Source organism: Bacillus sp. AFS023182, from assembly GCF_002560575.1.
Classification (GTDB): domain Bacteria; phylum Bacillota; class Bacilli; order Bacillales; family Bacillaceae_G; genus Bacillus_A; species Bacillus_A arachidis.
Genome location: NZ_NTRO01000003.1, coordinates 1 through 57671 on the forward strand (window position 1 = coordinate 1; position 57671 = coordinate 57671).

Sequence of the window (57671 nt, forward strand, 5' to 3'; positions counted from 1 at the left end):
TTAAGCTCATGCAACATCGATTATAGGAAAGGGTATTTCTTTTTTATAACGCCCCCTAACAAAAAAAATTATACAGTTCACCTCGGGAGGTCAATTCTCTCGTTTTGGGGTATTTGCTTTTCTTAGCTTGATGGTGATGGGGTACCGCCAGCATTTTGGAAAAAAACCACGCTAAGCGAAAAATTAAATAAGGCCATCCATTTGGACAGCCCGTTTACATAATTATCGTTATTGGAAGGAAATATCAATTACTAGGCATTAATATTCTTTAACTGAGTAACAGTTCCAAAACTGATTTTTATATAGAAAAAAGGGGTACAAATTCAATTGTAACCCTTTTTCCAAGTGTTTTTTGTTTTATATGATTCCTATAATGATTACAGGGCTGAAGTATGGTTCGAAATAGCGTTAATTATATCATTCCAATCGTCAAAGTGAATCTCGTGACCCGATCCTTCTAGGGTTAGTAAGAAAGCGTTTGGAATTTCATTAACAAGGGCAAGGCCATGCTCGTATGGAAGCACTGTATCTTCTGTACCATGGATAACCAAAGCAGGTATATTGATTCCTTTTAACTTTCCCTCATAAGAATCATCGCCTTTAAGAAGAGCGTGATTAAACATACTGAGTAGATTATTTGCTCGTTTTATTTCTTTTTCTACTTGCTTATAAGCTCTCTTTTCATCGAATTTATGCTTTGAACCACAGAGTAAAGCTGATCCTGTAACCAAGTAATTTGCAACAGATTCTTCATCCGACCAATTTAGTGTGGCTCCATTAGCGTGATAAGCGAGTATCGTCTCATCCATCGGAGGCAAATTCCGATTGTTGTCATCAGAACCAAAAATACTTGATGCAATCAAAGTTATACTTAGCACTCTCTGAGGATGCTTTAAGGCTACAATTTGAGCGATCATTCCACCCAATGACATTCCAACAATATGTGCCTCGTCAATATGATATGCATCAAGTATCCCAACGGCATCATCAGCCATATCTACCACAGTATAATGGGAACTCCCTGGCTCATAAGTAGTTGACCGTCCGACATCCCTATTATCATAACGAATAACATATCGGCCTGTATCAGCTAATTGTTGACAAAATTCTTCATCCCAATAAACCATTGAACACATGGCTCCCATAATCAGTAGGACTGCTGGATTTGCTGGATTGCCAAAGCTCTCTGTACATATATCAATTCCATTAACTTTATTAATCTTTTTATTCATGATTAACTCCTCATTTCATTCGTATTTAGTTAATAAAAAAAGACACGCTCAAATAAACCTGCACGTTTTGAAAAAAAAGCCAGGCATAATGAATTGTGTTTAAAATTAACGTAAACGAATGAACTTGATAATCATGTTAAACACTCTCCTATAAAAAATGGATAAGGGTTTTACCCTCCTTGTGATTATAACATACTTGAAGAAAAGACGATGTATATGATATTCAAACCTAGTTAACATAACGTCTCATTATCGGGATTCAATGTATTTAGAAGACTATTAAAAATCCTCCAGATTGTTTAACTGGAGGACTTTTGTGTTCACATAATTATTGTTAGTGGAAGTTAATTATATAATCTGAAGGACCTTTTTGACTGCATTTATTACATATTGTGGCTCATCCTTTTGGATATAGTGTCCACTGTTAGGTGCTATAACTAAGGAACTATTTGTTGATAAATTCAATAATTCCTCTTGCATATGCAACCATAAGTTTTGTGCATCAGTAGAATAAAAAGCTTTTTTTCCTGCAGAAAGAATAATAACGTTTGTATCTATAAGTGTTTTTCTGTGTAATCGTACTTCTTCCAGACTCTTCATAAACTGATCGTATGTACCTTCATAAATAAATTGTTTATTATAAGCTTCTTGGAAATCTGAAGGCATGATGGGAAGAAATCGTTCTCTGTAGTCCTCTGGGGTTGAATCTACAAGTATTAGCCCTGCTACCTCGCTTGGATATAAAGATGCGTATAATCGAACATTTACTCCACCAAAGGAATGTCCCACAAAAATATAAGGAGGCGTTAATTGTAATTTTTTTAGTAATGTTCTTAGCTCTTTTACCATTTCAGAACTAATTCTATTGTTGGGACTAGAATCACTCTTTCCTAAACCAGCTCTATCATAGACCAGAACTTTTGTAAGTTCCGCAATTTGTGATACTATTTCATTCCAAGTTTTAGAGTAATCACCATAACCCGCATCCATTACTACGGTTGGAGTTTCTTTATCACTTCCAAATATTTTTGTATATAATTGAAAACCACCTATATCAACAAACTCCTCACGTTCTAAAACCTTTTTCATTCAGATTTAACTCCTTCCATATTCCAAGGTACAACAAGTGAATTATTTAATAAATTGTATCATGGATGGAAAAGGAAAATCAGAAATCTATTTTGAATACCGTATACATGTAAGGTTAACATAGCGTCTCATTATCAGCAGTAACCAAATCCTAGAAAGCCATTCATACCAAGAGTTTGTCAGCCTTCCGTTCCTCCCGCTGTATGCAGAATTTCATACATCCCTTTCACAACAGCATTTAGCAGTTCAAACCGTTTTCGTAGCCTGCATGAAATCCTGCATATCCTTAGCGTATAAAATCCACGTTTTGTTGGCGAGACCTCAAAAAGAAGCGCGAAACGCACTTCTTTTCTTTGTAATCACTACACATCACATTGTCCACATGATTGCGGACAAGATTTCTTATTAAATAATTTATTTCCAATCCTTTTATCTAGTCCATTCATTCTCCACTATCTTAAAATACAATCTTTGACATTCACTAAAATCCTTAATGTAAGCACCTAGAATTTCAATATATACATTAACAACTTCACTTAACTCAAAATGTTATTGTCTCTTTCATTCTTTCTTACACATTCAAACTCAACAAGTTGGTTATTTCTTCATGTCCAAGCCGTTTAGCCGTTTCAATAGGTGTTTCTTTTAATTCCTCATTATGTAGCATACTATATAATGTTGCTTTCGCATGCAAGTTAGGCTTATATTTTAGTAATACTCGAACAACTTCAATAAACCCTTGTTTACATGCAATATGTAATGGTGTAATTTGGCTTTGTCCTAAACTATTAATATTCGCTCCATTTTCTAATAACAACGCAACCATCTCTGGCTTATTACGATTACAAGCAAGGCTTAGTGCACTCCTTTTGTATTTATCAACTATCTCCAGGTCAAGTCCTTTATCAATTAAAACCTTTGCTCCTGCCACATTGTCCCCTTCAATTGCGTAGTGCAATGCTGAATATTTCCAACTTGTAACGGCATTTATATTGTTAACACGTTCTAGTATATATTCCATAATCTCTTTATTACCAGAACCGCTAATCAAATGAAGTGGCATTTCCTTTCTGACCATTACTTCATTTACATCTTCACCTTTATGAATAAAATATTTTACTGTTTCCATGTCACCTTTCATACATGCAAGTGCAAAAGGTGTTTGACCATGATATTTAACTTTTACATCTGCACCAGCTTCAACTAATAATTTCACAATTTCCACGTTACCATTTAAACAAGCAATGTGAAGTGGTGTCTTTTTATCAGGTCCTTTCTTATTTAAGATTGTTTGTTTACAATCCTTTAGTTTTTCTTTTACCGCGTTTATGTCATTCCTCATGCAAGCATAGTTTAATGTTTTCTTAAACTTCTCAGCCTTTATAGCCTGTTCTAGTTGGGATTTGCAAAAATCAGAGCTTGGCTCGATATTATAATGGATATATTCAAGCCACAGTAGGGCAGAACTACATTCTAAAATTGGATTTAAATCCTCAAAGTAATCAACTAAATAGGTACTATCTGTGTGAGCAGCTAAAACAAACGCCGTCCATGTTACTTCATCATTATCACGAACTTGTTGAATATAATCCATCACTTCATCAGATGGGAGATCATCTGGATCATGGCGTATTACACCATCAGCTTCATAATGATAATAGTGATACGTTGTGACAATACCATCATAAAATGCAAATAACATCGATTTCTCGGCTACATTTGGCATTTGCTTTAACATAATTTCAACAAGTTTTTCTATATATTTGTTTTTCAATTATTTCTCCTCCAAGAATATCAGCTGATTTATAACTTTTTCCTTGCTTGTATTTCCGAATATGAAATCAAACCGAGCAACTTCTAATTCCTTTGTTGTTTATGGTAAAGTTTATTCTCTAAATCACTTAGATTCCCAATCAAACTGCCATACATCTTGATGCGTATTCATTTTTCTCTATCGTTATTCTATGTCTCTAAAATTCAATCAACTAAATCACACTCTAATGTTATTCCATCATAAAATTTTTTTGTAAGTTGTTTTAGTTCTCTACTCCAAACATTTGGATACTACTTTAATTTAAACTATAACTTTACTTCTGTTGCTCCGCATACTTACAGGAAGATTATAACACAACCCTAAATATTAATTTCTAAATTTACTTACTTTTCAAAGTAAATCACCCCTTATAAAAATACAACGTATGCACAAAACGAACAAACTGATACAAATAAAAAACAGAAATTGTAATTCTACAAAAAATAGAATTACAATTTCTGTTTATATCAAAATCTTTATTACAAAAGAAACTTTTAAAACAACTCCATACTCCCTATACAGCAATCAACTATATTCATTCCTGAATTCTCATTATGTGCTTAAATCTTTGCAAACACTAAACATTACATTACTAATATGATTGCAGACAAGCCCTCCAATAAAATACAACTTTAATCAGAAGAGGGCTTCATCCCCTACTAAGCTATAAAAAGTAGACTTACTTCTTACAATTTTTTAAGATTCATGTTGTGTAATAACCTCTTTATGTTCTTTTAGTAAATATCTATCCACCTCTTTTTTACCGTCATCACAAACAAATAAACAACACTTTCAAGACTTCTATTTCATTTCATGTTCTCTATTTTTTCGAGACCAAATCACAACAGGAATAAGCAACAAGGCTAAAGCTCCTCCAGCTAATGATAGTGCTGCATAACTTGAATTTGCTACCACCATGCCTGACATCGCTCCCCCAGAGGCACCTGCCAGCGCAATAAAAACATCTACTTTCCCTTGTGTCTTTGCACGCGTTAAAGGTTCTGTTGCATCAACAATTTGAGCAGTCCCACTTATTAATCCAAGGTTCCATCCTAATCCAAGTAAAGACAAAGCAATAATCAGGAGTATTAAAGAATCGCTCGGTGCAATGGCAGCTACCACACCCGCACTAAGTAGTATAACTCCGGCAGCAATACTCATTGCCATTCGACCAATCTTATCAACAAGGATTCCTGTAACAAGTGACGGAAGGTACATCGCTCCTACGTGAAATCCAATAACAAGGCCCACTTCACTTAATCCATGCCCATGGTGCTCCATATGTACAGGAGTCATCGTCATAATGGCAACCATAACAATTTGAGTAAGTATCATAACGAGGGCCCCAACTGTAACACCTCTTTTATTTGCTATCGGTTTGTTAACTCTCGTATGCCCTTTATTTGTATGTTCCTGTTTATATGTTTCTATCATGTTCGCTATTATTAATGGATCTGGACGAAGCATAACGAAAAGTACGAGACCTGCTAATAAAAATGCAGCTGCTGATAATATGAACGGACCAGCAAGTTCAGGAATACCAAGAGAAAGAGCGAAACTCCCCATTGTGCCTACTAAATTTGGTCCCGCAACTGCACCAAATGTCGTCATAACCATTGTAATACTAATAGCCGTTGCCCTTTGCTTCGTATTGGCTAAATCCGTACCAGCATAACGAGCTTGTAAATTTGTTGCTGTACCTGCACCATATATGAGCAGAGAAGCAAGTAAGAGAATAATACTATTTGTTAAAGCGGCAATCACGACACCAATAGCCCCAAGCCCACCTATCATAAATCCTGTCGCAAGCCCGATCCGGCGCCCATAACGTTGAGATAGCCTTCCTACTATTAACGCTGCTCCTGCAGATCCCATTGTAAACATGGCTGCTGGCAATCCTGCGAATGCATCGGTTCCAAGCATTTGCTGCGCAAGAAGTGCACCTACAGTAATGCCAGCAGCTAATCCTGCGCCACCAAACATTTGTGAAATACTTACGATTACCAATGTTCTTTTATATAGCTTTTGTTGTTCTTCTACTGTATACATTTGATTCCTTATTGAATTCTCAGCTGTATCAAGCATCTTCTCACCCTCTTTATGAAAAATTCTCTCTTTTTTAAATGTACTATGATTAATGTTTCATATTCAATAACATTTCTATCTGTTCGCTTAGTTCTAAAAGGGAAAAAGGTGTCCCAACGCCTTGAGTGAGGGCTATTTTTTTGATGCACAAATATTTTTTATTTATAAAAGTTTAGCTTTTTATAGTTTTCATCCATACCTAAAAGCCCCCTATTTAATTAGAGGGCTATCAGTCTTTTAATCTTATAAAACACACTTTGTAAAAAAAATCGTGTAACTATGCTTCTGTTTTTATCTATTCTCTTATGCACATGTTAGCAATCATCCAACCGATTCGACTCTTTTCAGCTAGTTTTCCCTTGAAAAATAGGTTTCGCAATTAATGTAGCGATAGGACGTATTTTAAATACAACATACTGTGTAAATAATGCTATCAATACCCCATGTACAATTCCTGCAATTACATCAAGTGGATAATGTACTCCTACCCATACTCTCGAAAAAGCTACACCAAGCGCTAAGAAAAAACAAGTATATTTAAATCGATAAGCAGATAGCAATAGTGTAGCTGCAATTACAACAGCTGATGTTGCATGATCACTTGGAAAAGAAGAATTGGCAGCATGCTCTACGAGTTGTGTGATGTTATGTGAAACAAAAGGACGATCTCTATAAATAAATAACTCAATAAATCTATTTATGGAATACGCTAAAGTAAACGCAACAATCGATTGAAAAGCCATTATTCGAAAGTTAGGTTTATTCTTTATCCATAACAAGATGAGTAATAACACGAAAGCATATTGTACATATTCTGCAAATATAATCATTACATTATCTATTAATGGATATTCCTGTACTTTACTATTTATAAAGTTGAACCATTCGTAATCTAAATCTTTAAAATTCATTACATAATCTCCTTTAATACTTTAGTTCAGGCTACATTTTAACAAACTCTACCTTATTAAATGATTTCTCATAGGGTTCTAATAAATTCTTATTATATTCTTTATTGTTTTCCACCTACAAATCATAATCTATTCAATTTTAATAAGACTACTAACAATGTACTATCTTATTTTGTGACATTAACATTACATTTTTGTAAGGTTCTTTTTTTCATTTTAATAGTCTAACTTATGTAAAGTGTTTATAGGAAAAGATTTAATGTAAACAATTACGCTTAAATTCACATCAGTTTTAATAAGTTATCATTTAGTTTTTTCTACCAATAGTATCTGTTATAATTTTCTTTATTATCAAAAATCTTTATTTTACATCCTTTATAGTATGTGAAATTATCTTTGCTTTTAATAAATTCTTAATTTTATTGGGGATTGATACTTAAATGTATGGAGGTAGACATTTTGAGGAAATTTCTTTTCTTGTTAATACTTGTATTTTTAGTTGTCATAGTTTTAAAAGAGAGGAATGGTGATCCATTGATGAGTGTTAACAAAGATATCAATACTCATCAAGATTCTTATCAAGCGCAAGGATATGTTGTCTTTAAAGATAAAAAAGTTTATTTTATTGACGAAGAGGAGATAAAGGACTCAAATATTATAGGATATTTAGAGCAATCATCGAGGGAAGAACATCCTTCTGCTTCTATCCTAAGTTTTAATGATTCAGATGCTGTTAAGTTTTTAAAAACAGGAGATAAAATTCAAATATGGGTTAGTGAACTTTTGGAATCCTATCCAGGTCGTTATACTGTAACGAAATATGAAAAAATAGGGGGATAAAAACCAGGGGATTATTACCTTTTACAAAAATACACTATAATAGCTATTGTTGAAAATAAAGGGAATGAAAAAGTGAGTTTTCTTCATCCCTACTGATTATTAGCCCTCACCTATCAAGCTTTGACTACCCGCGAATAGCGGGATAACTTACTTTCTATCTTTTTTGAAGCGAAAATATACAAAAATCAAACCCGCAAGAATAACTAGCACAATTAAAAGAATAAGTCCATAACGGTGGACATAATGCTCTACCAGACGCCATTTTTCTCCTAACTCAAATCCTAGCTTGATAAAGGTAAAACTCCATAATAATGCTCCCGAATACGCATAAAGGCAAAATGTCGAAAATCGATAACGAGAAATCCCAGCTAAATAAGCAGTAACATGGCGAACTCCAGGAATAAAATAACCTATAAATAATAAGGCAGGACCTATTTTTTGAAACAAAATCTGTGTCCGATTTATTTTATTTTCTGTAATATGTATTTTCGGACCAAATTTCTTTAAGAATGGAATCCCAAGTTTTATTCCTAACCAATAGCTAATAGTAATACCGATTGACGAACCGATACATGCACTTAATAATGCAAGCAGAAATTTCATTTCTCCTTTATGTACATAGTATCCTACAAATGTTAATATCGTTTCATCTGGTATTGGTAATCCGATAATTCCACCAACTAAAGCAATAATAATCCCGAAATATCCAAAATGCGAAATGAGATAATGTAATTGTTGTTCTATTTGTAATCACCATCCATACCAATTGCGAACTGGTGTCTCAATCATCGAGACACTTTTAACCAAAAAACATTATATACCTCCTAATATTATTCCAATAAACCCCATTAAAATTCTAATCGTATAACTTACTTCCGTAAAATAAAGTGAAGCTTCCATCAATGGAAGTCTTCACTTCTTCACTAATGGTTAGCCAAACGAATCGAGCCTTTACGGGATAAAATGTGGTACTAGACTTTTTCTATATTTTCAAAATGAAATTGTATTGATTTTTCTTTTTTATCCAATATAGTTAATTTACATAGAAATTTTGTATTGTGCTAATGATAGCCTCAACTCCATTGTGTTTATCTCTAGAACTAGTAATATAACAGATAAATAAGCGAGTCACATAAGATTTTTGGTTTATAAGAAAGATCAAGGTTAACAATACAGATAAATTTATAATATTTAGCTACACAAAATACGTTTGGAGTGTGTACATATGGTATACAAAGATATTATTAAAAAGATTCATGATGCACCAACTGAATATGATTTTAGTACATTAACTGATTCCATTATTGAGGAAGAATCCATGCTTAACGGTGTACCCCAAGATTATATTTCCTTCTTACAGGAAGTGGGCTATGGATCTGTTTCTAATTCCTATTTTATGTTCTACGGAGGACTTATTGAAGCAGATGAAATATATGATGTAGATGACAATCCAGAACTGAAAAATGTTTTACTATTTGGTGATAACTTTGCCGGTGATGCTATAGGCTTTCATATAACCAATAACTGGGGAATTATTGAGGTTTGGCATGAAGACTTATCAATTGTACCAAGAGAGGAAAAGAACTTTACAGAATTGGTTCAAAACATATTTTCGAAAGAACTTTAAGCTAGTATTTACTTGATATAAAAACAGAAAAACATTCCACTAGTGCAGCTGCGGAATGTTTTTCTCTAATTAAACTTACTTTCTAACCTTTATTCATTAAAACCTTTCTTCTTTTACTAACCCATGAATCCCCTTCAAATTTGTAAAATGTAACCAATTCATTTCATATTCTTTAAAATATTTAAATACTAAAAGACTGTGCAGAAAAATTCTACACAATCTTTTGGGCGCTGATATATCCATTTCCATTCACAAACGAAAAAAGAATGCAATACCACTTTTCTATAATTGTTCAATCAAATATGCGTGCATAACTCCTTTCCAAGTAGCAAATGCTAACAAAATCAAAACAATCAGCTATAGCAAATTGGAGAATGATACATGAAAAGAAAAATATTATTCTTACTTACTTTCATATGTTTTGCAGTTCCACTTCAAACTAGCGCCTTCACTTTTGCAGAACTACCTGTTACATCAAAATCTAAGCAGTGGTATATTAAAGTTGATAAGGCTAAGAATCCTCAAGCACTTCAGTCAAAAGAAGATACGTTTCATACATACAGCTTACTTGTAAAGAATGTCGGAAAAGACGTATCTAATGTATCAGTTGAAATACGTCACAATAACCCAAAATCAAAAGCTGCTTTCAAGCCTTTCAACAAATCTGATATGAGCGTGTCATATAGCCAAACTAGTTTTACAAAAATGAAATTCCCATTATATGAAGACGCTAACTCATTTGACGTAGTGATTAGCTGGGAGGAAAATCAATTTAGTTATAACGGTCACCCAGAAAAAGCAGAAAAGCAATTTACACAAACATTTGTATTTCATGAAGAATAAGCTCTGCCGCTTAGCAGAGCTTACTTATTTTTTGTAAACGTAAATTAATCAAATTGACGAATACTCGGAACAAGTAGTGCGATTACCACTACGACAATTGCTGCGATAGCTAAAATCGTAATCGTCACCGTACCACCAATTATATTCGCCACCCAACCGACAACTACATACCCTAACGGTAATAATGCAAAAGACCCTAACATATCCAGACTTGCTACCCTTCCGAATGCTTCTTCTGGTACAAGTTCTTGCAAACTCGTTTCCCATATTAAACCGAAAATCATAATCCCAAACCCCTCTAATGCCATTAACCCTACTAATCCTGGCGCCCATGAAACGAAAGACATTAATAAAAGTGACATCCCGCTAATGAGGACACCCCCATAGGCAAGCAATCCTCGTTTATGCCACCTCTGTCTCCCGCCAAAAATAAGAGCTGCCACAACAGCACCCGCTCCAGAACATGCCATTCCAATCCCATAGACAAATGGTTCAAACTGATGATGTACATTAAATAGCCAAGGGATTAATACAACGATAATTCCTGCGTGGCAAATATTAATAAATGAAAATGCTAAAATTGTAATCCAAAGCCATGGATGGCTTTTTAATACAACAATCCCTTCTGTAAAATCTTTTTTGAAATTCATTTTTTGATTTGTTTGTTCCTGTACTTTTTTAGCTGTTACATCTTTTAAAAACAATAAACAAATAAAAGACAACAAATAAGTCAATGCATCTAAACCAAACCCAATTCCCGCTGAGGCAACCGAAACAATAAGACCACCAAGCGCTGGACCTATTAAACGAACACCTTGATTACTCATTTGTGTTAATGCGTTAGCCGCATTCCGAATTTCCGGTACAAAGACCCTTGCTCTCACTGCTGCATATGCCGGTTGAAATAACCCATCCATTAGTCCATATGTTGCCACTAGAACATATAAAATCGTGATTGTTAAAGTATCTGTAAACATAAGCACCGCAAGGGTTATCATCAATATGCATCGAACAATATCGGTAAATAACATTAGCTTAACTCGATTTATACGATCAACGATTAACCCCGAAAACGGTAAGACAAGAATATTCGGTAGCATATACATAGCCATCGTCGTTCCCATAACAACTGTTGATCCAGTCAATGTATATACGACTACTGGAAGAATTACCATTGTAATAGAACTTCCTAGAACGGAAAGAAGTTGCCCGATCCATAAGAAAGTAAAATGGCGTGATTTTGTAACAGGCAACAATAAATTACTTACATAACTCCCCTTATTTTCTGTTTGCACCTCTCCTTGCATATGTATCCCCTTCCCTTAAACATCTTCCTTCTTTTTCCTTTTATTATACATTTAATTTTCCCTTTTTTCTAATAATTAAGTCTTTAGATATGTAAACTACTAATATTTCGATTTATACTAAATTCAATTCATAAAATATACTATACAGAACTACACTGTATAATTGATATAGGGGCAATAAAACAACTATATAGAACCACTATCACCCCTTGCCCCCAATAGTTTCCAACATATTTCTAATCATCTACTTACACCGAACAATTCAATTATGCCAGTATACATAAACCATATAACCGAAAATAAATATACTTAATTTTCAAAATATTATTAAAGCACTTGATTTCCTAAAATATTTTAATTATTATAAAACAAATGTTACCAAATAACTTCATAAACCAAACACTCTCGCCCAAAACGTGAGATAGAGGTTGCAGTGCTTATAAGTATTCTAGAGGAGACACAGAGATGTCAATGAGTTTAGAAGAAAGGAAGTATTGCCGAAATTGATAAATTTCTCTGCATTTATCAATTGGGGCTGTTTTCGAATAGAAACAGAACTGTCATATATACAGACGTGTATATATGAAGAGCTATCTACAAAAAAGAGATATCATGCTTTATATGATATTCTTTTTTGGCGGTTTTTTTATTAGCTCCTTTTTCTGTTTCCCTTTTCCTGTAACAGCACCATCCTCACTTATTTGAGATGGTGTTTTTTTGTTTTTCTTTCCGGTAACTACAGGAATATTTAGGGACTTATACATCTCTTTTATATGTTTTTACACCTTTCCTGATCAATTAATAAAAATGGATGAAAGAAGGAATCTGTAATGGAAACGATTGTTCAAAAATTCGGTGGTACTTCTGTTGGAAGTATTCAGCGCATTCAACATGTAGCAAATTTAATTATTGAAGAATATGAACGAGGACACGGTGTTGTTACAGTTGTCTCTGCAATGGGAAAAAGTACAGATGAACTCGTTGCACTTGCTACCGCTATTACCGAAAATCCGAGTAAACGTGAAATGGATATGCTTTTAACAACTGGTGAACAAGTTACCATTTCTTTATTAACAATTGCACTGCAAGCAAAAGGGTACGACGCTATTTCACTAACTGGTTGGCAAGCTGGTATTACTACAGAATCTGTGCATAGTAGCGCACGGATTACTGATATTAATACAGAACGTATTCAATCACATCTACAAGAAGGAACAATTGTAATTGTCGCTGGTTTTCAAGGACGAAGCGAAGAAAACGAAATTACAACACTTGGCCGCGGTGGTTCTGATACAACTGCTGTTGCATTAGCAGCTGCGCTGAAAGCGAAAAAATGCGATATTTACACAGACGTAACAGGTGTATACACGTCTGATCCACGAGTTGTAAAAGACGCATATAAATTAGATGAAATTTCTTATGATGAAATGTTAGAACTCGCAAATCTCGGAGCTGGTGTACTCCATCCACGTGCTGTTGAATTCGCAAAAAATCATAATGTAATTTTAGAAGTTCGTTCAAGTATGGAACAAGAAAACGGAACAATTGTAAGGGGAGAATGTAACATGGAACAACAATCGATCGTTAAGGGTATTGCATTTGAAGATAATATTACACGCGTAACAATTAAAGGATTAGAACAAGGATCGCTTTCAACTGTTTTCTCTACATTAGCTAAAGCCCATATTAATGTTGATATTATTATTCAAAGTATTACAAATGAAGGTACTGTTCATTTGTCTTTCTCAATTCACTCAAATGACTTACGAGAAACATTAGAAGTATTAGAACAAAATCAAGAAGCACTTCACTATGAGTCTGTAGAATATGAAAATCATCTAGCTAAAGTATCAATTGTTGGATCTGGTATGGTATCTAATCCAGGTGTTGCTGCTAGTATGTTCTCTACATTAAAGAATGAAAATATTCATATTAAAATGGTAAGTACATCTGAAATTAAAGTATCTGTTGTCATTGATCGCCTTAATTTAGTAGATAGTGTAGAAGCACTTCATCAATCATTTATGGCAAAAATTGAACCTATGGTACAAATGAATTAATTTGATTATCAAAATAACAACAAGGAATATTTCTTTGTTGTTATTTTTTCATCTAGCAAAATAATATTATGTTACACTATTACATGTGAAATATTTTCCAAATATCTTTCTAACAGATTCGAAAAACATGTAAAGGTGGATCCATAATGAGAACAGAAAAAATCCTTTTAGTTGATGATGAACAAGGCATATTAGATATGTTAGTACTTACACTAAAGAAAGAAAACTTCACGCATATAACAACAGCTATAAATGGAGCCGAAACGTTGAACCTCATTAAAGGCCGTCCATTTGATATCATCTTACTCGATGTGATGCTACCCGATATAGACGGATTTGAACTATGTAGACAAATCCGCAATTACACAAATACTCCTATTTTATTTGTAACAGCCCGCTCTAGCGATTTAGATAAATTAACAGGACTAGGAATTGGCGGGGATGATTACATAACGAAACCATTTAATCCTTTAGAAGTTGCTGCCCGAATCAATGTCCAATTACGTAGACAAAATATGATACAAGAACATCGCCATGAAGAAAATTTGAAGCTACATTTTGAATCCTTTTCTCTATATCCAAGCGAGGGACTGATAACAGTAAACGGTGAACCTGTCCATTGCACTGCTAAAGAACTAGAATTACTTACATTCTTATGCACACATCCAAATCGAATTTTTACTGCTGAACAATTGTACGAACAAGTATGGGGACTGACTTCCATAGGTGATGATAAAACAGTAGTAATGCATATTTCCAAATTACGTAAAAAAATAGAAGCAGATCCTAAATCCCCTATATACATTGTAAATTTGAGAGGAATTGGCTATAAATTTATCCCGCATACTAAGGAGCAACAAAAATGAAAATTGGTTTCAGACTAGGCTTTCATTTTATTCGTAGTTTATGTATCGGTACTTTTTTTATGGGTATTTTTATGGCTATTTTTATGGAAGGCATACTACCTCTTATCGGAATAAACAAAGATAACAAAGACACAGAAGCTCTTATTGTTTTTTGCCTCTTTGTATGTACTCTTATTTTGGGCGCTATTTTGTATGGATGGCATATCGGCAAACCTTTATTTCGAATGATTTCTTGGATTAACCAACTAGCAGAAGGTTCTTACGTGATACCAGAAAGTACAAAACAAATGTACAAGAAAAAAACAGGGAAGTTAAAAGGACCTTATCGCTTATATAAAGACGTCTTTCTAAATATAGAACATTTAACAAATAGATTACGAGAAATAGAGAATGAACGGGAACAGCTTGAGAAAATGAAACGGGAATGGATGGCAGGAATCTCTCATGATCTCAAAACGCCACTTACCTATATTACAGGATACAGCGCACTTATGCTATCGCCAGATCATACTTGGAGCCAAGAAGAAAAAGAGAAGTTCTTGCAAGAAATTCAGCAAAAAGGAAATCATATGAAAGAATTAATTGAAGACTTAAATCTCTCTTTCCGTCTTCAAGATTCACAGATTCCTTTAAAAAAAGAGGAAGTAAATATTGTTGAATTTACCAGAAGATTAATAGCTGACATAACAAATGACCCACGCTCTCAGCACTATCATTTTAGTTTTCAAGCAGATGAAACAAACATAATAATTCCGATTGATACAAAATTATTCCACCGTTCTTTACAAAACTTGTTTATGAACGCCATTTTACACAATCCTGCGGAAACAAAAATCCATACCTCTATTCTATTACAAGAAGATATACATATTACAATAGAAGATACAGGTGCCGGTATGGATGAACTAACCGTTCAAAACTTATTTAAACAATATTATCGTGGAACAACCACAAATGTTTCAAGCGAGGGCACAGGTCTCGGAATGACAATTGCTCATAAAATTATAACAGCACATAGTGGAACGATTCATGTAACGAGTGAAATCGGTAAAGGCTCAAAAATTCATATTATACTCTCAAACCGATAGTCTTATTGTAAGGGCATTATTAAAGTGAAATGTTTTCAATCCTATATAAACATAACAAAAAACAATTTCCCCTTTTATACAGGAGAAATTGTTTTTTTACACTTTGCAGATTAACCTATTCTCAACTTCCGAAAAAGACGCCTATTAGAGAATAAATAATAATGGTTGAAAATAAAATCGTCATATGGAACAACGAAAAAATAAACAATGATTTTGCCCACTTCTCTGAATCCATTTTTTTATAGCCGTAAATACTTAATGCAAGCCATACAATACTTAAAAGAAGTGACACTAACATTAGACCAATGCTTAACGAACCTAAAAGAACACTGATAATAATTAAAATCATTAAATACACATTCGTTTGTATATATGTTCTTTTAATCCCTTTTACTACTGGAAGCATTGGAACATTTGCAGCTTTATACTCCTCATGTTTACGAATTGCTATCGCATAAAAATGAGGCATTTGCCAAATAATCATAATGATAAAAAGACCAATAATAGCTGGATGTGTGATATCCGGATACATAGCGGCCCAGCCGATGAGTGGCGGCATTGCTCCCGAAACACTTCCGATTTCCGTGTTATAAATTGTTCTTCTTTTGCTCCACATTGTATACGGTACGACGTACAAAAACAACCCTAAAAATCCTAATAACGCTGCTAAATATGTAGTTAGCGCAAGAAATACTAAACCAGAAATCGTCATTAATATCCCAAGCCATAACACAGCTTTAGGACTAATTTCTCCCGTTACAGTCGGTCTACTTTTAGTTCGCTCCATAATCGAATCGATATCACGATCATACAAATTGTTAAAAGCTCCTGCTGCTCCTATTATTAAAATCGAGCCAATCATAGCAAATATAATTTCCGGAATTTTTTCAAGCGGGCTCATTTTATATTTATATAAAGCCAACGTTAACCCAGCAAACATCGGGACCAAATTTGATTTAATAATCCCGGTTTTAACCGTTTGGGCTAAAATATCCGATAACTGTCGTTTCGAATTTGTTAATTCTTTTTTCCTTCCCATGACACCCTGTACTCCTTTTCATTAGACGTTTCTACAATGTATATAGTATTAATATACTCCCCGGTATATTAATACTATATGATATACATGTCAAGAAAAAGAGAATATACCGCACACTGGTGACGGTTAATCTATGAGAATGCGAAAACCCTGAAATAAACACAACTAAAAAGAGATTTATACAGTAAAAACATATTCTAAAGCAGAGTGAAAGACCTCATTCAGAATATATTTTTTATAATCAAACTTTTTAAAAGCTGTTTCATACTCTCGCTACTTATCACGCTTTAACTCAATCGTTCCTGTCATAGACTGCACTATTAACTTTGTATCATTCTCTTTTCCAGTTCCTATACGACCTTTTACTTTATGATTGTCTCCTTTTTCAGCAGTTGAGAGTGAAAATTCATTTTTTATTTGACCCGCACGCGTCGACAGGTCAATCTCTAGATTTTCCGGCTCTTTCTTAAAGTCAATATTTATATTAGATGATTCGGTTTTTATTTTACTTTCATTTTTTAAATTTGAAGCACCGGATACATTCACCACTCCCGTATCGTTTTGAATATCAAACTTTCCTTCTACTCCCCTTAACGTAATCCCCCCTGATTTAGAAACGCCTTTTATATTGCCACCTTTATAATTTTTTATTGTTATATCACTTGAATCACTATACAAATCCAATTGTTTCGATGCTATATTCTCTCCTACTACTTCTCCTGATTCTGTTTTAACATTTATTTTTTTATATGTTTTTTCAGGAAGATATACATGTACAGTAGCTGTTTTCAAGTTCAAAATAGCCGATGAATTCTCTGTGATAATCTCTAATCTCTCTCCTTCTTCTTTTACCTTTGTATCTTTCACCTCTCCTATATTAACTTTAATATTTTTGTCTGTTGTAGAATGAAGTTTAATATTTTCTCCTACTGTTTTTATATAAATTTCATTCATATTTTTCGCAGTAAATTTTTTGGATACAGACGCTTCATTCGCTTTTGTATCACAGGCTACTAAACATAGAATCATTACACTTATAAAGGAAAACATATAGATTTTCCCTTTGATCATCCTCATTCCCTCACTCCCCTTGCATACTTATTTGAATATTAACCGTAACCTTCCCACTTGCTGTAACTGTCCGGTCAGTGCGATACATAGTAATAAAACAGATAACGTACTATACAAAAACACATATGATGTTGATATTCCTAAGAAATCTACATAGGGGAGATGATTTACTGGTCCTACATACCATAAAATTACATACAATACTTCAAACAGTTTACGTGTCCTAGCCCATATCCCAAGTGCCAATGCTACTGTTGGAATGAATACTATACCGATAAGCCAAGAAAGCAAAAATGAAATATCTTCAATTAGTATTAACTGAATGATAATACCACTAGAGATGATAAACCCTACTATAACCCCTGAAATCCACGTCGCAAAAAACTTATACAAAGGAGAACAACTTGAATAAATAATTTGATTTGTCCTATAAAACCATTCTCTAGTTGCCATTTGTGACCAAATTGCAATTGGCCAAATTATAATAATAGGTAGCCATCCTTTTGATATATCTACCGGACATATCAATCCAAACGCTATAAGCCCAATCGCAATTACATACCACCAAATCGTAAAGCCTTTTAACATAATCGATAGCTCCGCTTTAATTAAACGAAACATACTAATGTTCTTTGTTTTCATTATAGAAGTGAATGTAAAAGAATTATGATTTTGTTCATTCATAGCGATCGTTTCCTTATTCTCCTCAAACTCGCTTACCTTTCCCTTCACTTCAGTAAATGTACAGAATCTATTAAACACAAAGGACGTTAGCCAAATTAATAACATCGCTATTCCAATCCAAACTAAACTTGTTACAAGTATTTCTACATCCCAAGTCAATCCATCCCAGTGAAATATTTTAATCTTTCCCTCTACTGGGTTATACCCAAATCCTCCACCATTTGTTCCTCTTAAAAATTCATATTCTCTCATTGCATCATGTATCATATCAGAACGAATGATTCCTAAACCAAATACATCTAAATAACGATTCGGCATTTCAAACGACATAATCGCTAATAACACCCACAAGAAAAAGAACACAATATTACCTACTACGCCTTTTAAACCAGGAAACACATCAAAAAAGGTTGTGAATGCCGCTAGAAGCAATAACGAAGGAAATACAATATAAAAGAGTGGATATAAATAACCACCTAATTGAAACAAAAGATCTTCCCCACGTATAAATTGCATTACCATAAAAGCAATGATAAATACCATCTCAATGGCCACTAAAACAATAAAATTAGAAATCGTTTTTCTAAAAATATATTGGAATTTGCTTATAGGTGAAGCTGCAATCAATTGCCCTACTCCTAACTGTTGATCGTCTGAAATTTGGCTTCTTAACATATAAAAACCAAGCAGCCAAATAAATAAAGTAGAAGTCATTGCTCCCATACCGCCAAGCCAATTTGAATTATATATCCCCCTCACTCCACCAAGATAAAATATTTCATAGCCTGCTGAAGCTGCCGGCACACAAGTATACCCAAAAAAAATCGTTAATCCAATTACAATTAAAAATGGATAACTTCTCATTTGTCTAATTAAATTGTTTTTAATGAAATAAAATAGATTATATACATTGTTCAATTTTATGCCCTCCTTTCGAAGAAACATAATATAAGTAAGCATCTTCAAGAGAGGATGCGATTATATGTGCTTTAGCACTAGGGGCATTGCTGGAAACGATGCGCGCATGAATTCCATCACTCCGGTGAATTGCGCTGCTTACTATATATTTCTTTTGAACATTATGTAACTCGGAAGCTGGTATAACCCATTCCCATACTTTCCCCTCCACATGCTTTAATAGCTGTTCAGGACGCATATGGGCTAATATATTCCCTTTTGATAATAAAGCTATATCACTCGCAATCGATTCAATATCCGTTACAATATGCGTCGATAAAATAACGATTCTATCCGTAGAAAGAGTAGATAATAAATTTCTAAACCGAATTCGTTCTTCAGGATCCAATCCAACTGTCGGCTCATCTACAATCAATAATTTCGGATCATTTAATAACGCCTGTGCAATTCCAACCCTTTGCCGCATTCCACCTGAATAGCCGCCTAATAGTCGTTTCCGGTCATTCATTAAGTTCAGCGCTTCAAGCAGTTCATTGATACGCTTTTTTGAAGAGCTCATTGATAAACCTTTCATCGCTGCTATATACTCTAAAAACTCGATTGCGTTCATATTTGGATATACACCAAATTCTTGTGGTAAATATCCGAGTTGTGAACGTAACAATTTCGGTTTCTTTTGAATATTTTCCCCATCCCATATCACACTGCCATTCGTCGGTTGTTCAATTGTTGCTAAAATCCGCATAAGTGTAGACTTCCCCGCACCGTTTGGTCCTAAAAGTCCTAATACCCCAGGCTTTAAATGTAAACTACAATCATTCAACGCTACTTCCCCACCGTATTTCTTTGTTACGTGATCAATTATTAACTCCATCACATTCCCTCCTCATCTTATAAAGTGAAACTTTAATAAGTGATTTTTTCTTCATCCCTCACTTATTATCAACTCCCACCAATCGGGCTTTTACAGGTAGTAGATCTCCTCCTTGCCATAGGAGTATTACTGCCCGCGAATAGCAAAATAAATCAAGTGCAATTTTTCATCACTTGCGTTTTCTTTTTTATTGTAGGTAGTGAATGTAAAATCTAAGTAAAATCCAGAGAAAATTAGTTTAAAATATAAACTAGTAAATATAATTTCTAAAGCTCAATTTATACATGCTCATAAAAAAAGATTCCGAAACAGATTATATGTAAATCCGTTTCAGAATCTTTTCTGAAAAGAGGCGGTGAAATCGAATTTTGCTAGCCTCATCTTCTATCCTTTAGTAAAAAACATAATTTCTTCTCTTTTATCTTTTCTCAAACACAATCAAACATGTACTATTTGGCAATGCTGTTTGTTCACCGTGTTCATCATACAATGTAACTTTTTGCGATAGGTGTTCTATATAACCTTCTAAAAGATACTGCTTGGCCTCAATTACTTTTACATTCTCTGAACCTACAACGCTCTCTACAAAATCAATATATTCTTGAAGTGTAAATACACCAAATTGTTCTTGTACCTCATGTGGATATGCTTCTTCTCCCCACGTATACGTATATAAAAATTCCATTGCATCATTAACTGGCATCCTTACTCGATCCACACCTAATATATTGGCCTTAATTTCTCGTCCTTTAAAATCACGTTGATAGTTTTTTAAAAAAGGCATAGCCGTTTCATCATGAAATTGCAATTCACACCATTCTTCACTTTCTGTTTTTACTCCATCACGAATAATCCAACGTCCACCAGGGGTCAATATTTGAAATACACTCTTCACTAAACGTTCCATTGTTGCAACATTAAACTTCTTACCTTCTGTTTCTCCATAAGAAAAGATCTCGTGATTCACTGAGCCACAATGAACTGTAGAAATGCTTTCTGGATGAAATGTATCAGTAAGGTGTAAAGCATCGCCTAGTGTAACTTCCCAGTCGTAGCCTTTTTCGTATTTATCATTTGTTAACTTTTCAATTACATTTCGTGACAAATCTACACCAATAACCGATTTATTCGGATAAACTTCTTTAAATTTATTCATCATTGCGCCCCCACCGGGACCAATTTCTACTATTATATCTCCTACTACATATGGAAGAACCGTGACTTTATCATCTACACTCCCATTCATATGTGAAAGATATTCGTCCTCATTTTCCAACCGATCAAACGCATCACGGCGTAAACCAAATATTTCACATAACATCATAACAGCTTGCTCATAATGAACATTATTTTCTTTTTTACAAGCTAAACAAAATTCGATGAGCGTTTTTCCAACTTCACTTGTTCCAAAACCAATTGTCAATACATTTTCTATTTCCTTTAATTCAGGATACATTTCGGATTGAGGAATTTGACCCATATCTAGCAATTCTACTACGGATACGCTTCGCAATACTTTTTCGATTGCTCGTTTCGTATAAATATTTAAGTATTTTTCTCCCTCTCTCTCGTAATACAATGCATCCATAAGTGGCTGAAAACTGATATGATCTACATTGTTTTGAATGATATTTTGATAGGCTAATACAAATACTTTTACGAATTCTTCAAAGCTAAAATGAGTTAATGCTGCTTCTACATACCAAAGGTCATAATCAAATAGTACTGTGAACATTTCTTCTAACCTATCATTCATAATTGACTCATACTCTTGGATAAAATATGTATCATTAGGTGAAGCATTTGTACGTAACCGCCGAATTCGATCTTTTACACTATATTCAATCAGTTCTCCGCAAAGTATTTGTTCAATACGTTCATATACCTCTCCTTGTACTCTTTTCCATAACTTATCAGATACCCCAGTGATAATACACTCATTTAAAACGCGAAGCACTTCACGCAGTTCATCTTTTGGAATCGCTCCTTGCTGCCATAACCTTACCAATTCTTCGTGAGAAGTCATGGATACTTCACCTCGTAAAACTTGCCCTATTAATCCATGTGTACGAATAAGTGCACATGTTACATCATCATATGGAAAATATCGTCTATAAATATCCGCTGAATCTTCGTTATGTACTAAAAATGATACCCCTAACTCCTTCCACTTCTTGCGCTGCGTTACAGAACCACACTTCGATACTTCACTCCAGCACAATACAGTTTCTACACGCGCACGAATACCATATGAAACATTCATTTTTTCTAAATGCCTTAGCGTCCGTTCCACATACTCTAATACACTCCGGTAATTTCTTTCTATACTTACCGCCCCAAATTCTTCTAATAAAAACCCTAACCATATATTTGCTTCTCTCGTATATATGTTTCCATTTCGTGCTTCTTCTATTGCATATAAACTATGTAACATACTTTTCTCTCCTTTTACATTCTGTCAGAAACACCTACAAAACAAATACATATGTATCCTAATAGAATAATTAGCACATACATGTTATTTCAAATTCCAGTCTATCATACAATTAGCTGTTATTTTTTGATTATATACAGTATTCCAATTTACGAAACATAAAAAAACATCCAAAGTAAAACTCTGGGACCTAAGAGAAGATATAAACTACATTGATTCGGTAGATATTAGGATATTAGATTTTGTGTGAATGAATCCCAAACCTTTTCAACTAATGGGTCTTTTCTTGAATAAGCAACGAACATGATTTATTCCCCCTAAGTCTATTAAAAACGAATAAGTTCTTACTCTTCATGTAGAAAGAAGGCATTATTTTTCGTAAAAGATTTGTCTTTTTTCTCAATGCACTACACTACATTAAAAAAAGACGGGTCATTCTATTCAACAATCGGGCCGTATAGCGAAAGAAGGATTTTAAAATTCACATATAGAATTATTTGTTGTGAAGAAAAGGGGGGAAAGGAATTGAACCATGATTTTTATCGCACATTATTTCCTATATTAGCTACTCATACACATCTAGCTAGTTGTTCCCAAGGAGCATTGGCAAAGCCTGTTTCAAGAGCTATTGAGGAATATCAGAATAGCCTACTACTGTCAGGTAGTAATTGGAATGAAGCGATAAGTAAAGTGGCGGAGACTAGGGTGAAATTTGCTGAACTTATTGGAGCTGAAACAGATGAGGTTGCTGTATTATGTTCTGTTTCTGATGCTATTTCTGCAATTGCAACTTCCCTCCCTTATCAGCAAGAGAAAAATAAAATCGTGTTTACGGATATAGATTTTCCAACTGTCAGTCATATATGGTTTGCACAAGAACCATTTAAGGATAATATTTCGGTAATTCGTTCATCCAATGGGAAAATACCTCTGGAACAATATGAAAAAGAAATAACAACTGATACGCTTATTACATGTATTCCACATGTGAACTATTACAACGGTTATAAGCAAAACGTTAGAGAGATTGCTGATATTGTGCATAGAAAAGGCTCGCTTTTATTCGTTGATGCTTACCAATCAGCAGGACATATTCCGATTGATGTGAAAGAGATGAAGATTGATATATTAGCAACGGGAACTCGTAAATACATGTTAGGAATTCCCGGCGTAGCTTTTTTGTATATAAAAAAAGAACTGGCAGAGCAATTAAAACCAAGAGTTACTGGATGGTTTGGACAAGAACAAGCATCTTCATTTGACATTTATAACCCTGTTTCTGCAATGGGGGCTCGTCGTTTTGAAACGGGGACGCCTTCTTTTATAAGTATCTATGCAGCTTATGAGGCATTAAGATTGCTACTTGAGGTTGGGATAGGCAATATTGAAACATATTTAAAAGAGTTAACCCAATTTATCATATTTTATGGACAAGAAAAAGGATTGCATCTCATTGGACCATTATCTACTGATAATAGAACGAGTCTAATGTCTTTTCATGTTGAAAATGCATCAAAAGTAGAGGGGATGTTAAGAGACAAAAAAATTATTGTTTCTGTAAGAAAGGATGTAATAAGAATTGCCCCTCATTTCTATAACATTAAAGATGAAATAAAATACGTAATAGATGAGCTTGCAATCTTAACAAACGGGGATTAAGCAAATATTTACTCAAACAACCCTGAATTAGGGATTGTTTTGTTATTCTGCTAAAGGGTGCTATTATTGAAGAAAACTTAGATTTTCAAACGCCTTTATTGTTATATTTTTTCGTGTAGTGAAGTATCTTACATCAAGATTAAACAACTATATTTTTAACCCCGTCCTAAATTTAGAACGGGGTTATGCTTGTTTGAGCTTTTAAAATTAACTAACTGTATTGTCATTTTACATTATAAATCGTCATGTTTAAAAAATAATTCAATTCATTCCTGATTAAAATAAATGAATGTTTTCCTTCTTACACGCTTCACGCATGTCATCAGGCCATACAGAAGTTTGAACTTCACCAATATGCGCTTTACGTAAGAAGTACATGCACATTCTTGATTGTCCAATGCCACCACCAATTGTAAGCGGTAGTACGTCTTCTAAAATTCCTTTATGGAAATCGTACTCACGTTTGAAATCTTCACCTGTCTTCGTTAACTGTTCATCAAGTGATTTACTATCAACGCGGATTCCCATTGATGATAATTCAAATGAAGATTGCAGTACCGGATGCCAGAATAAGATGTCTCCGTTTAATTTCCAATCATCATAATCAGCTGCGCGTCCATCATGTTTTTCACCAGATCGAAGTGCATAACCAATTCCAATGATGAAGACTGCACCGTGTTCTTTCGCAATCGCATGCTCACGATCTTTCGGTGTTAACTCTGGATATTTATCTTCTAATTCTTGAGACGTAACAAATACGATATCTTCTGGTAAATACTTCCCAAGGAACGGGTATTTTTCAAATAAATAATCTTCTAAATCTTTGAATATTCCATAAATTGTTTGTACTGTTTCTTGTAAGTAATCTACTGTACGCCATTCTTTTTGAATGATTTTTTCCCAATCCCATTGGTCAACGTAAATCGAATGTGTTGCATCAAGTTCCTCATCACGGCGAATCGCGTTCATATTTGTATATAAACCTTCACCAGCTTCATAACCATATTCATGCAGTGCAGATCGTTTCCATTTCGCTAGTGAATGAACAATTTCTAATTCTTCTCCTGAGTGAAGCATGTCAAATTCAATTGGACGTTCTACACCGTTTAGGTGATCGTTTAAACCTGATTTTTTCGTTACAAATAATGGTGCAGATACGCGGAATAGTCCAAGACGTTTTGCTAATTGATCCTCAAAAAATGTTTTAACTTCCTTGATTGCGATTTGTGTCTCTCTTACTGTCATTAATGATTGATACATGCCCTTTTCCTCCTAAAATGTTTGGATGTAGTGAAAAGAAGCCAACAAAAAAAGCCCTTCTTTCCCAAAAAACTGGGACGAAAGGCTTTGGTTCCGCGGTACCACCCAAATTAGCAACAGAGGTTGCTCACTTATTCAGTACGGAGATTAGAGAAATCTCGATACTGTTCTTCTTGTAACGGCGAAGTTCCCGGCTAAGTCTAATTTCCTCTAAAGGATTTCGGTTAGCGACTCCAGGAGGTTCTTCATAACAGGCTTCGTATCAGGCTCACACCACCCCTGACTCGCTTTGACTACGTCCTACTACTACTCGTCCTTTCACAGTCGTTTTGTTGTCACATCTCTGAAACATTTTATTAATGATTATTCTATACAAAAAAACGAGAAAGTCAACAAAAATTTTAAAATATTTTTCAATTCTTTATTTTATTTCTTTATCGATTCTTTAAAACTTTATGAGAGTTATCGCTTCTTTTGTGGCTTCAATCTAAAAAATGATTTACTTAATGTAACCATCATGTATATAACTAGAAGTGTGATCGTCCGAAAAACAGAATCCATTGTATTTCTCATCATTTTCTTTTCCTTTGTAATTCTTTTCATATGTATAACGTTCTACAATACAAAGAAATCTATGCAAATTTCGATAATGATTTCATAATACATCAAATTACCGCCGATTTTATGATATACTATATCATTCAGTTGTTTGTTCTGATCTATAACGAATAGGAACAAACATAGTCATAGATCGAGATTATATTTCAAAGACATTGACTGCTATCAAAGTAGATTTTTTATAGAATAGTAACGGAGTGATAATATGAGTAAAACGAAAGCAAAAGCTAAGAAAGGTACCGGTCAAGGAACAGGAAGTAAGGGCTGGAACCGTTGGCAATCTAGCGCTAAGAAAAAGAAAAATGCGAAACCTTATAAAAGTAAAGGTACAAAAAAATAAAGTGAAACTTTAATCAATGAGGGTTTTCTTCATTCCCCACTGATTATTAGCCCTCACCAATCGGGCCTTTACGGGCAGTTATCCCCCACCTATCTTCCTCGATGCTCTCTCAATCTTGAGGTGGGAGTCTTACTGCCGCTAATGCGAGATAACTAAAAAAACCTGAAACAAGAAGTAACCCAAAGCATTATAATTAGCATTCATGTCCACTTATTTTAAACAAAAAAAATGTAATTATTACGTTCATAATGAAAAAAGCTATTCTTTCGTATCTATGGAAGAATAGCTTTTTATTCTGTCAAATCATAAGAATTTCTCTAATCTCTTCCTCTGTAATGGAGGAAAATTTTTCTTGCCCTGATTCAATCACTTCTGCAATTAAATGCTTCTTACTCTCTTGTAACTCATTCATTTTTTCTTCAATCGTGCCATGCGCTACTAATTTGATTACTTGTACAGTATTCTTTTGTCCCATTCGATAAGCACGATCTGCCGCTTGCTGTTCGACCGCAGGATTCCACCATAAATCGTATAGTATAACCGTATCAGCCCCAGTTAAATTAAGCCCCGTACCGCCCGCCTTTAAAGAGATGAGGAATAAATCGCCTTCCCCCTCGTTAAATCGATTGCATAGTTCTACACGCTCAGCTGATGGTGTATTCCCATCTAAATAGAAATAAGATATAGCTTGACGATTCAATTCACGCCCAATAATGGAGAGCATCTTCGTAAATTGCGAAAAGATAAGAATTCTTTTCCCGGTACTTCTGCACTCCTCTACAATTTCGAGTAGCTGTTCAAACTTAGCTGAACTTCCCTTGTAATCGTCTACAAACAAACCTGGGTGGCAACAAACTTGCCGAAGCCTCGTCAAGCCGGCTAAAATTCTAATTTTATTTTTACGCAATGTATCTTTATCTAAATGTTTTAGCGTTTCTTCTCTCAATTTTGCCAAATAAGCTGCATATATTTTTTTCTGCTCTGGAAGCAGTTCTGAAGACTGTAAATGCTCAATTTTCTCTGGCAATTCTTTTAGCACATCTTCTTTTAAACGACGTAATACGAACGGTTTCACCCGCTTTGCAATATTTTCACGCTTCAAGTCCCCAAATTCTTTTTTTCCTGGTAACAATTCCGGGAATACTACATTGAAAATAGACCAAAGTTCCTCTAAAGAATTTTCTACAGGCGTTCCGGTCAATCCAAAACGATACTCTGCTTGAATCGTTTTCACTGCCTTTGCGGTTTGCGTCGTATGATTTTTAAACGCTTGCGCCTCATCAAGAAACAACGTATGGAACGGCTGTGCATATAGCCTTATATCTCTTCGTAATAAAGGATATGACGTAATAATGACGTCATACTTTGTGATATCTTTTAAAATCTTTCTACGTTCAGTTTGATTTCCATCCACAATAACAGCTCGTATATCGGGAGTGAATTTTTCCAACTCACTCAGCCAGTTATAAACTAAAGAAGAAGGCGATACAACTAATACAGGTAGTTTCTTCTCTCGAATTTCAGGTAAAACAGAAGTTATAAAAGTAATACTTTGCAACGTTTTTCCAAGACCCATATCATCTGCTAAAATACCGCCAAATCGATAATGCGCCAGTGTTTTCATCCACTCGAATCCATCTTTTTGATACTCTCTAAGCACTAGAATTAAACTGTCTGGCACAGTAAATTTCATATTTTTAGGATTTCGAATGTTTTCCATTAATTCTCGAACGGACTGATCTAAACTTAGAACATTCCCTTCCCGAAGTGAACTCATCCATTTCACACTGCGCACGAGAGGTACATTCACTTCTTCTCCCTGTAGAATTTCCTTTCGAATACCCGATTCCTTTATAAACTGGTTAACTTCATTAAATTCCTTGCTCTCGAGCGATAGTAAGGAACCATTTGCCAATCGATAATATTTACGTTTCTCCTCAAGTGCTGCCAATACACCTTTAATCTCAGCTTCAGGAATTCCTTTTATATCAAAACGAAATGATAACCAATCAATTCGTTCTTTCCGCCTTACTCTTATAAGGGGTCCACTGTTTCCTCGATGAATACGCAATTTAATAGCCGTAGTTGCATAAACTTCAAGTAAACTGTTTAACTTTGGAACTACATGGTATAAGAAATTATATTCCGCTTCCTCATTATGCATAAAATAGCCGCCTTCCGTTTTAGCAAAGGCACTCGCATTCATGATTTCTAAAATTTCTCGTTCTTTTTTCTCATCCCGATTGAAGACGGACGGTTGTCCATCCTCTTCTAACGGATTGATAACCACATTTCCATATTGGAATTCTAGTCCTGCTAATAATCGATTTTTAACTCGGTCTAAAAATAGTTTCGCTTTCAAAGGAGGTGTTTCAACACGCTCCGATATAACCTCGTCAATTCGAACATTTCCTAGCTTCATTAAACCTGGTACTACTTTCGCTACAAAATGCCCCATTTTCTCAGCTGAAATATGAAATTGATTACTGCCAGAGCGATTCATCATTCTTTTTAATTCAATGAGTCGATTGCACTCTTCCATGTTTAAATGATATAATTTCCCTTCAAAAAGAGCATAACCATATGTATCCATTACTTGAACTTGTTGTAATCCATCAATCTGAAGTGTATATCCTCCGTTTACACCTTTGTTGAACTCAAAAGCTAAAGGCAGTAACCCTTTCGAGACCTGTACACCATGAAATGATTCCCCATCATGTTGTAGTCTTACAAATGAAGTATTAGAAAGTAGAGAAAGCAACTCCTTGCAAGAAGCTGGTGGAATTAAAATCATACTTTCATTTTGTTCACAGTCCATTTGCAACGATTCTACATACATTTTTTCATTCCGGTACATTTGAATCAGCAGCTGAATAACAGCATCTGTTTCTTGTTGAAAGCTGTATAACTCTGGCGTATAAGTAAAATCATTGGAACATATGAAAGGCTCTCTTTGTTCCACTCTATTCAGAAACTCTCTAAGGTTATAAACAGTGTATAACTTCTCTAACTTTACTTGAATACCAAACAGCGCCCCCCCATTTTCAGAAGACACTGGAATACAAATGAATTCCACATCAAGTACTTTTCGTGTATCAAATCGATGCTGCTTACTTTTCGGACGCAGGGGCTTTTCATCAAATAAATCCAACATACCATTCGCTAGTTGAGCATCTCTAGCGTTTATGGCATCCTTTTTTGAATTGGCTGTCAATGATTGGCCACTTCGCTGAAAATTATTTATATATAGTAATGCAGCTGCAATATGTTGACAGTATGTATGAAAAGAAGCAAGTGAAGGACAACTGCATTCCCCAACAACATCACCATTATGAGCGGTTTCTATCTTGACATAGAAATCACCGTTCCCCTTTACTGTTACCTCACAAATATTTCTCTGCGTATCGTAATTAGTAACATCAATCTTGTCTGTCTTATAATAGGCCTCACCCTTTTTATATGAGGTTTCTCCACATATTCGTTTAATTATTGTTTTATTTAATGTAAAGCTCATTATTTTGACCCTTCCCTAAAAATAAAAGTTTATCTTTCTTAACGTTATATAAAAAAAACATTAGAATACAAACATTTCTAATGTTTTTTATTTACTCTTATTCAACATTTTACATGTATACACAGTAATATCAAACAACAATTACTTAAAACATTCAGTTTAAACTTCAATTATTATAGGAAGAATCATTGGTTTTCTTTTTGTATGTGAGTATACAAACTGTCCAAGTACTTCTTTTATTTCTTTTTTAAGAACATTCCATTGACTAACATTTTCTTTTTGTAAATTGTTAATAGTTGCTACAACCAATTGGTTAATCCTCTGCAAAAAGTCTTCCGAATCACGAACATATACAAATCCACGAGAAATCGTATCCGGACCAGAAATAATCTTCTTTTCTGTTTTACTAAGAGTAATAACTATAACAAGCATACCATCTTCTGAAAGCTGCTTACGATCGCGTAAGATAGCATTTCCAACATCTCCAATACCCAAACCATCTACATATATATTCCCTGCAGGTATTCGTCTGGATTTCCAAGCGACTTGGTTCTTTATATCAACTACATCACCATTACTAATAACATAAACATTCTCTTTCTTAACACCAACGGACTCTGCTAATAGACTATGATGATGTAACATTCTAAATTCACCATGAATAGGAATGAAATATTTAGGTTTCATTAAAGTAAGCATTAACTTTAATTCTTCTTGATAAGCATGTCCAGAAACATGCATTCCCGTTGAACTTCCCGATCCATAAATAACATTGGCTCCCAATAAAAATAAATTATCTATAATACGTGAAACATTACGTTCATTTCCTGGGATAGGAGTTGCAGCTAAAATGACAGTATCTTCGGGTAGGATATCTACCTGCCGATAGTTTCCACTGGCTAAACGAGATAAAGCAGCCATCGGTTCACCTTGACTTCCAGTACAAAGAATAGCTACCCTTTCTGGCTCCATTTGATTGATCTCATTCGCTTCTATTAGCATTCCCTCAGGTATATTCAAATAACCTTGTTCTAGAGCAACGGACACTACATTAACCATACTCCTCCCAAGCAAAGCAAGCTTTCTATTCGTTTTTGCAGCTGCATCTACCACTTGCTGTACACGATTAACATTCGAAGCAAATGTAGAAATAATGACTTTTCTATGAGCTTTAATGAACGCTTCTTCAATGCGCTCACCTACAGATCGTTCTGATGGAGTAAATCCAGGGCGTTCTGCATTCGTACTTTCAGAGAGCAAGGCTAAGACACCGCCGCTTCCGATTTTAGCCATTTTATGAATATCTGGGTATTGATTATTTACAGGAGTCAAATCAAATTTGAAGTCGCCTGTATGTACGACCGTACCCTCTGGTGTATGAAAAGCAATACCAAGGCAGTCAGGGATACTGTGATTCGTTTTAAAAAATGTTAGGCTTATTGAACCAAATTCAATCACCGATTCAGAATCAATAACAAATAATTGCGTTGAATTTTGAAGCCCATGTTCTTTTAATTTAATTCCAATTAAACCAATTGTTAATTTTGTTGCATAAATTGGTACATTCAATTGTTTTAATAGATACGGGATACCTCCAATATGATCTTCGTGTCCATGTGTAACAACTAAACCGCGAATTTTATCCTTATTTTCTTGCAAGTATGTAGTATCTGGGATAATCAGATCAATACCTAATAAACTTTCATCTGGAAACTTAGAACCGCAATCAATTACCACAATATCATTTGCATATTGTATGGCGTACATATTTTTTCCTATTTCATTTACTCCACCTAAAGCAAAAATGGATAGTGTATTTTCTGCTGTGCTCAAAATTAATCCCCCTTTGGGAAAACATTCGAATATATTCGAAGTAATATGGAATTCTATTTTTATGATTAACCCATCTAACTAAAGATTATTCTGATTTATAGCCGAATAAATATTTTTTATATTTACATGAAGACGAAGATTTACGTTCTTCATCTAACATACATCATCGTGATAAATATGCTATGGAGTTTTCAAATGAATATGTCGATCACTCTAAAATACAAAAAGTGCATTCACCTAGAATAGCGGAAGATACAAATGATAAAGTGAACGACGCAACACTTAACGCCCTTTTATTTCCATAAAATAAAAAATTCAGAATTTCAACCACAAAAAGAAGATGCTCATTTAGAAGCATCCTCTATTCTATCTCCATAAATCTTTTCGCCTCAAAATACAATACTTGAATAAACTTCTTCGTATTAATTCTCGTGTGCCCAGATGTTGTTAGTTCTTCCTTTGTCATTTCTGTCATACGCTTACGAACAATTGTAAAATCAAAAAACTTCGGCGCATAACTTTCAAATTTCGGATTCGAAAAATCTGTTAAACCAAGGGAAGCTAGATGATTCAGAGATTGATAAATCGCTCGGCGCACCCTTTGTTCCGAAGCTTTTCTTTCTTTATCAATTTCCGCTTCTGAGGCCGTCCCCCCTAATTTTTTAACCGTAATATAGTGAAAAATATCTTTCAGTGCTGGAAATCCATGTTCAAATGTTTTTTCTTTTTCTTGACCAAATAAATATTCGAGCATACTAAGTAAATCTTTACTTCCATTCTCACCAGCGATTCCGAGCTCCGATAATAAATAACGACCTGAGTCCGCCATTTTTTTCTCTTCTTGCACTGATTCATTTCGAACTTGTGGTTGTTCCCATTGAAATACATTATTTAATGATTTTTGAATATCTTGTATAGATCGTTCTAATCGAATACGTTCCATCACTTTTCGCACAACAGATACAACCTCAATTTTATTCAATGGTTTTGTAATATAATATTCAACCCCAAGAGAATACGCTTCTCCAATTAATTGTTTCGACTCAACCTGAGAAATCATAATTACTTTCCCTGTAAATGATGGTGCAATATGACGAACGGTTTCAATGCCATCTCGAATTGGCATTAATAAATCAATAAATAAAATATCTACCTTTTTAAAATTCAACTGGTCCACTTCAACAAAAGCACCATCTTCCGCTTCCCCTACTACTTCCCCAAGATCCTCATCTTCGATAATTTGTGATAGCATAGAGCGAAATACTTCATCATCGTCTATGATGTAATAAAACATCCAATCACCCTTCCCTGGTTAAACTAGACTCAGGTAACCATACGACAAACTTACATCCTCTTTCATCTTCTCCATCCTGAAGAGTCACTTCTCCGCCTAGTTCTGTAACCATCTCTTTTATGTATGACAAACCTATTCCCGTTGATGGTGTACCTGTCTGATCATACTTCGAAGTAAATCCCGGTTTAAATACTAACTCTTTATATTTTTGTGCAATACCAGGACCATTATCTATTACTTCAAACATTACATTTTCTTCTTGTTTATAGCTGTTTATTACAATCGCACCAACACCCTCTATTGCTTCAACAGCATTGGCAACTAAATTATTTAAAATCGACAATACAGTATAAACATGATATTCCCCATGCTCACCTTCTATATTTTTAGAAAATGTTATCTCTTTCCCTAATAACTGAGCGTATTTCTCATTTATCCTAACAATCATTTCTGTCAACTCATGACCTTCTATGTATTCAGAAAGATTTTTATCTAATAAAAGCTTTGATAATCCCGCAAAAATTCTTTGGTTATCTTTTTTTATTTCATGTACTTCCCCAGCAATTTTCAATGCTTTTTTACTTTGCACTTCTATACCACTAGAACCATTACTAGCTTGTAAATTTCGATATAATTGATATGCTTCTTGTGTAATTAATTCTGCATTTTGAAGTGTCTTTTTTAAATGAACAGATTCCACATATAAATTAGAAAGATGCATCAACATCTTTTCATTTTCTTTCCGAACTTGCGCTTCTTTTAATTTCGTTTCATATAAACTCATCATATTTAAGAAACCAAGGGCAAAGAAACTTCGAAAAACTGCGATAATAATCAATTTATTTATTTCGGAAATCATGATCGTTGTACCAAGTACTAAAACATGATAAAAAGCTAGTTCTGACATACTTGCTACAATCTCAATTGTAATCCCAAGACATCCAATTACAATTGGTCTTTGATGGAATTTATTTACCCTACATAACGAAAAAAGACTTCCATAAACAAAATAATAAAAAAAGACTGGATAACGCAAATAAAAAGAATCCATTACCTGAAAAGAACCTTGTAACATCCAATCAATACAAACCCGAAATCCTACTACAGATACTCCAACAAGTAGACCGACTACAGCAGCCGGTATTTTACGTAAAAACAATAGTAAAAAGAAAAAAATTGGTGTTCCAAAACTCACGCGAAATGTATCATTAAACGGGTGAAAATTCAGCTCACCAGCAATAGGAACAACGACCATTAAAATAATTAAAAGGGACATATCTTTTTTCCATAATTGATTCCAATTCAAAGATGTCACTTCCCATTTATGAAATATGTTTATTCAAAAATTAAAACAGGAAAGCCCGCTTATGATATAAACGGGCTTTATTTCTATATTGTTACCTTTTCTACTGCTTTTACTTGGCGATATTCAGGTTGCCACATTGCTTCTTTCACAGCTTTTCTGATATCGTTATCACTGAGTTCCTCACGAGCAACCCCTTCAGCAACCGCTGCTTTGGCTACTTCAACCGCTACTATCTCTGAGATGTTACGCAACTCTTCTACTTCTGGAAGAATTGGTGCTCCTGGCTGACTTGTATCTACCATGCTTGCTACTGCTTCTGCAGCTGCTGCAAACATACCATCTGTCATTACACTTGCGCGAACAACAATTGTTCCAAGACCAAGACCTGGGAAGATAAGCGCATTATTTGATTGTCCGATTACATACGTTACACCGTCATATGTCACTGGCTCAAATGGACTACCTGTTGCTACAAGTGCTCGTCCTTCTGTCCAACTTATCAAATCGACCGGCTTTGCTTCTGCAAGTGGTGTTGGATTCGACATTGGTAAAATGATCGGTCTTTCTACATGAGAAGCCATTTCTTTTACAATTTCCTCTGTAAATGCACCCGCAACAGTTGATGTACCAATTAAAATTGTTGGTTTTACATGTTTAACAACTTCTGCAAGTCCAACTACTTCACTTTGTTCCCACTCGTTCACTTCAGATTCCTTACGCGCATATGGACGCTGGAAATCAAGAAGATCTCCCATATTATCTGTAATTAAGCCGTTACGGTCAATACACCAGAAACGCTCATTTGCTTCCTGCTCTGATAAACCAGCACGAATCATTGCATCTCGTACTTGATCTGCAATTCCAATTCCAGCTGTTCCAGCACCAAATACTACAACGCGATGTTCACATAAAGGGACACTAGAAGCTTTCACTGCTGATAATACAGCTGCAAGTGAAACAGCACCAGTTCCTTGAATATCATCATTAAATGTACATACATGATTACGATATTTATCTAAAATTCGACGTGCATTACGTGAGCTAAAGTCTTCCCAATGTAGTAACGCTTTCGGAAACTTATTACATACGGCCTTTACAAATGTATCGATAAATGCGTCATAAGCTTCACCAGTTACACGAGGGTGACGATTTCCGATATAAAACGGATTATTTAATAGATCCTCACGGTTCGTTCCAACATCTAAAATAACAGGTAATACCCGACTAGGATCGATTCCAACTGCTGCTGTATAAACTGCTAACTTCCCAATAGCAATATTAATACCACCAACGCCCCAGTCACCAATTCCTAATATTCCTTCACCATCAGTTACAACGACTAAGTCGATATTTTCAGCTGTTGCACCAATATTAGAAAACGCTTCTTCTATACCAGAAGGATCATTAATGGATAAATACACTCCACGTGGTTTACGATACTCATGACTATATCTTTGAATTGCTACACCAACAGTTGGCGTATACACAATTGGAAGCATCTCACGTAAATGATCTGTTAGTAAGCGATAAAATAACACTTCATTACGATCATGTAATGCTGTTAAATATACGTTTTTTAATAAATCGTCTGGCTGTGAACAAAACTGCTTATACGCACGGCGTGCTTGTTCATCCAATGTTAATACCGCAGGTGGTAATAACCCTTTTAATCCTAGTTCTTCTCTTTCTTCTTTCGTGAAAGCGACACCTTTATTTAAAATTGGCGTTGCTAATACTTCTACTCCTCTTAATGTTGTTTCTAATGTCCCATTAGAGGAAACTGTAAATTTACTCATACAATCCCTACCTTTTATCCCACTATTCACTGGCAAATAAAACCTCTATTGATTAAAGTTTCACCATATACCATTTCTATATTGTAAACAAAAAAGAGGGGAATGTCCCCTCTTCTTTTAATTTTTCTTTAGAAGAGTTGCTCCCGCAATCCCCGGATGTGTCATTTCAAACGGATCTAAAATTAAATCTAGTTCTTCTTGCGATAGTACACCATTTTTCACACAAAGTTCTCTGACAGACTGTCCAGTTGCAATTGCTTCTTTCGCAACACGAGCCGCTGCCTCATATCCAATATGCGGATTAACAGCTGTAATCACTCCAACACTTTTCTCAACATATTCTTTCAGGCGTTCTTCATTTGCTTCAATACCTTTTAGACAATTATCTGTGAAGGCACGGAAACCGTTATTCATTATGCTAATCGATTGAAGTAAGTTAAAAACAAGTACTGGCTCCATAACATTTAGTTCTAATTGACCCGCTTCTGAAGCAAGGCAAATTGTATGATCATTACCGATTACTTGGAACGCGATTTGGTTAATCACTTCTGGCATAACAGGGTTTACTTTTCCTGGCATAATAGATGAACCTGGTTGACGAGCTGGAAGCATAATTTCTGCAAGCCCAACACGTGGCCCAGATGCCATTAGACGAAGGTCATTCGCAATTTTAGACATATTCATCATACATACTTTTAGGGCTGCTGACACTTCTGTATATGCATCTGTATTTTGCGTTGCATCTACTAAATCTTCCGCTCCAACAAGAGGTAATCCACTGATTGATGCTAAATGTTTCACTACTGATTCAATGTATTCAGGATCTGCATTTAATCCTGTACCAACTGCTGTCGCTCCCATATTTACTTCATATAAATGTTGACGTGATTGCTGAATTCGCTTTATATCACGTTCGATTACACGAGCGTATGCTTTAAACTCCTGTCCAAGACGAATTGGTACAGCGTCTTGTAAATGCGTACGTCCCATTTTAATCACATGATCAAATTGCTCCGCTTTTAATTCAAATACATCATGCATATAACCGATTGTTTGTAATAACTCTTCTAGTGCATTTAGTGTCGCAATATGAATTGCTGTTGGGAATGCATCATTCGTTGACTGCGCCATATTCACGTGACTATTTGGACTAACATAATGATAGTCTCCCTTTTCCATCTCTAATAATTCAAGGGCACGATTAGCAATGACTTCATTTGCATTCATATTCATAGAAGTTCCTGCTCCGCCTTGGATTGGGTCAACAATAAAATGCTCATGCCATTTTCCGTCCAAAATTTCTTGTGCGGCTTCTGCAATAGCACCGCCTTTGTCTAATTCCAATCGTCCTACATCTGTGTTCGCAAGTGCCGCTGCTTTTTTAACAATCGCAAAGGCTTTAATTAAACCTTCATGAATTTTATAACCTGTAATTGGAAAGTTCTCTACAGCACGCATTGTTTGAACTCCATAATAAGCATGCATTGGTACTTCTTTTTCACCTAAAAAATCTTTTTCAATTCGAACATCTTTTGTAGTTTCAGTTAATGTTGCCACCATAACTCACTCCTCATCCATTTCTTATGCTGCTTCTGTTTGTTTGACAGTTTCTACATATTGTTTTGCTTTCTCATGATCAAATTCGCCTTCCCATTTTGACAATACAATAGCTGCTAATGCATTCCCTAACACATTGACGGATGAGCGAATCATATCTAAAATACGGTCGATACCAGCAATTAAAGCGATACCTTCAAGCGGTAGTCCCATAGATCCTAATGTTGCAAGTACAACAACAAATGAAGCACCTGGTACCCCTGCCATACCTTTTGATGTTAACATTAAAACAAATAACAATGTAATTTGTTCCGTTATCGACATGTGTACACCATACATTTGTGCGACGAATAATGCCGCCAACGCTTGATAAATTGCTGATCCTGTTAAGTTAAATGTATAACCTGTTGGAATAACGAAAGAAGCAACTGCCTTCGGACAACCGAACTCTTCCATTTTTCTCATTATATTAGGTAAAACAGCTTCTGAACTTGCTGTCGTAAACGAAAGAATAAGTTCTTCTTTTAAAACTTTCATTAATGTGAAAATGTTTACTCCTACCATACGTGCATTAATACCTAATACAACAATAACAAATAGTATAACAGTTACATACACAGCTAGCACTAATTTTCCTAAAGGAAGTAGTGTTGCCACACCGAATTTTGCAACCGTAACAGCAATTAATGCAAATACACCGAATGGTGCAAACTTCATAACCTGATTTGTAACCCAAAACATCGCTTCGAGCACACCTTCAAAGAAATTAAACACCGGTTTTCCTTTTTCTCCAATTGCTGCAACTCCTAAACCAAACAACACAGAGAAGAAAATAATTGGTAATAAATCTCCTTGTGCAATTGATTCAAATACATTCTTTGGTACAATGTGAACAATCGTTTCTGCAAAACCTTTTTTCTCTGTTGCATCAGCCGTCTGCTTGTATGATGAAATATCAGTTTGCTGTAAGTTATTCATATCAACGCCCGTTCCTGGATGGAACAGGTTCGCTGCAATTAATCCCATTAAGATTGCAATTGTTGTGATAATTTCAAAATAGAGAATTGTCTTTCCGCCTAATTTCCCAAGCTTTTTCATATCCCCTACACCAGCTACTGCAACAATCAGTGCAGAAATAACGATTGGTACTACAATCATTTTAATTAAATGAATAAATATATCTCCAATTGGTGTGATATAAGAAATTGCTGTTTTATTGCCATAAAAGATTGCCCCTACTACAATCCCTAAAACAAGCGCAACAAAAATCTGTGTTGCTAATCCGAATTTTTTCATATATTTTCATCCCTTCATGCGAACGCTTTCAATTTGTATTTATAAAAGCTTAATCACATGATATAAGTAAACCTACAAAATCAGACAAAAACCTACAGGTTCGTCACAAAAAATTCGAATTTTTTTCTTCATTTTTTCATTGACATCCCTTGAAGATAAAAATGAAAATAACATTACTGAATTGTCTGGTTTCTTTATATAATCTAAAAGATAAGTTTATTTAACATAACTAATGTGAAAAGGAGTGGATGTTATGAAGAACCATACGAAAGGTTTCCTTATAACTCTTCCTTTTCTATTTCATTTTCTCGCAAAGGAGCAAAGGCATTCGCCTCTGCTCTTTTTTTATTACAACTTCATACACTTCTAACATACAGAATAGTGCCACATGAGCAAAACAATTAGGTTAGGAATAAACTACCTATAAGAACCCCATATGATGAGGATGAATTCTCAGTGATGGTTCCGGACTCACTGAAAAAACTTTGCTTTAAATAAGGAGTGACGATAATGAAACCATACAATCGCGTTTTAATTAAACTCAGCGGCGGCGCTCTAGCTGATCCAGATGGAAATAGTTTTGGTTCCAAACGTCTAGAACATATCGCAAGTGAGATTTTATCAATTGTCGATTTAGGTATTGAAGTTTCTCTTGTCGTTGGCGGTGGTAACATTTTCAGAGGCAACTTAGCTGAGGAATGGGGGATTGACCGCGTGGAAGCGGATAATATAGGGACATTAGGGACAATTATGAATAGTTTAATGTTACGCGGCGTGCTCACAAGTAAAACAGGTAAAGAAGTGCGTGTTATGACATCTATCCCGTTTACAGCGGTGGCAGAGCCCTATATTCGTTTACGGGCCGTTCACCATTTAGAAAAAGGATATATCGTCATCTTTGGCGGCGGAAACGGGCAACCGTTCGTTACAACAGATTACCCAAGCGTCCAGCGCGCAATTGAAATGAATAGCGATGCGATTTTAGTTGCAAAACAAGGTGTAGATGGCGTTTTCACAAGTGACCCAAAACGAAATAAGTCAGCAAAAATGTATCGCTATTTAAATTATAATGATGTCGTTCGGAATAATATAAAAGTGATGGACCAATCAGCCTTATTACTTGCACGTGACTACCACTTACCTGCTCATGTTTTTAATTTCGATGAACCAGGAGTTATGAGGAAAATATGTTTAGGTGAGCATATTGGCACGTTAATTAATCATGAATTAACAGAACTCGTAGACGAAAAATGACTTTTTCTAGAATAAACAAAACTTTGACTTTAAAAATAGGTGCGGTCTTTGCCGCACCTTACTCTTTCTAAAAAGTATTACCTTAACAACATAATAAACAGCATCCTATTATCCACTATTCATGAAACGCCCTTCTAATAACCGCTATCAATACCATCGCTACAATCACAAACTTTGAAATACAATATTATTTCATTTACTATTTAAATTCCGCACCCAACAATAGAACTATTTTACACACATCCCACATTCATCTTTATTATAAATAGTAATTAAACAGCCATGCTATTCTTTCTTTACACTTCTCTAAAAATGATAAATGATTAAAAAATGATGAAGTCATTTCTTTTGAATCTTGAAAATCCCGTTCTAACACACGATTCATTTGTTGAATCACCGGACCATCATATATATAGAAATCCACCTCATCATTTATATGAAAACTGCGTGAAGTAAAGTTTGTTGTTCCAATCACCATCGTTTCATTATCAATAAGTATTAATTTCCCATGGAACATCCCCTTTTTATAACCATATACAATAATTCCGTTCTCTATCGATTTACGAATATACGGATATGCCGCTTCTTTTATAAGTGGAACATCCGGTTTGTAAGACCATAGTACCTTTACAGAGACACCATGATTTCGCGCCTGGATTAAAGCGTTCATGATTTCTTTATCTCGAGGGATAAAATACGGGGTGGCAATTACAATAGAATGTTTGGCCCTCTTTATTAATTCGATGTACTTTGCAACAACTCCATGTCCATTATAACTAGACATAGTATGTAATGTTTTCCCTGTAACAACCGGCTGAATCGTTCGCTTAATTTCTATCGGAGTATCTCGTTTCCAATCTAACACAAACTGTTCCTCTAAATCTGTTACTCCTTCTCCTTGTAATCGTATATGGTAATCTCTCCAATATCCAAAGCGCTTTTCCTCTCCTAAATATTCATTACCTATGTTAAAGCCGCCTGTATACCCTATCTTTCCATCTATCGTTGTAATACGGCGATGATTGCGGTGATGAAGTGAATAAAAAAAGAATGGGAACTCCGGTTTCCTACTGTATGTAAAATGTACGCCACTTGCTTGTAATTCCTTCTTCAGCTTTCTTTGGAACGATAAATCATTAATCCAATCGACCGATAAGTATACTTGTACTCCTTCTTCAGCTTTTTCTTTTAATAAATTTAAGAAAGTATGGCTACTTTTATCATCCGAAATAATATAAAAATAAGTAAAAATAGAATGCTTTGCTTCTTTTATATCGGAAAATAACTGATGATATAGCGATCTCCCCTCTACATATAATTGAAAATCACTATAATGAGGAGCATAGTCTTTCCGTTGGTTTTTATCAGCTTCCATTTTCCTTCCCAGTGTTACATCAATATGCATCCAAACAATTAGAAAAATTACTATGCTAATGATAATAGAAATAATACGTAATATCTTTTTCACCATTTTGTTTTCCTTCCGCACAAAATAATTGTCTTCAGATAGTATTTCAATAGAGATTATATTTTATGAACAATTACAAAAAAGGATGTGGCATCATGCCACATCCCCATTTATTACATAAAATTTCTCGCATCATTATTTCGGCCAAACTTATAAATGGCAATTAAGAAGAACGCAATTGCAAAGGCGAACAAAATTAAAATGTTTAAATACAAATCAGAAAACGGTGTCCCTTGCTGTAATTCTCCTATTGTATCTAATAACCAGCGCTGAGGAAGAAAATCAGCTATTTTTTGCACAGATGCCGGCATAATTTCAAATGGAAAGAAGCATCCCGCTAACAAACATGTTGGTGTAATAATGATATTCTGCATTGCATTAGCAGAAGCTGAATTCTTAGCAAATGACACAACAGCTAACGATAAACCAATTGCAATTAAACCAAATATCATCAGTACTCCAATCATAACAAGTAAAGGCATATTTGTATCAATATGAAATACATTAGTCATAAACAGTACCGTTACAATGATTTGTACCATCATGATAACCATATTAACAGCAATGTTAGATAATATATATTTCTTCCCATCTATCGGTGTTGATAATAATCGGAAATACGTTCTATTCTCTTTTTCTTTCAAAATCCGTTCTGAAAAACCCACTGCCGAAACCAACATAAACATAATGAGATAACCAACTGTTTGATTCGTCATATCTTTATTTTTTGAAGTATCTTGAAGTGTCTCAGCTTTTACCTTAAATGAACTTTTTTGATAACCCGCATACATCTTATCAAACGTACTTTGATCCCTTTGTGCTACTTTACTAATTGCAGTTATATTATCAATATAATTATACAAATACGATTTTATAAACTCTGTTACTTGAGCACCTTTAATCGAGAAAATTTGAATATGACTCGGCCTACCATCTCGAACACTTTGCGAAAAACCTGAATTTAACGTAATCACTCCATCAAGTTTTTTGGAAGTAAGCTTTTCTTTTACTTCTGATTCCTTAATCTTACTTACTTTCACATGATTTAGCCCCTCTAGAAACTTTACGGTATCATTTGCTATATAATGATTTTCATTATTTACAACCCCAATACGCAGTGTACCTTGCCCTGCATTTCCGTATATTAAAAATGCCATTAACGCCCCTACTATTGGCAATCCAATAATAAGAAATAACCCTTTTTTATTCTTCAAAAGTACAGATATCGTTTTTTGTATGAGCCATAAAATATCTTTCATGTTATAGCCCCTCCCGTCTGCGTAATGCGATAATCGCAATCAATAAAAAGAGTGCAGAAATTCCAAGGTTTAAAAAGATTACCGGAAGTGCCGCTCCTACTTCATTCGCATAAATAATTTTCATAATCGCTGTATTCGCCCATGTTAATGGTGATAAATTTGTAATCATATTTTCTTCAACTACGAAATACGCCCCTCCAAAAATAGAAGCTAATTGTACAACAATCATAATAACCGCTTTAGATGCCTCACCTGTTTTCGTAATATATCCAATCCCTAATCCGAAGCTAATCGCAAGGAATACTTCTGTTAGTAAAATAAGAAAAACTACTCCAAGATGGTCACCCCAATTTGCACCATAAACAAATTTACTAAAGAAAACGACGAAAAGCAGACAGAGTGTATTTGCTACAAGACTACCAAGTATCTTTCCAATAAAAATTTCAGCTTTACTAACGGGTGCAGCAATTAAACGATCTCCCGTTTTTCGTAATCGCTCTCCGCGAATCAGGTAGCTTGCTCCCATCGCTCCATACAAGGCAATCATTGTCGTCATCGCAATTGCATAATAGTCCATAGAACTTGGCTTCTTAGCAGCTTGTAAAGATGTCTCTTTTATATAATCATCATGATTTCCACTTGAAATAACTGTACTAACTTTCCCTGGGTCTACTTGCGCAACTTCCACCGCTACGTTGTACTTATCGACGAATGTAGTAAGCATCCCTTCAACGATACTTCCGTCAATACTATTCCGATCACTCTCATATAATTTCACGCCGTTTTGATTCATTTCTACATAGCCAGCATATTTATTTTGTTTCACTTCTTCTATTCCATCTACATCCTTTGCTGCTTTTTTAAAGTGAATGCCCGATTTTCCTGTTTCCTTTATCAATGTTTCAAAGGCCTGAGAGAACTTACCACCTACTTCATCTTTGTATAAAATCTGGATATTTTTAACAGAAAGATTATCATTATTAAATGCATTGGTTAAAGCAGTACCCAAAATAAGCATAAGCATAACCGGGAATGCTAGCATAGACACTAACGTTTTTATATCTCGAAAGTCACTTTTGATTTCCTTTATGGCTATATTGAAGATGTTCAATCGATGAACCTCCCTTTTTTTGCTAATAACTCTTATTTATCCCGTAGATTTCTTCCTGTCAATGTCAAGAATACTGTTTCTAAGTTAGGTGCTTGCTCTTCAAGTGAACGTATTTCTATATCATTATTGATAAAATGCTGAACGATTTTGTTTAAGTTGTTGACCCCTGTATCCGAATTCACTTTAATTACGTTTTCTTCTATTTGAATAGCCTTAACACCACTAATTTCTTTTAATTGATTCACATCTATATTTTCAACTGACTTTACTTCAACCCAAACATCTTTTGTATCTGTAATAATAGCTTTCAATTGTTCTTTCGTACCTTCTGCAATAATTTTCCCGTGATCCACAATTGCAATTTTCGTACAAATCTCTTCTACTTCCTCCATGTAGTGACTCGTATAAATAATGGTGCTACCCATTTCATTTAATTTCCGTACAGACTGAAGAATATAGTTTCTTGACTGCGGATCAATTCCAACTGTCGGCTCATCCATAATAATTAACTTCGGATGATGCGCAATGGCACAAGCAATGTTAAGTCTTCGTTTCATCCCACCCGAAAAGTTCTTTGGATAACTTTTATGTTTATCACTTAGTCCTACAAACTGCAGTGCTTCTTCTACTCTCGCTTTTAATTCTGCCCCTCGTAACCCATACAAACCCGCAAAGAATTTCACATTTTCATAGGTGGTTAACTCCTCATAGATTGCTATATCTTGCGGTACAATTCCAATATTCATTTTTGCAAATCGATTATGTTTCTCTATACTTTTTCCTAGTATACTAATCTCACCTTCATTACTTCTTAACAATCCAGCAATCATATTAATTGTTGTACTTTTACCAGCACCGTTTGATCCTAAAAACCCAAATATCTCTCCTTCTTTAATAGCTAAAGACATATTATCTACTGCGATGAAATCACCAAATTTTTTCGTTAAATTTTTTATTTCTAATGCGTTCATCATTTCACCCCTATCTCAGTTTCTCTGCTGTTATTATAAACAAAAAGAATGAACCTGCTCAGTGCAGAAGTTCATTCTTTTCACATGAGAATATTCACTTTTTTCATATGAGATCCTTCATCTCAATCATGCCATTATTGAATCGGCAATAACATTGTTACCGAAAATCCGCTTGTACCATCTACAATAATCTTCCCGTTTATGGATGCTGTTCGTTCCTCCATCCCAATAATACCGAGGCCTTTCTTCACAAGATGCGCTCCTTTTCCATTGTCTTTCACTTGCACCTTTACCACCTTGTTAAGTACATGAATATCTATTGAAATAACCGTTGCCTCTGCATATTTCATTGCATTTGTTAATGCTTCCGTTACATTTTCTCCAATGACCTTCCATTGAATTGGAGAAATCGTATCTAAATTCCCTTTATACACAAATGGAATTTTTATTTCATGCTTACTCGCAAATTCATCTATGAATAATTTCATGCGATGAATTCCAATCTGCTCAGTTGGCGGTTTCATGTTCTTTAGTGTAATCCTAATACTTTCGATTCCACCCTTAGAAATATCAATAGCATTTTGAAGTAATTCGGTAGCTTTTTCTTTATCAATTTCCATTAATCTCTTTGCTGCTTCCGTTTGAATTAAAGCTCCTGTCATGGAGTGACCAATCTTATCATGAATTTCTTGTGATAATCGATTTCGTTCTTCTAACTTAAATGTGTATTCTGATTGCCTTATGTATTCTTTATTTTCATTTAAACTTTTTGTGAGCCGTTGCATATCTTTTCGCATCTTATCATTTTGCATCTCAAACTTTAATAAACGAGCTATGTAAAGATCTGCCATCGTTAAAACAAGAAAACAAAATGCAGTAATGAGTCCATATGTCATTCGAACACTTTCATCTGTAAAAACAATAGGGATGATCATAATGAAAAAGAGCGGCCATTTCTTTTCTATGTAATAAGATACAATTTCGTATAAGTTCAAGGGTAAAAACAAAATAAAATACGGATGAATCCTCCATGTAAACAAAATTATAATGCCAATTGATATTCCGATTAATATTTTCTTATAAGCATCTTTTTTAAAAATAGAAATTGTCACGTTTACACAAAAGTACGCAAGCAAAGTAAATATAACCCATGGTAAATTCGTAACATTTGAGTGAATATAACTGAACACTATATATAAGAAGACAATTAATTTACTTACAATTAACCAAAACTCCATAAAATCAGTCTACTTTCCCTGTTAAATAGTAAATCGCAATTTGTGTCCGGTGCTCAAGACCTGTTTTCCCTAAAATAGACGTAATATAATTTGCAATTGTTCCTTCTGATATGAAGAGTCGCTTTGAAATTTCTTTATTAGAGAACCCTTTTGCAATTAATGCAATAATGCTAAGTTCCCTCTCTGTGAAAAGAGTCTTATCTATTTTTGAAGCCTCTTCTTTATTTTCCAGTAAATTAGACTTAATTTTATCTAGTACTACGTCTTGCATAACAGTTTGCCCGTTATATACTCCCTTTATCGCATCACGAATGCGCTCTGGATCATTATTTTTTAACAAATAGCCTTTCGCCCCGTTCTTTACTGCCTCCAAAATATACTCATCATCATCAAATGTCGTTAAAATAAGCGGCTTCGTTTTTGTTTCCTCACAAATTAACTTTGTCGCCTCCACGCCATTCATATTTGGCATCCGAACATCTAAAAGCGCAATATCTACATCATGTTTTTTACAATAAGATAAAGCTTCTTGCCCATCATTTACCGTTTCTAACACTTCAAACTCTTCGTATGTACTTAAAATAATCTTCATGCCCTCTCTAATAAACGAGTTATCATCGGCTATTAATATTTTTATTTTCATGTTTGTTAGTAGATACCTTCCCCTCTACTAGCATTCACATCCTTTCATTTCCCATTCTGTACTTCCTTACAGATTGTATTATATATATGAAATAGCTCTACTTAAAAAGAATTATACAAAATAAGAAAAACACCTTCACGATAAACCGAAGATGTTCTCTTTTTCAATACTACATATACAACTATAAAACCGCCTTTATTCCTTCCAAAACCAATCCAATCATAAAACCACAAACAGCACCATTCACACGGATCCACTGCAAATCTTTCCCAACATTATTTTCAATCATTTCAATTAATGTTTTATCATCTAATTTATCAAGATTTTCTTGTACAAGCTTTCCAATCTTGGAATGATTGTTTTCAACAAGATTTACAATCTGCTTTTGCAACCAGTTTTCCATTTTTCGAACTGTTACTGGATCTTCTTTCACCTTGTTCATTTGTTTTGTTAAAAATGGAAGAAGATATTGATTTGCAAACTCTTCTTTTTTAATAAAAATGACTGCTCTTTCCTGCGCTTGTCCTAACAATTCTTTTATCTTGTCAGCCGCATCCCAATTTGTGATCCAACTTTCTTTCCAATTCTCTAACTCCTGTAATACCGCTTCATTTTCCTTAACACGAATAAGTTCTTGGCGAATTTTCATTAATATAAGTTGTCTCGTACTATTATCAGGATCCTGTAAACTACTAATATTGCTAATTACAAACTTCTGCAAAATGCTGCCGATTTTTTCTTCATCTACAATATTCATGAAGGATTTAAGTGTAAACTGCAAGAAGCCATCCACTTTTATATTTTCCATCGCTTTCATTCCTAAGCTTCCAAGCTGATATCGAGCCTCATCTTGAGCCGTCCACTCTTTCGCTTTGACTAACATATAATCAAGTGTCTTTTCATCGTATTCTTGTACGACTAATTGATCAATAAGGACTTGCAATATATTTCCTGTATTAATCGTATATAAATATGTTTTTAATTCTTTCTCAATGACACTAGCTAACTTTTCAGTATCAATTTGAAGAATTGCTTTTTCAGCAATTGTAACAATCCCTTTTTTCACGCTATCAGATTGCAGCTCTCTTTCTGCAATCTGTAACACCATTTGTGCTAGCTGCATTTCTTTCACTTTACTTGTAATACTGTCCTTCGTCAGCCACTCATTTTCTAAAGTAGTGATGAGTCCTTTTGTTACTCGTTTCCGATTTTTAGGCAATAAAGCTGTGTGCGGAATTGGAATACCCATCGGATGGCGAAACAGGGCTGTAACGGCAAACCAGTCGGCAAGTCCCCCTACTAACCCCGCTTCAAATCCGCCCTGTGCAATTGCACCTATCATTGAGCCTTGGAATGGAATAGTTGCTGCAAAGCCAATTCCCATCACCCCAAGTGAAATACCCGCTAAATATTTTGATTGTAATGACATTGTATATACACATCCTCTTGTTATGTAAGCTAAATCTTACTATTTCGAAATAAGCTCCTATTGTTACATCCTGACTGCACAAAATCCTATATCTATACTATAATGAACTACACTAAAAATAACAAAAAAATTTCAAATAAAAAACACGAGGTGAAACTCTCCTCGTGTTAAATGACTTCTACTTTTCTTGCTCTAAATTCAATCCTTTTTGATAGTATTTTGACATCTCATCTTTAGGAACCATGCTTCCACCTGTTCCCCAAATAATATGTGTACCCTTATGCATTTTTTCTGTTAAATTATGCTTCAGTAAATAATCCGTTCCTTCTTTACATAATTTCATTGGTCCTATCATCCCTGCTAGTGCAGACGGTTCTAAATGAATCCCTACTGTATCGGCTAGTTTCTTTAACAGTTTATACAACTGTTCATCGCTAATCGTATAATTACCACTTAAAAATGGCTCCATAGTTTTACCAACAAATCCAGATGGTCTTCCTACAGCAAGTCCATCCGCGTCCGTTACATTATCAATACCAACATCTTGTACAGAGATTTTATCATGAAGTCCAGTCATTAAACCGAGTAGCATACAAGGAGAATGAGTAGGTTCTGCGAAGAAAATGTGTACATTATCTTGGTACAATAATTTCAAACCAAAAGCTACTCCCCCTGGGCCACCACCTACTCCGCACGGAAGATAAACAAACAAAGGTTGATTTTCATCTACTGTTATCTCTAACTCTTCCAATTGTTTTTTCAATCTGGACGCCGCTACTGCGTATCCTAAAAATAGGTCATGGGAATTTTCATCATCCACAAAATAACAAGTAGGATCCCCCTCTGCTTGAATTCGGCCTTCCTCTACTGCTTTGCTATAATCAGCTTCATACTCAATAACTTTGACATTTTTGCTTCTAAGCAAGTCTTTTTTCCATTGTTTTGCATCAGCTGACATATGAACAGACACATTAAAACCTAACTTTGCACTCATGATACCAATGCTAAGCCCTAAATTTCCTGTTGATCCTACTGCAATGGAGTAATTTGAAAAGAATTTACGAAATTTATCACTATCTAAAATGGAATAATCATCTTGTTGAGTTAATATGTTTTGTTTAATAGCTAGATCTTCGGCATGTTTAAGAATTTCATAAATCCCGCCCCTTGCTTTAATAGATCCTGATATAGGAAGGTGGCTATCACACTTTAGCAATAATTCCCCTGATATAGATTGTTGATAATCCTGCTCTAAAGCTTGTTTCATAGAAGGGATTTTCACTAAAGGTGATTCTATGATACCGTTCATTTCTTTTGTTTCAGGAAAAACTTTGGCGATATATGGAGCAAAACGTTTCAACCTTTCTTCTGCATCCTTTACATCTTCTTGCGTAAGTGTAGTTTTTTTAATTCCTGTTTGAAATTTTTCGATATTAGGATTGATCCAAAATACTTCCTCCATCGAAATAACCTTGTTTAGTAAAGGATCTTTCTCTTTCCATGTTTGTATGTCTTTGCTTTCAATCTTCTTCATCTGCCTGATCCTCCCAACATTCTTGTAGCAAGCTGAAAAATAAATTATAATTAAATTTATTTTAATACATTTTAACACGAAACCCCTTTTCAGTTAATTTAAATTTACTTTATTTAAATTAAATTTAACACTCTATAAAAGAGAAGCTAGACATCGGTAAAAAAATTGAGAAGTTCAGAAAAATTAAGTTGTATTTAGATGAAGAAGAATATTTATCAGATTTTACCGAAAGAGTACCCCTACTTCAAACGAAGTTAAGTAGGGGAGTATTCATTAGAAGCTGGTGATAGTGTAAAAATACCAGCATATTTACAACATAAATGGGAAAACACTTGTAGTCAAAATGCAGTTGTTTTATTTTCAGTTACTCAACAATCGAGTTCGTTTGTTGAATAAAAAGTACAAGGAGAATACATCCCTAATATATATTCTCCTTTATTTTAAATTAACAAGAGAAATATTCACCTATGTTTTTACTACGCTATCCCGCTATTCAAGAATGATGCTACTAAAAACCTCAACAAAAGCAAAGGTATTCTTTTGGAAACACCCCACACTAATTAAAATTCCACTTTATGGTATTGCAAGAAATTCAGCAATCGGCCCAAGTGCGAGTACTGGTAAAAATGTTAGAACACCTACTATTAATATAGTACCTAGTAAAATCCCGCCAAATAACCGATCATCCGTCTGAAAGGTTCCTATGGTCTCAGGTACAACCTTTTTCCTTTTGAGTCCCACCGCGACGGCAAGCATTGTAATTACACCTAAATATCTACCAATATACATAACAATTCCCGTTGAAAGATTCCAATAAGGTGTGTTATCTCTTAATCCTTCAAACCCAGATCCGTTGTTAACAGCAGACGACGTGTATTCATATATAATTTGTGTTAAACCATGAAAACCTGGATTAGAAATTGCATCTGTTCCTAGATTCGTAGAAAATGCAATTGCTGCAGCTCCAAGAATAAGTAACGGCTGAGACACAATCGTGATTGCTATTAACTTCATTTCTTTTCCTTCTATCTTTTTGTTAAGAAACTCCGGTGTACGCCCCACCATTAATCCGGCTAGAAACACAGCAATCATTGCATACATGACGACATTCATAAACCCAAGTCCAATTCCTCCAAACACGGTACCTAAAAGCATGTTTATAAGTGGAACCATTCCACCAATCGGTGTCAAAGTATCATGCGTTGTATTAACACCGCCTGTTCCAGAGGCGCTTGTAACGGTTGCATATAAAGCAGAAGATATGACGCCAAGACGAGTTTCTTTTCCTTCCATATTTCCTTGTGAACTTTCTATCCCTAATTGATTTAACAATGCATTCCCCTTCAATTCAAATATAGCAAGCGTACAGAATCCAATAATAAACAGAATGAACATCGATATAAAAAACATTCTACCTTGCTTTTGATTACCGACCATTCTTCCGTATACAAATGGAAAGGCCATTGGGATTAACATTTGTAACATCATTTGTAACACATTACTTATCATATTGGGATTTTCAAAAGGATGAGCAGAAACTGTTCCAAAAAACCCCCCTCCATTGTCACCAAGTTCTTTAATGGAAAGTAAAGATGCTACTGGTCCACGAGGAATCTCTTGTGTCGTTCCTTCAAACGTTTTCACAACAACTGTTGGATCCAATGTTTGCGGTGTTCCTAAAACCACAAATATTAACGATGTGACAAATGAAATTGGCAATAATATTCTCGTTATAGCTTGTACAAAATCAACAAAGAAATTTCCTATTCTTTTCCCCGCTAGTACACGAATAAACGTAATGCCGATTGCCAATGAAGTTGCAGGTGCTGCAAACATCATAAATGTCACACCTACCATTTGAGAGAAATAGGATAAACTACTTTCTCCCCCATAGTGTTGTAAATTCGCATTTGTCATAAATGTAATCGCTGTATGAAATGCTAATGTTGGTTCTAATCCTAAAAAATGATCAGGGTTCAACGGAAGAATTCCTTGTAATCGAAATATTGAATATACAACCAAAATAAAGAAAAAATTTGTTCCTATTAAACAAAACATATACCGTTTCCAAGTCTGACTATGCCCTTTAATCCCAGCAACTTTAAATAAGATTTTTTCCAGTGGACCAAATACCTTTTGAAATGCTTCCTTACGCTGAAAAGCATTGTATACGTAGTCTCCCATTGGTTTTGCAAAAATTACGAATAGGCCAATTGTAATTAGACTTGTAAGCCAGTTCATCCTCTTTCCCCTTTCTGTTCCCATTACACTATAATTAAATGTAATATTTTTCCACCAAGAGAATAAAAAGAAAACACCAGGTTGCACCTAGTGTTTTTTTACACACAAGTCCCCCCTCTCAAAACGCTGACGAGGTTAGCTGTCGGGTTCGGGCCTTGAGAGTAGCCCTACCTATAAAAGGATTCACCCCTAGTGACGAATGCACAAATTTGGTTCCCCCGCTCCTGAAGTGGATTAAGCGATTTATTATTTGGCTGTAAAATCTACATTGAGCTATTCTGATTGTTAATATACTCCTCTAAATGATGGTTGTAAAGAGAGAGAAAATAAAAAGAAATCGATTCATACAATCTATAAAAATAGCACTGTATGAACAACCGTTCGCACAGTGCTATTTTTATTTTTTCGGAAGCAATATAATACCTATACTAATTGCAATAAAAATAAGTAACTGCTGCACAGACAGACCAAATAATAATGGAACTTGCTCAATTATAAGTGAAATGAATATATGCGCAATCCCTTCTACAAGTAGAAAATAACTCATGTATTTTCTAGTTCCTAATTTCTCGTTTTTTAGCCACAGCCATCCCATTAGGCAGATTGCTATCATAATTTCATACATATATATTGGATGATAGAAAAATTTCGAATCATACACTTTCATTCCCCACGGCATTGTTGTGTTTATACCAACATACTGATGGAATAGAAAATAAGAAATAATCATACTTCCAATCCCAAAAGGAAGTGCATCTAGTAAAACCAAAAGTGAAAAATTAGCCTTTTTACTTCTCCATACAACATATCCACTAGCAATCAAGCAACCCATTATAATGTGTTGGGTACTTCCTACAGCGAGTAACGCTTGCCATGGTGACTGAAAAGCCCACCCTGGATTCAAAATTGTCGGCATAAATTTCCATGTTAGTACGATGATAAAAAATCCATTTGTTACTGTATCCATTATTCCCTCATATGGGATACCTTGACTTTTCATCTTTAATTTCATGAGCACAAGCCCAAATAAACTTCCCACTATGAGAGAAATAGGCTGTACTTTCACCATCCAGTCCATCATCATTAGGATGTCCCCTTTTACTTCTCAATTAATTCTTTAAATTTCTTTTCTAGTTGATCTGGAGGTAATACCCCCCGCGCTTGATCTACAATCACCCCATCTTTATCAACAAAAAACGTTGTTGGCAATGAAACAATTTTATAATCAATCCCTGCCTCTCCATCCATATCTAGTAAAACCGGGAACTTAAATCCAAAACGATCCGCAAACGCCTTCGCTTCTTGTACTGGATCTCCAACCGTTGCATTCACCGCAAAAATTTCGATTTCTCCTTTATATTTATCGTAAAGACGCACTAAGTCTGGTGCTTCCATTTCACATGGCCCACACCATGATGCCCAAAAATTAATAATATACGGTTTTCCTTTTGCATCATTTAATGAGTACAGCTTCCCATCTAGTCCTTTAAGTGTAATTTTCGGTGCTTTAAATCCTACTTGCGGTAATACTTCTTTCTCTTGTAGTGCCTCTTGTTTTGCTTTCCGTTCTTTTTCTTCTTGCTTTGAATTATAAAAATTAAACCCTGCCCATAGTAGTGCTCCTGCAAGAATAATGGTAATTAGTTTTTTCACTTTCTTTCCCCCTATTTTTAAAATCCTGTAAATCCGTCAAATAATTGAATACAAAATGCTGTAATTTTCATCATTTGATTAGATACAAATGAAAGAATCCCCGCGCCTACTGCGTCCATTTTATTCCTCCCACAAAACACTACATAAAGTAGTGTTTTGGGTTAAAAAAAGAGGCTATATGCACTCTCCAATAATAAGTACAAACGAAATGAGAAATAGCCCTATTGTCACATAAACTGAATTTGTATGTAACGGCATACTAAGCCTTATAGATGACGGACTAACAATTTGCTCAATACGCAAATTGATTGCCGTCTTCGCAAAAGAAGCTGTTATAAACGGATTAGATACTGTTTTTATTTTAATTAATTTTAACAATGCACTACCTAATTCAAACGATGATTTCATTTGATCCATCGCATATTTGTCCGCCAATAGCTCCTGATACGTATGGTAACGCTGTAACATATCTTTCAATACCGGAATATACATCATTCCTTCAGCTAACACCGTAAAAAGAAACAATTTTAACGGATCACGATTTTTTTGATGATATTCTTCATGTAATACAATTGCATCAATTTCTTCTTCTGTAAAAGATTGAAATACACCTTCCGAAACAACAATTTTCGGATGAGTGACTCCGATAGTAAATGCTGTAACCTCTAATGATGGTAGCAAATACAATTGTTTTCCTTTTCGAGTAATCATAACTAAATTTCTCTGTAATTTTCGGCTATAGAAAAACTGTTTCCACACTCTTTTCCATACAACTAATATAGTAAATAACAATAATCCGCTCATTATGACACGAATGGTTGATAATTCTTTCATATGTTCTTGCAATTCAAAGAGACAAAACTGCGATAAAAAAAGAGCTTTATTTTCAAAGAAAAATGGATATGTAACGTAGTACACTAACATCCCAAAAAAGAGAATACCAATACTGCTTGCTAACAATATTATTTTTCGTATTTGCCACTTCATCATACTAGTCCTCTTTTTTCAGTTGATTAAGTTTTTCTTCTAACTTCTTTATTAAAGCAGGATCAGCTTGGTCTAGTTCATCTAACATGTGATTCACAACGAAATCACCAAATTCCCCCATTAATTCTTGTGTCATTTTTTTGGTTTGATTTGATAAAAAGGATTCTTTCGTTTGTACAGCACGGTATACACCGCTTCTTTTTACCGTTTGTTTTTGCAAGTGTCCTTTTTCAACTAACCGATTCATCACAGTCATCACTGTATTAAAATTCACAGGAGATTCCTCACTTAGTTTTTGCTGTACTTCTTTAATCGTAATATCCGGAGTACTCCAGATAATCTCCATAATCCTCGCTTCTAATGACCCAAAGAAATGATTTAATCCTTGCTCATTTAACTTATAATTTTGAGTGAACATGCTAATCCTCCTCTGCACTACAAATTGTAGTACACTGAGAATAAAAGGTCAAATATAGAATGATACGAACATGGAAATAAACCCCTTCTTTATTTTAGAACACATTCCCATTTTCATATTTTGTTATAGAAGGAAAGAAACTTCTCTATAGCGAAACTTTATCAATAACAAAAATCTATTAGGTGGTGCTTCATTATGAAGTTAGCTGTAATTGGCGGAGGTTACTTTGAACAAACAGATCATTTCCTTATAAATCAACGACTTATTGAATTAACTGGGAAACAATCTCCAAAAATATTATTTATCCCAACAGCAAGCAATGACGATGAAGGTTATATAAAAGAATTTAGAGAAACATTCGAGAAGCAGTTACAATGTGATGTTCACATTCTACGCTGTATAAAAGAAAGCGTTAGCGAAGATAAAATTAGTGAAATGATACATTTTGCTGATTTTATCTATCTAGGTGGAGGAAATTATATCAATATGCTTGAAAAGTGGAAGGAAAACAAAATAGACGAAAAGTTGATAGAAGCCGTACACAACGGGACATTCATTGCGGGATATAGCGCTGGTGCTATGTGCTGGTTTACAACGGGGCTTCGTTCTAATTATAAAGGAGACGGCTATATGGAAAGCGATGGCTGGAATTTAATAAACAAACACTTCTGTCCACATTACAATCAATCAGATCGAGCAAACGCTTTTCATTTATTCTTACAAAACCGTGCACGTAATACAGAAGGAATCGCTTTAGAAGATAATTGCGCTTTGTATATAACCGAAAACTCCTTTGAAATTATCGGAGATCCAGAGAAAGCCTGGGAGTTCTATATGTTTGATGGAAAACTTATGCGACATCATTTTGATGTAACTTTGAAAAGTTATTTATAAGTTATTTGTACTCATACAAAATATCCCTAAGCTGAAAACTTAGGGATATCTTTCACCTTCTATTCTAACTAACAAGTCGCGTAATCCGTTTCTTTTGCCATGAAAGCTTATAGTATCCGTATTGTAACAGTAAGCTCACAATAAATGCTGCCGGATATCCAACCCATATACCTTTTATACCAAGACTTGTGTGATACGAAAGGTAGTAGGCAACAGGAACTTCCACAAGCCAAATTGATACAACACTGATAACAGTCGGCCATAGTACCGTTCCACTTGCCCGCATTGTCGCACCAATAATTTGCGCATGACCGAAAATTAAATAACTCCATAATGTAATCATGATTAGGCTATGTGCAATTTCAATTGTATTCGGACTTGTTAAAAATAGTGATAAAATCTCTCTTGAGAACAAGTAAATGACAGCGATTAATACACCACCAATAATATAGTTCATTATAATTCCCGCTCGAACAACTTTCTGTAATCGATCAAATTGATTCGCACCAATGGACTGTGCAGCAAAAATGGATACTGTAATTCCAAGACTGACTGCTGGCATTTGTACATAACTTGCCACTTGATTCACAACTCCATAGGCTGCGGTCGCGTCAGAACCGAATCGATTTACAAATGCAATAACTGCAATCTCAGATAACGAAACTAATATCATATTAATACTTGCTGGAATACCAAGGCGTAGTAATAACTTTAATAGTTCCCAATCCATACGAAGATATTTCCGTACTGTTTCATCCAATTGTAATGGATGATTTTTCTTCTTCAAATAAATAAGCATGACAACAAACGTTATAATCGTTGATATGACAGAGGCATAAGCTGCTCCATAAACATCAAGTTTCGGCATTCCTAACCAACCAAAGATAAGAACAGGCAATAATATCATGTTCAACACTGTACTAACAATTAAAAAGTAAAATGGCGTTTTGGAATCTCCTGTACCTCGCATAAATGTTGTATATGCAAAATATAAGAATAAAACTGGCATTGAAATAAATAAAATACGTGCATAGTGGACACTCATACCAATAATGTTTTCCGGTGTTCCCATAAAACGCAGAATATCCATGGTGAATATGCTGCCTACTACTGCTAAAATAGCTCCTAGTATAAATGTGAAGGTAAGCGTTGTACCAACAACTGCTTTTACACGATCTTCGTTACGAGCCCCAAATGCTTGCCCGATTAAAATAGAACTACCCGATCCAATTCCAATTACAAATGAAACAAGTAGAAAGAACAACGGAAAAAACGCAGAAATGGCAGCTAAATCATTTACACCAAGCCATCTTCCTA

Annotated in this window: 44 protein-coding genes, 2 riboswitches and 1 other annotated feature (1 of these 47 running past the window's edge); of the genes, 10 read left to right on the top strand and 34 right to left on the bottom strand. The window is 34.8% G+C overall.

Features of this window, described 5'->3' with window-relative positions; genetic code table 11:
• Positions 1-377: 377 nt before the first annotated feature.
• From CN288_RS00895 to CN288_RS00915, 5 genes are all read right to left on the bottom strand, one after another.
• The gene (locus tag CN288_RS00895; RefSeq protein ID WP_026591689.1) at positions 378-1232 is read right to left on the bottom strand and encodes an alpha/beta fold hydrolase; all 855 of its coding nucleotides are present in this window, start codon (positions 1230-1232) and stop codon (positions 378-380) included.
• Between the two features lie 348 nt (positions 1233-1580).
• Positions 1581-2321, bottom strand: a complete 741-nt coding sequence (locus CN288_RS00900) for an alpha/beta fold hydrolase (RefSeq protein WP_026591690.1) — start codon at positions 2319-2321, stop codon at positions 1581-1583.
• A gap of 571 nt (positions 2322-2892) precedes the next feature.
• Positions 2893-4095 (bottom strand): ankyrin repeat domain-containing protein, encoded by a 1203-nt coding sequence (locus CN288_RS00905; RefSeq protein WP_141527914.1) that lies wholly within the window; start codon positions 4093-4095, stop codon positions 2893-2895.
• Between the two features lie 840 nt (positions 4096-4935).
• The gene (locus CN288_RS00910; RefSeq protein WP_098301717.1) at positions 4936-6219 is read right to left on the bottom strand and encodes an MFS transporter; all 1284 of its coding nucleotides are present in this window, start codon (positions 6217-6219) and stop codon (positions 4936-4938) included.
• 344 nt (positions 6220-6563) lie between these two features.
• Positions 6564-7130: an undecaprenyl-diphosphatase gene (locus tag CN288_RS00915; protein WP_026591693.1), complete on the bottom strand. Its 567-nt coding sequence runs from the start codon at positions 7128-7130 to the stop codon at positions 6564-6566.
• A gap of 459 nt (positions 7131-7589) precedes the next feature.
• Between CN288_RS00915 and CN288_RS00920 the strand changes: the two genes are divergently transcribed.
• Positions 7590-7970 (top strand): DUF3221 domain-containing protein, encoded by a 381-nt coding sequence (locus CN288_RS00920; protein ID WP_176527640.1) that lies wholly within the window; start codon positions 7590-7592, stop codon positions 7968-7970.
• 147 nt (positions 7971-8117) lie between these two features.
• On the opposite strand, the gene CN288_RS00925 is transcribed toward CN288_RS00920, so the two are convergent.
• Complete coding sequence (locus tag CN288_RS00925) at positions 8118-8714, bottom strand: DedA family protein (protein ID WP_026591694.1); 597 nt, start codon at positions 8712-8714, stop codon at positions 8118-8120.
• A gap of 481 nt (positions 8715-9195) precedes the next feature.
• Between CN288_RS00925 and CN288_RS00930 the strand changes: the two genes are divergently transcribed.
• Both CN288_RS00930 and CN288_RS00935 read left to right on the top strand, forming a co-directional pair.
• Entirely contained in the window at positions 9196-9597 is a 402-nt protein-coding gene (locus CN288_RS00930) for an SMI1/KNR4 family protein (protein ID WP_026591695.1), read from the top strand.
• A gap of 381 nt (positions 9598-9978) precedes the next feature.
• Positions 9979-10440 carry a hypothetical protein gene (locus CN288_RS00935; protein ID WP_026591696.1) on the top strand — a complete coding sequence of 154 codons (462 nt, stop codon included), beginning with the start codon at positions 9979-9981 and terminating at the stop codon, positions 10438-10440.
• A gap of 44 nt (positions 10441-10484) precedes the next feature.
• Here the strand turns inward: CN288_RS00935 and CN288_RS00940 are convergent, their stop codons facing one another.
• Complete coding sequence (locus CN288_RS00940; protein ID WP_026591697.1) at positions 10485-11747, bottom strand: MFS transporter; 1263 nt, start codon at positions 11745-11747, stop codon at positions 10485-10487.
• Positions 11748-12161: 414 nt separating this feature from the next.
• A riboswitch (Lysine riboswitch) is annotated at positions 12162-12348 on the top strand.
• 229 nt (positions 12349-12577) lie between these two features.
• Here CN288_RS00940 and CN288_RS00950 point away from each other — a divergent pair.
• From CN288_RS00950 to CN288_RS00960, 3 genes are all read left to right on the top strand, one after another.
• Positions 12578-13807 carry an aspartate kinase gene (locus tag CN288_RS00950; protein WP_026591698.1) on the top strand — a complete coding sequence of 410 codons (1230 nt, stop codon included), beginning with the start codon at positions 12578-12580 and terminating at the stop codon, positions 13805-13807.
• A 146-nt stretch (positions 13808-13953) separates the two neighbouring features.
• Positions 13954-14673, top strand: coding sequence for a response regulator transcription factor (locus tag CN288_RS00955; protein ID WP_026591699.1), 720 nt, complete (start codon positions 13954-13956; stop codon positions 14671-14673).
• Positions 14670-15761 (top strand): sensor histidine kinase, encoded by a 1092-nt coding sequence (locus tag CN288_RS00960; RefSeq protein WP_026591700.1) that lies wholly within the window; start codon positions 14670-14672, stop codon positions 15759-15761. The genes CN288_RS00955 and CN288_RS00960 overlap by 4 nt, the downstream gene beginning before the upstream one ends.
• A 121-nt stretch (positions 15762-15882) precedes the next feature.
• On the opposite strand, the gene cyoE is transcribed toward CN288_RS00960, so the two are convergent.
• The 5 genes from cyoE to CN288_RS00985 form a co-directional block, all read right to left on the bottom strand.
• Positions 15883-16800, bottom strand: a complete 918-nt coding sequence (cyoE, locus tag CN288_RS00965; RefSeq protein WP_026591701.1) for a heme o synthase — start codon at positions 16798-16800, stop codon at positions 15883-15885.
• Between the two features lie 273 nt (positions 16801-17073).
• The gene (locus CN288_RS00970; RefSeq protein ID WP_098301719.1) at positions 17074-17877 is read right to left on the bottom strand and encodes a DUF4097 family beta strand repeat-containing protein; all 804 of its coding nucleotides are present in this window, start codon (positions 17875-17877) and stop codon (positions 17074-17076) included.
• A 21-nt stretch (positions 17878-17898) separates the two neighbouring features.
• Positions 17899-19419, bottom strand: coding sequence for a hypothetical protein (locus CN288_RS00975; RefSeq protein WP_098301755.1), 1521 nt, complete (start codon positions 19417-19419; stop codon positions 17899-17901).
• A gap of 37 nt (positions 19420-19456) precedes the next feature.
• On the bottom strand, positions 19457-20347 hold the full coding sequence (locus CN288_RS00980) for an ABC transporter ATP-binding protein (RefSeq protein WP_026591703.1): 891 nt from the start codon (positions 20345-20347) through the stop codon (positions 19457-19459).
• 418 nt (positions 20348-20765) lie between these two features.
• Positions 20766-22781: a class I SAM-dependent methyltransferase gene (locus CN288_RS00985; RefSeq protein ID WP_026591704.1), complete on the bottom strand. Its 2016-nt coding sequence runs from the start codon at positions 22779-22781 to the stop codon at positions 20766-20768.
• Between the two features lie 525 nt (positions 22782-23306).
• On the opposite strand from CN288_RS00985, the gene CN288_RS00990 reads away from it, so the two are divergent.
• Positions 23307-24440, top strand: a complete 1134-nt coding sequence (locus tag CN288_RS00990; protein WP_255259942.1) for an aminotransferase class V-fold PLP-dependent enzyme — start codon at positions 23307-23309, stop codon at positions 24438-24440.
• A gap of 276 nt (positions 24441-24716) precedes the next feature.
• On the opposite strand, the gene asnA is transcribed toward CN288_RS00990, so the two are convergent.
• A complete protein-coding gene (gene asnA, locus CN288_RS00995) occupies positions 24717-25700 on the bottom strand; it encodes an aspartate--ammonia ligase (protein WP_098301720.1) in 984 nt (327 codons plus the stop codon).
• Positions 25701-25770: 70 nt separating this feature from the next.
• Positions 25771-26031, bottom strand: a binding site (T-box leader).
• A 492-nt stretch (positions 26032-26523) separates the two neighbouring features.
• Here asnA and CN288_RS01005 point away from each other — a divergent pair.
• Positions 26524-26658, top strand: coding sequence for a DUF3934 family protein (locus CN288_RS01005; RefSeq protein ID WP_017152329.1), 135 nt, complete (start codon positions 26524-26526; stop codon positions 26656-26658).
• Between the two features lie 298 nt (positions 26659-26956).
• Here CN288_RS01005 and CN288_RS01010 read toward each other — a convergent pair whose 3' ends face one another.
• The 7 genes from CN288_RS01010 to CN288_RS01040 all read right to left on the bottom strand — a co-directional run bounded on the left by CN288_RS01010 (position 26957) and on the right by CN288_RS01040 (position 39254).
• A complete protein-coding gene (locus tag CN288_RS01010; protein WP_098301721.1) occupies positions 26957-30172 on the bottom strand; it encodes a DEAD/DEAH box helicase in 3216 nt (1071 codons plus the stop codon).
• 159 nt (positions 30173-30331) lie between these two features.
• Positions 30332-32005, bottom strand: a complete 1674-nt coding sequence (locus CN288_RS01015; protein ID WP_098301722.1) for a ribonuclease J — start codon at positions 32003-32005, stop codon at positions 30332-30334.
• 361 nt (positions 32006-32366) lie between these two features.
• A complete protein-coding gene (locus tag CN288_RS01020; RefSeq protein ID WP_098301723.1) occupies positions 32367-33299 on the bottom strand; it encodes a response regulator in 933 nt (310 codons plus the stop codon).
• A 4-nt stretch (positions 33300-33303) separates the two neighbouring features.
• Entirely contained in the window at positions 33304-34614 is a 1311-nt protein-coding gene (locus tag CN288_RS01025; protein WP_090692201.1) for an ATP-binding protein, read from the bottom strand.
• 74 nt (positions 34615-34688) lie between these two features.
• Positions 34689-36401 (bottom strand): oxaloacetate-decarboxylating malate dehydrogenase, encoded by a 1713-nt coding sequence (malS, locus tag CN288_RS01030; RefSeq protein WP_026591711.1) that lies wholly within the window; start codon positions 36399-36401, stop codon positions 34689-34691.
• Between the two features lie 117 nt (positions 36402-36518).
• Entirely contained in the window at positions 36519-37961 is a 1443-nt protein-coding gene (gene aspA, locus CN288_RS01035) for an aspartate ammonia-lyase (RefSeq protein WP_098301724.1), read from the bottom strand.
• A 21-nt stretch (positions 37962-37982) separates the two neighbouring features.
• Positions 37983-39254, bottom strand: coding sequence for a cation:dicarboxylate symporter family transporter (locus CN288_RS01040; protein ID WP_098301725.1), 1272 nt, complete (start codon positions 39252-39254; stop codon positions 37983-37985).
• 510 nt (positions 39255-39764) lie between these two features.
• Here CN288_RS01040 and pyrH point away from each other — a divergent pair.
• Positions 39765-40508, top strand: coding sequence for a UMP kinase (gene pyrH / locus CN288_RS01045; protein ID WP_026591714.1), 744 nt, complete (start codon positions 39765-39767; stop codon positions 40506-40508).
• Between the two features lie 259 nt (positions 40509-40767).
• Here the strand turns inward: pyrH and CN288_RS01050 are convergent, their stop codons facing one another.
• The 13 genes from CN288_RS01050 to CN288_RS01110 all read right to left on the bottom strand — a co-directional run bounded on the left by CN288_RS01050 (position 40768) and on the right by CN288_RS01110 (position 55460).
• Positions 40768-41979 (bottom strand): phospholipase D-like domain-containing protein, encoded by a 1212-nt coding sequence (locus CN288_RS01050; RefSeq protein WP_026591715.1) that lies wholly within the window; start codon positions 41977-41979, stop codon positions 40768-40770.
• A gap of 110 nt (positions 41980-42089) precedes the next feature.
• Positions 42090-43235 carry an ABC transporter permease gene (locus CN288_RS01055; RefSeq protein ID WP_026591716.1) on the bottom strand — a complete coding sequence of 382 codons (1146 nt, stop codon included), beginning with the start codon at positions 43233-43235 and terminating at the stop codon, positions 42090-42092.
• A gap of 1 nt (position 43236) precedes the next feature.
• On the bottom strand, positions 43237-44346 hold the full coding sequence (locus CN288_RS01060) for an ABC transporter permease (protein ID WP_026591717.1): 1110 nt from the start codon (positions 44344-44346) through the stop codon (positions 43237-43239).
• A 32-nt stretch (positions 44347-44378) separates the two neighbouring features.
• Positions 44379-45317, bottom strand: coding sequence for an ABC transporter ATP-binding protein (locus CN288_RS01065; protein ID WP_026591718.1), 939 nt, complete (start codon positions 45315-45317; stop codon positions 44379-44381).
• A 134-nt stretch (positions 45318-45451) separates the two neighbouring features.
• Positions 45452-46555 carry a sensor histidine kinase gene (locus CN288_RS01070; RefSeq protein ID WP_026591719.1) on the bottom strand — a complete coding sequence of 368 codons (1104 nt, stop codon included), beginning with the start codon at positions 46553-46555 and terminating at the stop codon, positions 45452-45454.
• A 4-nt stretch (positions 46556-46559) separates the two neighbouring features.
• Positions 46560-47198, bottom strand: a complete 639-nt coding sequence (locus CN288_RS01075) for a response regulator transcription factor (RefSeq protein ID WP_026591720.1) — start codon at positions 47196-47198, stop codon at positions 46560-46562.
• Positions 47199-47379: 181 nt separating this feature from the next.
• On the bottom strand, positions 47380-48627 hold the full coding sequence (locus tag CN288_RS01080) for a DUF445 domain-containing protein (RefSeq protein ID WP_026591721.1): 1248 nt from the start codon (positions 48625-48627) through the stop codon (positions 47380-47382).
• Positions 48628-48805: 178 nt separating this feature from the next.
• Positions 48806-50161, bottom strand: a complete 1356-nt coding sequence (locus CN288_RS01085; RefSeq protein ID WP_026591722.1) for a D-serine ammonia-lyase — start codon at positions 50159-50161, stop codon at positions 48806-48808.
• A 573-nt stretch (positions 50162-50734) separates the two neighbouring features.
• Positions 50735-52402, bottom strand: a complete 1668-nt coding sequence (gene kdpA, locus CN288_RS01090; RefSeq protein ID WP_026591723.1) for a potassium-transporting ATPase subunit KdpA — start codon at positions 52400-52402, stop codon at positions 50735-50737.
• Between the two features lie 108 nt (positions 52403-52510).
• A riboswitch (cyclic di-AMP (ydaO/yuaA leader) is annotated at positions 52511-52653 on the bottom strand.
• A 146-nt stretch (positions 52654-52799) separates the two neighbouring features.
• Positions 52800-53483, bottom strand: a complete 684-nt coding sequence (locus CN288_RS01095) for a prolipoprotein diacylglyceryl transferase family protein (RefSeq protein WP_026591724.1) — start codon at positions 53481-53483, stop codon at positions 52800-52802.
• Between the two features lie 17 nt (positions 53484-53500).
• Complete coding sequence (locus CN288_RS01100; protein WP_026591725.1) at positions 53501-54055, bottom strand: TlpA family protein disulfide reductase; 555 nt, start codon at positions 54053-54055, stop codon at positions 53501-53503.
• Between the two features lie 174 nt (positions 54056-54229).
• Complete coding sequence (locus CN288_RS01105; protein WP_026591726.1) at positions 54230-55042, bottom strand: M56 family metallopeptidase; 813 nt, start codon at positions 55040-55042, stop codon at positions 54230-54232.
• A 4-nt stretch (positions 55043-55046) separates the two neighbouring features.
• Complete coding sequence (locus CN288_RS01110; protein ID WP_026591727.1) at positions 55047-55460, bottom strand: BlaI/MecI/CopY family transcriptional regulator; 414 nt, start codon at positions 55458-55460, stop codon at positions 55047-55049.
• Positions 55461-55655: 195 nt separating this feature from the next.
• Here CN288_RS01110 and CN288_RS01115 point away from each other — a divergent pair, with 195 nt between their 5' ends.
• Complete coding sequence (locus CN288_RS01115) at positions 55656-56354, top strand: Type 1 glutamine amidotransferase-like domain-containing protein (RefSeq protein ID WP_026591728.1); 699 nt, start codon at positions 55656-55658, stop codon at positions 56352-56354.
• A gap of 64 nt (positions 56355-56418) precedes the next feature.
• On the opposite strand, the gene CN288_RS01120 is transcribed toward CN288_RS01115, so the two are convergent.
• Positions 56419-57671: the 3' portion of an MATE family efflux transporter gene (locus CN288_RS01120; protein WP_026591729.1), read on the bottom strand. Its footprint extends 157 nt past the window's final position; only the last 1253 of its 1410 coding nucleotides appear in the window; the start codon falls outside the window, past its right edge; the stop codon is at positions 56419-56421.

Bases quoted from the DNA above. Each gene is read 5' to 3' on its own strand.
- CN288_RS01085 (WP_026591722.1), bottom strand. From the start codon at position 50,161: ATGAAGAAGATTGAAAGCAAAGACATACAAACATGGAAAGAGAAAGAT.
- asnA (WP_098301720.1), bottom strand. From the start codon at position 25,700: ATGTATCAATCATTAATGACAGTAAGAGAGACACAAATCGCAATCAAG.
- pyrH (WP_026591714.1), top strand. From the start codon at position 39,765: ATGAAACCATACAATCGCGTTTTAATTAAACTCAGCGGCGGCGCTCTA.
- CN288_RS01110 (WP_026591727.1), bottom strand. From the start codon at position 55,460: ATGTTCACTCAAAATTATAAGTTAAATGAGCAAGGATTAAATCATTTC.
- CN288_RS01105 (WP_026591726.1), bottom strand. From the start codon at position 55,042: ATGAAGTGGCAAATACGAAAAATAATATTGTTAGCAAGCAGTATTGGT.
- CN288_RS00900 (WP_026591690.1), bottom strand. From the start codon at position 2,321: ATGAAAAAGGTTTTAGAACGTGAGGAGTTTGTTGATATAGGTGGTTTT.
- CN288_RS00980 (WP_026591703.1), bottom strand. From the start codon at position 20,347: ATGGAGTTAATAATTGATCACGTAACAAAGAAATACGGTGGGGAAGTA.
- CN288_RS01020 (WP_098301723.1), bottom strand. From the start codon at position 33,299: ATGTTTTATTACATCATAGACGATGATGAAGTATTTCGCTCTATGCTA.
- CN288_RS00955 (WP_026591699.1), top strand. From the start codon at position 13,954: ATGAGAACAGAAAAAATCCTTTTAGTTGATGATGAACAAGGCATATTA.
- CN288_RS01050 (WP_026591715.1), bottom strand. From the start codon at position 41,979: ATGGTGAAAAAGATATTACGTATTATTTCTATTATCATTAGCATAGTA.
- CN288_RS00895 (WP_026591689.1), bottom strand. From the start codon at position 1,232: ATGAATAAAAAGATTAATAAAGTTAATGGAATTGATATATGTACAGAG.
- CN288_RS00935 (WP_026591696.1), top strand. From the start codon at position 9,979: ATGAAAAGAAAAATATTATTCTTACTTACTTTCATATGTTTTGCAGTT.
- CN288_RS00970 (WP_098301719.1), bottom strand. From the start codon at position 17,877: ATGAGGATGATCAAAGGGAAAATCTATATGTTTTCCTTTATAAGTGTA.
- cyoE (WP_026591701.1), bottom strand. From the start codon at position 16,800: ATGGGAAGGAAAAAAGAATTAACAAATTCGAAACGACAGTTATCGGAT.
- CN288_RS01075 (WP_026591720.1), bottom strand. From the start codon at position 47,198: ATGAAAATAAAAATATTAATAGCCGATGATAACTCGTTTATTAGAGAG.
- CN288_RS00985 (WP_026591704.1), bottom strand. From the start codon at position 22,781: ATGTTACATAGTTTATATGCAATAGAAGAAGCACGAAATGGAAACATA.
- CN288_RS01080 (WP_026591721.1), bottom strand. From the start codon at position 48,627: ATGTCATTACAATCAAAATATTTAGCGGGTATTTCACTTGGGGTGATG.
- CN288_RS01115 (WP_026591728.1), top strand. From the start codon at position 55,656: ATGAAGTTAGCTGTAATTGGCGGAGGTTACTTTGAACAAACAGATCAT.
- CN288_RS01010 (WP_098301721.1), bottom strand. From the start codon at position 30,172: ATGAGCTTTACATTAAATAAAACAATAATTAAACGAATATGTGGAGAA.
- CN288_RS00960 (WP_026591700.1), top strand. From the start codon at position 14,670: ATGAAAATTGGTTTCAGACTAGGCTTTCATTTTATTCGTAGTTTATGT.
- CN288_RS01040 (WP_098301725.1), bottom strand. From the start codon at position 39,254: ATGAAAAAATTCGGATTAGCAACACAGATTTTTGTTGCGCTTGTTTTA.
- kdpA (WP_026591723.1), bottom strand. From the start codon at position 52,402: ATGAACTGGCTTACAAGTCTAATTACAATTGGCCTATTCGTAATTTTT.
- CN288_RS00930 (WP_026591695.1), top strand. From the start codon at position 9,196: ATGGTATACAAAGATATTATTAAAAAGATTCATGATGCACCAACTGAA.
- malS (WP_026591711.1), bottom strand. From the start codon at position 36,401: ATGAGTAAATTTACAGTTTCCTCTAATGGGACATTAGAAACAACATTA.
- CN288_RS00910 (WP_098301717.1), bottom strand. From the start codon at position 6,219: ATGCTTGATACAGCTGAGAATTCAATAAGGAATCAAATGTATACAGTA.
- CN288_RS01005 (WP_017152329.1), top strand. From the start codon at position 26,524: ATGAGTAAAACGAAAGCAAAAGCTAAGAAAGGTACCGGTCAAGGAACA.
- CN288_RS00950 (WP_026591698.1), top strand. From the start codon at position 12,578: ATGGAAACGATTGTTCAAAAATTCGGTGGTACTTCTGTTGGAAGTATT.
- CN288_RS01065 (WP_026591718.1), bottom strand. From the start codon at position 45,317: ATGAACGCATTAGAAATAAAAAATTTAACGAAAAAATTTGGTGATTTC.
- CN288_RS00975 (WP_098301755.1), bottom strand. From the start codon at position 19,419: ATGAGAAGTTATCCATTTTTAATTGTAATTGGATTAACGATTTTTTTT.
- aspA (WP_098301724.1), bottom strand. From the start codon at position 37,961: ATGGTGGCAACATTAACTGAAACTACAAAAGATGTTCGAATTGAAAAA.
- CN288_RS01070 (WP_026591719.1), bottom strand. From the start codon at position 46,555: ATGGAGTTTTGGTTAATTGTAAGTAAATTAATTGTCTTCTTATATATA.
- CN288_RS01095 (WP_026591724.1), bottom strand. From the start codon at position 53,483: ATGATGGACTGGATGGTGAAAGTACAGCCTATTTCTCTCATAGTGGGA.
- CN288_RS00915 (WP_026591693.1), bottom strand. From the start codon at position 7,130: ATGAATTTTAAAGATTTAGATTACGAATGGTTCAACTTTATAAATAGT.
- CN288_RS00940 (WP_026591697.1), bottom strand. From the start codon at position 11,747: ATGCAAGGAGAGGTGCAAACAGAAAATAAGGGGAGTTATGTAAGTAAT.
- CN288_RS01055 (WP_026591716.1), bottom strand. From the start codon at position 43,235: ATGAAAGATATTTTATGGCTCATACAAAAAACGATATCTGTACTTTTG.